The sequence below is a fragment of the Pseudomonas sp. NFACC05-1 genome (assembly GCF_900100135.1).
In the GTDB taxonomy this organism is placed as follows: domain Bacteria; phylum Pseudomonadota; class Gammaproteobacteria; order Pseudomonadales; family Pseudomonadaceae; genus Aquipseudomonas; species Aquipseudomonas fluorescens_Q.
The window spans coordinates 1-56,272 of record NZ_FMTR01000025.1; the positions used below are offsets into that span (position 1 = coordinate 1).

Annotated in this window: 54 protein-coding genes; 23 read left to right on the top strand and 31 right to left on the bottom strand. The window is 62.0% G+C overall.

What is annotated here, in order from left to right; translation table 11 throughout:
- Positions 1-537, bottom strand: a 537-nt coding sequence (locus BLO97_RS25465) for a carbon starvation CstA family protein (RefSeq protein WP_305882572.1), incomplete at its 3' end; no start/stop codon positions are given.
- Between the two features lie 157 nt (positions 538-694).
- Between BLO97_RS25465 and BLO97_RS25470 the strand changes: the two genes are divergently transcribed.
- The gene (locus BLO97_RS25470; protein WP_063324284.1) at positions 695-1,051 is read left to right on the top strand and encodes a PilZ domain-containing protein; all 357 of its coding nucleotides are present in this window, start codon (positions 695-697) and stop codon (positions 1,049-1,051) included.
- Positions 1,052-1,242: 191 nt separating this feature from the next.
- On the opposite strand, the gene radA is transcribed toward BLO97_RS25470, so the two are convergent.
- The 3 genes from radA to katB form a co-directional block, all read right to left on the bottom strand.
- On the bottom strand, positions 1,243-2,610 hold the full coding sequence (gene radA / locus BLO97_RS25475; protein WP_003185644.1) for a DNA repair protein RadA: 1,368 nt from the start codon (positions 2,608-2,610) through the stop codon (positions 1,243-1,245).
- A gap of 43 nt (positions 2,611-2,653) precedes the next feature.
- Entirely contained in the window at positions 2,654-3,181 is a 528-nt protein-coding gene (locus BLO97_RS25480) for an ankyrin repeat domain-containing protein (RefSeq protein WP_256572345.1), read from the bottom strand.
- Between the two features lie 171 nt (positions 3,182-3,352).
- Positions 3,353-4,894 carry a catalase KatB gene (gene katB, locus BLO97_RS25485; protein WP_092149863.1) on the bottom strand — a complete coding sequence of 514 codons (1,542 nt, stop codon included), beginning with the start codon at positions 4,892-4,894 and terminating at the stop codon, positions 3,353-3,355.
- 282 nt (positions 4,895-5,176) lie between these two features.
- Here katB and mscL point away from each other — a divergent pair, with 282 nt between their 5' ends.
- Positions 5,177-5,590: a large-conductance mechanosensitive channel protein MscL gene (gene mscL, locus BLO97_RS25490; protein ID WP_003205779.1), complete on the top strand. Its 414-nt coding sequence runs from the start codon at positions 5,177-5,179 to the stop codon at positions 5,588-5,590.
- A gap of 20 nt (positions 5,591-5,610) precedes the next feature.
- Here the strand turns inward: mscL and BLO97_RS25495 are convergent, their stop codons facing one another.
- Positions 5,611-6,387, bottom strand: a complete 777-nt coding sequence (locus BLO97_RS25495; protein ID WP_092149866.1) for a ferredoxin--NADP reductase — start codon at positions 6,385-6,387, stop codon at positions 5,611-5,613.
- Between the two features lie 292 nt (positions 6,388-6,679).
- Between BLO97_RS25495 and BLO97_RS25500 the strand changes: the two genes are divergently transcribed.
- Positions 6,680-7,393: an autoinducer binding domain-containing protein gene (locus tag BLO97_RS25500; RefSeq protein ID WP_092149869.1), complete on the top strand. Its 714-nt coding sequence runs from the start codon at positions 6,680-6,682 to the stop codon at positions 7,391-7,393.
- A gap of 182 nt (positions 7,394-7,575) precedes the next feature.
- Complete coding sequence (locus BLO97_RS25505) at positions 7,576-8,715, top strand: methyltransferase (protein WP_092348832.1); 1,140 nt, start codon at positions 7,576-7,578, stop codon at positions 8,713-8,715.
- 43 nt (positions 8,716-8,758) lie between these two features.
- On the opposite strand, the gene BLO97_RS25510 is transcribed toward BLO97_RS25505, so the two are convergent.
- From BLO97_RS25510 to BLO97_RS25520, 3 genes are read right to left on the bottom strand one after another with little or no spacing between them, the layout of a single operon-like run.
- Positions 8,759-8,923 carry a DUF2474 domain-containing protein gene (locus BLO97_RS25510; protein ID WP_086936717.1) on the bottom strand — a complete coding sequence of 55 codons (165 nt, stop codon included), beginning with the start codon at positions 8,921-8,923 and terminating at the stop codon, positions 8,759-8,761.
- A gap of 11 nt (positions 8,924-8,934) precedes the next feature.
- Complete coding sequence (gene cydB, locus BLO97_RS25515; protein WP_063324279.1) at positions 8,935-9,942, bottom strand: cytochrome d ubiquinol oxidase subunit II; 1,008 nt, start codon at positions 9,940-9,942, stop codon at positions 8,935-8,937.
- A 3-nt stretch (positions 9,943-9,945) separates the two neighbouring features.
- The gene (locus tag BLO97_RS25520) at positions 9,946-11,382 is read right to left on the bottom strand and encodes a cytochrome ubiquinol oxidase subunit I (protein WP_092149874.1); all 1,437 of its coding nucleotides are present in this window, start codon (positions 11,380-11,382) and stop codon (positions 9,946-9,948) included.
- A 534-nt stretch (positions 11,383-11,916) separates the two neighbouring features.
- Between BLO97_RS25520 and BLO97_RS25525 the strand changes: the two genes are divergently transcribed.
- Positions 11,917-13,155, top strand: a complete 1,239-nt coding sequence (locus BLO97_RS25525; RefSeq protein WP_092149880.1) for an MFS transporter — start codon at positions 11,917-11,919, stop codon at positions 13,153-13,155.
- Here BLO97_RS25525 and BLO97_RS25530 read toward each other — a convergent pair.
- The 3 genes from BLO97_RS25530 to BLO97_RS25540 are packed head-to-tail and all read right to left on the bottom strand — an operon-like array spanning position 13,152 to position 16,872.
- Positions 13,152-15,353, bottom strand: a complete 2,202-nt coding sequence (locus BLO97_RS25530) for a xanthine dehydrogenase family protein molybdopterin-binding subunit (protein ID WP_092348835.1) — start codon at positions 15,351-15,353, stop codon at positions 13,152-13,154. The genes BLO97_RS25525 and BLO97_RS25530 overlap by 4 nt on opposite strands.
- Entirely contained in the window at positions 15,353-16,354 is a 1,002-nt protein-coding gene (locus tag BLO97_RS25535; RefSeq protein WP_092348838.1) for an FAD binding domain-containing protein, read from the bottom strand. The genes BLO97_RS25530 and BLO97_RS25535 overlap by 1 nt, the downstream gene beginning before the upstream one ends.
- Positions 16,351-16,872 (bottom strand): (2Fe-2S)-binding protein, encoded by a 522-nt coding sequence (locus BLO97_RS25540; RefSeq protein WP_092348841.1) that lies wholly within the window; start codon positions 16,870-16,872, stop codon positions 16,351-16,353. Before BLO97_RS25540 ends, BLO97_RS25535 begins: the two co-directional genes overlap by 4 nt.
- On the opposite strand from BLO97_RS25540, the gene BLO97_RS32060 reads away from it, so the two are divergent.
- Positions 16,871-17,149, top strand: a complete 279-nt coding sequence (locus BLO97_RS32060) for a type II toxin-antitoxin system RelE/ParE family toxin (RefSeq protein WP_092149892.1) — start codon at positions 16,871-16,873, stop codon at positions 17,147-17,149. The genes BLO97_RS25540 and BLO97_RS32060 overlap by 2 nt on opposite strands.
- A 15-nt stretch (positions 17,150-17,164) precedes the next feature.
- Entirely contained in the window at positions 17,165-17,452 is a 288-nt protein-coding gene (locus BLO97_RS25550; RefSeq protein WP_092149894.1) for a HigA family addiction module antitoxin, read from the top strand.
- 6 nt (positions 17,453-17,458) lie between these two features.
- Here the strand turns inward: BLO97_RS25550 and BLO97_RS25555 are convergent, their stop codons facing one another.
- Together BLO97_RS25555 and BLO97_RS25560 are read right to left on the bottom strand one after the other, a co-directional pair.
- A complete protein-coding gene (locus BLO97_RS25555; protein ID WP_092348844.1) occupies positions 17,459-18,025 on the bottom strand; it encodes a DJ-1 family glyoxalase III in 567 nt (188 codons plus the stop codon).
- Between the two features lie 78 nt (positions 18,026-18,103).
- On the bottom strand, positions 18,104-18,559 hold the full coding sequence (locus BLO97_RS25560) for a DUF4879 domain-containing protein (RefSeq protein WP_092348847.1): 456 nt from the start codon (positions 18,557-18,559) through the stop codon (positions 18,104-18,106).
- 204 nt (positions 18,560-18,763) lie between these two features.
- Between BLO97_RS25560 and BLO97_RS25565 the strand changes: the two genes are divergently transcribed.
- The 4 genes from BLO97_RS25565 (at position 18,764) to BLO97_RS25580 (ending at position 22,720) form a co-directional block, all read left to right on the top strand.
- On the top strand, positions 18,764-20,059 hold the full coding sequence (locus BLO97_RS25565) for an NCS2 family permease (protein ID WP_092348851.1): 1,296 nt from the start codon (positions 18,764-18,766) through the stop codon (positions 20,057-20,059).
- Positions 20,056-21,135, top strand: a complete 1,080-nt coding sequence (trmA, locus tag BLO97_RS25570; RefSeq protein WP_092149906.1) for a tRNA (uridine(54)-C5)-methyltransferase TrmA — start codon at positions 20,056-20,058, stop codon at positions 21,133-21,135. Before BLO97_RS25565 ends, trmA begins: the two co-directional genes overlap by 4 nt.
- A gap of 287 nt (positions 21,136-21,422) precedes the next feature.
- Positions 21,423-21,863 (top strand): type II 3-dehydroquinate dehydratase, encoded by a 441-nt coding sequence (gene aroQ / locus BLO97_RS25575; protein ID WP_003205806.1) that lies wholly within the window; start codon positions 21,423-21,425, stop codon positions 21,861-21,863.
- A 5-nt stretch (positions 21,864-21,868) separates the two neighbouring features.
- Positions 21,869-22,720 (top strand): shikimate dehydrogenase, encoded by an 852-nt coding sequence (locus tag BLO97_RS25580; protein WP_371856981.1) that lies wholly within the window; start codon positions 21,869-21,871, stop codon positions 22,718-22,720.
- Positions 22,721-22,836: 116 nt separating this feature from the next.
- On the opposite strand, the gene BLO97_RS25585 is transcribed toward BLO97_RS25580, so the two are convergent.
- Positions 22,837-23,514, bottom strand: a complete 678-nt coding sequence (locus BLO97_RS25585) for a TetR/AcrR family transcriptional regulator (protein WP_063324270.1) — start codon at positions 23,512-23,514, stop codon at positions 22,837-22,839.
- 103 nt (positions 23,515-23,617) lie between these two features.
- Positions 23,618-25,519 (bottom strand): 3-dehydroshikimate dehydratase QuiC, encoded by a 1,902-nt coding sequence (gene quiC / locus BLO97_RS25590; protein WP_063324269.1) that lies wholly within the window; start codon positions 25,517-25,519, stop codon positions 23,618-23,620.
- Positions 25,520-25,790: 271 nt separating this feature from the next.
- Between quiC and BLO97_RS25595 the strand changes: the two genes are divergently transcribed.
- A complete protein-coding gene (locus BLO97_RS25595; RefSeq protein WP_092149915.1) occupies positions 25,791-27,128 on the top strand; it encodes an MFS transporter in 1,338 nt (445 codons plus the stop codon).
- Positions 27,129-27,296: 168 nt separating this feature from the next.
- Here the strand turns inward: BLO97_RS25595 and BLO97_RS25600 are convergent, their stop codons facing one another.
- Positions 27,297-28,175 carry a DMT family transporter gene (locus BLO97_RS25600; protein ID WP_092224967.1) on the bottom strand — a complete coding sequence of 293 codons (879 nt, stop codon included), beginning with the start codon at positions 28,173-28,175 and terminating at the stop codon, positions 27,297-27,299.
- Positions 28,176-28,237: 62 nt separating this feature from the next.
- Positions 28,238-29,014, bottom strand: coding sequence for an IclR family transcriptional regulator (locus BLO97_RS25605; protein ID WP_072348468.1), 777 nt, complete (start codon positions 29,012-29,014; stop codon positions 28,238-28,240).
- 211 nt (positions 29,015-29,225) lie between these two features.
- Here BLO97_RS25605 and BLO97_RS25610 point away from each other — a divergent pair, with 211 nt between their 5' ends.
- Positions 29,226-30,119, top strand: coding sequence for a KPN_02809 family neutral zinc metallopeptidase (locus tag BLO97_RS25610; protein ID WP_092348854.1), 894 nt, complete (start codon positions 29,226-29,228; stop codon positions 30,117-30,119).
- Positions 30,120-31,067, top strand: coding sequence for an alpha/beta hydrolase (locus BLO97_RS25615; RefSeq protein ID WP_092348857.1), 948 nt, complete (start codon positions 30,120-30,122; stop codon positions 31,065-31,067).
- Between the two features lie 70 nt (positions 31,068-31,137).
- Here BLO97_RS25615 and BLO97_RS25620 read toward each other — a convergent pair whose 3' ends face one another.
- The 3 genes from BLO97_RS25620 to BLO97_RS25630 all read right to left on the bottom strand — a co-directional run bounded on the left by BLO97_RS25620 (position 31,138) and on the right by BLO97_RS25630 (position 33,270).
- Complete coding sequence (locus tag BLO97_RS25620; protein ID WP_092149927.1) at positions 31,138-31,731, bottom strand: HAD family hydrolase; 594 nt, start codon at positions 31,729-31,731, stop codon at positions 31,138-31,140.
- Positions 31,728-32,597, bottom strand: a complete 870-nt coding sequence (gene tesB / locus BLO97_RS25625; protein WP_003205823.1) for an acyl-CoA thioesterase II — start codon at positions 32,595-32,597, stop codon at positions 31,728-31,730. The genes BLO97_RS25620 and tesB overlap by 4 nt, the downstream gene beginning before the upstream one ends.
- 103 nt (positions 32,598-32,700) lie before the next feature.
- A complete protein-coding gene (locus BLO97_RS25630; protein ID WP_092348860.1) occupies positions 32,701-33,270 on the bottom strand; it encodes a GNAT family N-acetyltransferase in 570 nt (189 codons plus the stop codon).
- A gap of 73 nt (positions 33,271-33,343) precedes the next feature.
- Between BLO97_RS25630 and BLO97_RS25635 the strand changes: the two genes are divergently transcribed.
- Positions 33,344-34,264, top strand: a complete 921-nt coding sequence (locus BLO97_RS25635) for a histone deacetylase family protein (protein ID WP_092348863.1) — start codon at positions 33,344-33,346, stop codon at positions 34,262-34,264.
- 179 nt (positions 34,265-34,443) lie between these two features.
- Entirely contained in the window at positions 34,444-35,691 is a 1,248-nt protein-coding gene (locus tag BLO97_RS25640; RefSeq protein ID WP_092348866.1) for a TIGR03862 family flavoprotein, read from the top strand.
- Between the two features lie 57 nt (positions 35,692-35,748).
- Here the strand turns inward: BLO97_RS25640 and BLO97_RS25645 are convergent, their stop codons facing one another.
- Positions 35,749-37,086 carry an RNA helicase RhlE1 gene (locus tag BLO97_RS25645; RefSeq protein WP_092348869.1) on the bottom strand — a complete coding sequence of 446 codons (1,338 nt, stop codon included), beginning with the start codon at positions 37,084-37,086 and terminating at the stop codon, positions 35,749-35,751.
- Positions 37,087-37,144: 58 nt separating this feature from the next.
- Positions 37,145-38,047, bottom strand: a complete 903-nt coding sequence (gene yedA, locus BLO97_RS25650; RefSeq protein ID WP_092224979.1) for a drug/metabolite exporter YedA — start codon at positions 38,045-38,047, stop codon at positions 37,145-37,147.
- 161 nt (positions 38,048-38,208) lie between these two features.
- Between yedA and BLO97_RS25655 the strand changes: the two genes are divergently transcribed.
- A complete protein-coding gene (locus BLO97_RS25655; RefSeq protein WP_025215612.1) occupies positions 38,209-38,661 on the top strand; it encodes an Lrp/AsnC family transcriptional regulator in 453 nt (150 codons plus the stop codon).
- 170 nt (positions 38,662-38,831) lie between these two features.
- Here BLO97_RS25655 and BLO97_RS25660 read toward each other — a convergent pair whose 3' ends face one another.
- The 3 genes from BLO97_RS25660 to BLO97_RS25670 form a co-directional block, all read right to left on the bottom strand.
- A complete protein-coding gene (locus BLO97_RS25660) occupies positions 38,832-39,443 on the bottom strand; it encodes a 3'-5' exonuclease (RefSeq protein ID WP_053189903.1) in 612 nt (203 codons plus the stop codon).
- 21 nt (positions 39,444-39,464) lie between these two features.
- On the bottom strand, positions 39,465-39,944 hold the full coding sequence (locus tag BLO97_RS25665) for a LabA-like NYN domain-containing protein (RefSeq protein ID WP_063324258.1): 480 nt from the start codon (positions 39,942-39,944) through the stop codon (positions 39,465-39,467).
- 128 nt (positions 39,945-40,072) lie between these two features.
- A complete protein-coding gene (locus tag BLO97_RS25670; protein ID WP_092348872.1) occupies positions 40,073-40,822 on the bottom strand; it encodes a DUF2076 domain-containing protein in 750 nt (249 codons plus the stop codon).
- Between the two features lie 174 nt (positions 40,823-40,996).
- Here BLO97_RS25670 and BLO97_RS25675 point away from each other — a divergent pair, with 174 nt between their 5' ends.
- Together BLO97_RS25675 and BLO97_RS25680 are read left to right on the top strand one after the other, a co-directional pair.
- Entirely contained in the window at positions 40,997-41,659 is a 663-nt protein-coding gene (locus BLO97_RS25675; protein WP_092149951.1) for a YciC family protein, read from the top strand.
- A gap of 90 nt (positions 41,660-41,749) precedes the next feature.
- Positions 41,750-42,829 (top strand): endonuclease/exonuclease/phosphatase family protein, encoded by a 1,080-nt coding sequence (locus BLO97_RS25680; protein WP_092348875.1) that lies wholly within the window; start codon positions 41,750-41,752, stop codon positions 42,827-42,829.
- Positions 42,830-42,973: 144 nt separating this feature from the next.
- Here BLO97_RS25680 and hrpB read toward each other — a convergent pair whose 3' ends face one another.
- Complete coding sequence (hrpB, locus tag BLO97_RS25685) at positions 42,974-45,490, bottom strand: ATP-dependent helicase HrpB (protein ID WP_092348878.1); 2,517 nt, start codon at positions 45,488-45,490, stop codon at positions 42,974-42,976.
- A 95-nt stretch (positions 45,491-45,585) separates the two neighbouring features.
- On the opposite strand from hrpB, the gene BLO97_RS25690 reads away from it, so the two are divergent.
- Positions 45,586-46,005 carry a polyribonucleotide nucleotidyltransferase gene (locus BLO97_RS25690; RefSeq protein ID WP_092149960.1) on the top strand — a complete coding sequence of 140 codons (420 nt, stop codon included), beginning with the start codon at positions 45,586-45,588 and terminating at the stop codon, positions 46,003-46,005.
- Between the two features lie 28 nt (positions 46,006-46,033).
- A complete protein-coding gene (locus BLO97_RS25695; RefSeq protein WP_092149963.1) occupies positions 46,034-46,927 on the top strand; it encodes a cation diffusion facilitator family transporter in 894 nt (297 codons plus the stop codon).
- Between the two features lie 136 nt (positions 46,928-47,063).
- Here BLO97_RS25695 and BLO97_RS25700 read toward each other — a convergent pair whose 3' ends face one another.
- Positions 47,064-48,083, bottom strand: coding sequence for a DUF6515 family protein (locus tag BLO97_RS25700; RefSeq protein WP_092224989.1), 1,020 nt, complete (start codon positions 48,081-48,083; stop codon positions 47,064-47,066).
- Between the two features lie 415 nt (positions 48,084-48,498).
- On the opposite strand from BLO97_RS25700, the gene BLO97_RS25705 reads away from it, so the two are divergent.
- Both BLO97_RS25705 and BLO97_RS25710 read left to right on the top strand, forming a co-directional pair.
- Entirely contained in the window at positions 48,499-48,978 is a 480-nt protein-coding gene (locus BLO97_RS25705) for an Lrp/AsnC family transcriptional regulator (protein ID WP_025215622.1), read from the top strand.
- A 236-nt stretch (positions 48,979-49,214) separates the two neighbouring features.
- Positions 49,215-49,424: a DUF2788 domain-containing protein gene (locus BLO97_RS25710; RefSeq protein ID WP_007937369.1), complete on the top strand. Its 210-nt coding sequence runs from the start codon at positions 49,215-49,217 to the stop codon at positions 49,422-49,424.
- On the opposite strand, the gene BLO97_RS25715 is transcribed toward BLO97_RS25710, so the two are convergent.
- From BLO97_RS25715 to BLO97_RS25730, 4 genes are all read right to left on the bottom strand, one after another.
- Complete coding sequence (locus tag BLO97_RS25715; RefSeq protein ID WP_161951762.1) at positions 49,419-49,985, bottom strand: pseudouridine synthase; 567 nt, start codon at positions 49,983-49,985, stop codon at positions 49,419-49,421. The two genes, BLO97_RS25710 and BLO97_RS25715, sit on opposite strands and share 6 nt — an antisense overlap.
- Positions 49,986-50,123: 138 nt before the next feature.
- Positions 50,124-51,623, bottom strand: coding sequence for an AMP nucleosidase (gene amn / locus BLO97_RS25720; RefSeq protein WP_170862101.1), 1,500 nt, complete (start codon positions 51,621-51,623; stop codon positions 50,124-50,126).
- Positions 51,624-51,802: 179 nt separating this feature from the next.
- Positions 51,803-53,452, bottom strand: coding sequence for an acyl-CoA dehydrogenase family protein (locus tag BLO97_RS25725; protein ID WP_092348881.1), 1,650 nt, complete (start codon positions 53,450-53,452; stop codon positions 51,803-51,805).
- A gap of 71 nt (positions 53,453-53,523) precedes the next feature.
- Positions 53,524-55,908, bottom strand: a complete 2,385-nt coding sequence (locus BLO97_RS25730; RefSeq protein WP_092224993.1) for a hybrid sensor histidine kinase/response regulator — start codon at positions 55,906-55,908, stop codon at positions 53,524-53,526.
- Between the last annotated feature and the right edge of the window lie 364 nt (positions 55,909-56,272).

A 56,272-nucleotide genomic window follows, 5' to 3' on the forward strand; every position in this document is an offset into this window, starting at 1 on the left:
CGCGAGGATGATGATCATGATCAGGAAGCAGCCGAACAGAGCGATGGTGCCAGGGACACGGCCCATTTCTTCCCGGACCATGTCACCCAGGGAGCGACCGTTGCGGCGGGTGGACAGGAACAGGACCATGAAGTCCTGCACCGCACCGGCCAGCACCACGCCGGCGATCAGCCAGAGCGTGCCGGGCAGGTAGCCCATCTGCGCCGCCAGCACCGGCCCGACCAGCGGCCCCGCGCCGGCAATGGCCGCGAAGTGGTGGCCGAAGAGAATGTGTTTGTTGGTCGGGACGTAGTCCAGGCCATCGTTGTTGAGCACGGCGGGGGTGGCCCGGCGCGCATCGAGTTGCATCACGTTGTTGGCGATGAAGAGGCTGTAGTAGCGGTAGGCGACCAAGTAGATGGCCACGGCTGCGACGACGATCCATAAGGCGTTGATCGCCTCGCCTCGACGCAATGCCACGACGCCCAGGGCGCACGCTCCTACGACGGCCAGCAGTAGCCAGGGTAGATGGCGCAGCAGGCTATTATTGTTTTTCATTTTTATATTCCAGCCAGGGTGACAAGAAAGACAGCCATTGGAGTTTAGCGCTAACCCGGGCAAAGGCCATACCCGACATTCGTCTGTCGGCGGCCGAACGGTGACGATGTCCCGTCAGTTGGGTCTATAGTCAGTGAATCTCCAGAGGGAATGCGTAATGAGCGAACGTCGCCGCTTCGTACGAGTTGACTTCAATGCCAGGACCGAGCTGAGCCAGGGCCCGTTCATCTGGCCGGTAGAGTTGCTGGATCTGTCCCTGAAGGGGTTGCTGATCAAGAAACCCGAACCCTGGCTTGGCGATATCGAGCGCCCCTTCATGGCCGATATTCATTTGAGCCCTGATGCTGAGATCAAAATGGAAGTTCGTTTGGCCCATGATGACCATGGTCACCTGGGCTTCGCCTGCGAGCACATTGACCTGGACTCCATCGCACACCTACGCCGGCTGGTAGCGCTGAACGTGGGCGATCAGGACGAGTTGGAGCGGGAGTTGGCGGCGTTGATCCATATCTGAATCAACGCCGATCCCTTGTGGCGAGGGGATTTATCCCCGCTGGGCTGCGCAGCAGTCCCCAAACAAGCGACGGCAATCGACCTGACACACCGAGTTGTTAGGTTTTAGGGCTGCTGCGCAGCCCAACGGGGATAAATCCCCTCGCCTCAGATAAGTCCATTCTCACAAAGGGCCTTGTACAGCCTTTAGGGTTATTCGAACAACGCATCCAACGCCTGTTCCAGGCGTGTCACGGCAATGATCTGCAACCCCGGTGGTGCTTCCTTCGGCGCATTGCCCTTGGGCACGATGGCGCGCTTGAAGCCGTGCTTGGCCGCTTCCTTGAGCCGCTCCTGGCCACTGGGCACCGGCCGTACTTCCCCCGACAACCCCACTTCACCGAACACCAGTAGATCATGGGGCAGCGGCCGGTTGCGCAGGCTGGACATGACCGCCGCCATCAGCGCCAGGTCGGAGGCGGTCTCCAGTACCTTGACCCCACCGACCACGTTGAGAAAAACGTCCTGGTCGTGAGTCGGAATCCCACCGTGTCGATGCAGGACGGCCAACAGCATCGCGAGCCGATTCTGGTCCAGGCCCAAGGTGACCCGGCGCGGGTTCGCCAGGTGGCTGTCGTCCACCAGCGCTTGCACTTCGACCAGCATCGGCCGGGTGCCTTCCCACGTTGCCATGACCACGCTACCAGGGACTTCTTCCTGGGCACGCGTCAGAAAGATCGCCGAAGGGTTCGAGACTTCTTTAAGGCCCCTGTCGGTCATGCCGAACACACCCAGTTCGTTGACAGCGCCAAAGCGGTTCTTCACTGCTCGCAGCAAACGCAGGCGTCCGTCGGATTCGCCTTCGAAATACAACACGGTATCGACCATGTGCTCCAGCACACGCGGCCCCGCCAGTGCGCCTTCCTTGGTGACGTGGCCTACCAGGAAAATCGCCGTGCCGCTCTGCTTGGCGTAGCGCACCAGCAACGCCGCGCTTTCGCGCACCTGGGACACGCCGCCCGGGGCCGATTGCAGCTGTTCGGTAAAAATGGTCTGGATCGAGTCGATCACCATCACCTTGGGTTTTTCCAGGCGCGCCGTGGCGATGATGGTCTCGATGCAGGTCTCGGTCATGACCCGCAACTGGTCCTGGGGCAAGCCCAGGCGCCGGGCGCGCATGGCGACCTGTTGCTGGGATTCTTCGCCAGTGACGTACAGCGCCGGCATGCGGGTGGCGAGGTTGCACAAGGTTTGCAACAAGATGGTGGACTTGCCGATGCCCGGATCGCCGCCGATCAACACCACCGAACCGTCTACCAGGCCGCCGCCGAGCACGCGGTCCAGTTCACCGGACGCGGTGGAGAAACGCGGGATTTCCTCAACGCTGACTTCGGCCAGGGTCTTGATCTGCGCCTGCTGGCCGGCCCAGCCCGTGCGACCGGTGGGTGCCGCCGCACCGCCGCTTTCCACCATGGTTTCGGTCAGGGTATTCCAGGCCCCGCATTCGCTGCACTGGCCGGCCCATTTGGGAAAGGTCGAGCCGCACTCGGTGCAGCCGTACATGCGCTTTGCCTTGGCCATCTGAACTCCCGGAGAAAAACCGCGATGATAGCCCAGGCAGTGGCTAGCGCGGGGCCGGCATTCTGATTTCACCCTTCGCCAGCCCCACCGGGGTATTGCCCAACGGGTCCTGGGCCTGCAGATCCGCCCCCTTGGCCTTCAAGGCATCGAGCAATTCATCACGCTTGAACAGACCGGCGTACATCGCCGCGGTCTGCCCGGCACCGTTGCGTTGGTCCGGGCTGCAATCGGTGGACAGCAAACGACGCGCAATCTGCACTTCACCCTTGAAAATCGCCCCCATCAGCGCCGTGTTACCGCGTTTGTCCTGGGCACAGGCATCGGCGCCAGCGGCCAGCAGCCGCTCCACCGCTGGGCCGTGGCCGTGATAAGCCGCCAAGATCAGCGCGGTGTAGCCCTTTTCATCCTGGGTATTGAGCGAATAACCGGCCTCGATAAAAGTCTCGAGCATCGGCACATCGCCGCGGCGAGCGGCGTCGAAGTAATAGTTTTGCAACTGTTCCTGGACCGCAGCCGGCTCCGTGGGCATTGGTTGATCGGCCAGTACACTGACAGACCAGATCGCAAGCATCGATAAAAGTAATTTACCCATCGTGACGTCTCCTCTGGCATATGACTGCAGGGCCATGGTTGTGGGAGCAAGGCTTGCCCGCGATGCAGACAACGCAGTCTGGTTTCAGCCCCCTGCGCCTGCTTCGCGAGCAAGCTTTGCTCCTACAGGTTGTGCACCTGCCGGCGGTGGTCAGTCGCTCAGTTTTTCCGCCAGAGCCTTGACCCGGGCCAAGTCACCTTTGGCGACACGAGCCACGCCGGTGCCGTACTCAGGGTCAGCCTTGTAGAGGAACGACAGGATGATGTGCTTGCTCTCGTCATCGGTGGTCGCCAAAGAGCCGCCGAAGCTGTCGATCAGGTCATCACGCTCTTTCTTGCTGAACGAACGATACAAATCACCGGCCTGCTTGAAGTTCTGCTCACGCTGGATCTTCGCCTGCTGGGTGCTACCGCTCAGCGCGGCCTGGCTGTAGCGTGCCGATTGCGGTTCTTCACGCGGCGTCAGGCGGCTCGGCTGATAATTCACGCCGGTGCTGGTGCTGCCTGGGTTCATCGCGCCGTCCTGGTTACCGTTGTTCACCGCCACTTTGGGGGCATTGATCGGCAGTTGCAGGGCATTGGCGCCTATGCGGTACATCTGCGTATCGGCATAGGAAAACACCCGTCCTTGGAGCAGGCGGTCCTCGGAAGGCTCGATGCCTGGCACCAGATTCGCTGGCGCCATCGCCACCTGCTCGGTTTCCTGGAAGACATTCGCCGGATTGCGGTTCAAGACCATTTGCCCGACTTTGCGCTCAGGCACACCCGGCCAGATCTTGGTCGCGTCCAGTGGGTCGAAGTCAAACTTGGCAAGGTCCTGTGGATTGAGCACCTGGACGTACAAGTCCCACTTCGGGAAGTCGCCCTTATTAATATGATTCACCAGATCATTTGTCATATGGCTGTAATCTTGACCCTGAACTTTCACAACTTCTTTCGGATCGAGATTTTTCAGGCCCTGCAAACTTTTCCAATGAAACTTCACGTAGTGAACTTCACCCTTGGCGTTAACCAGTTTGTAGGCATGTACACCGTTACCGTCCATCTCGCGGTAACTGGCCGGTGTCCCGGAGTTGGAATACAACTCGGTCAGGGTGCGGGTCGATTCTGGAACATGGGAGAAGAAATCGAAGCGACGTGAATCATCGTCCAGATTGGTCCGAGGGTCGGGTTTGAAGGCGTGGACCATGTCCGGAAACTTGATGGCATCGCGGATGAAGAAGGTCGGAAAGTTGTTACCTACCAAGTCCCAATTACCGTCGGCGGTGTAGAACTTCGTGGCGAAACCACGGGGGTCGCGCAGGGTTTCCGGCGAATGATTGCCGTGCACCACGGCAGAAAAACGTACGAACACTGGCGTGACCTGGCCTGCGGCAAAGACCTTGGCCTTGGTCAGATCGCTGAGATCGTCGGAAACCGTGAAGGTACCGTGGGCGCCGGTCCCGCGGGCATGCACCACGCGCTCGGGAATGCGCTCACGGTCAAAGCGCTGGAGCTTCTGGATCAACTGCACGTCTTGCAGCAAGGTCGGGCCGTTGGGGCCTGCCGTTTGCGAGTTCTGGTTGTCGCCGACAGCCGCGCCGTTGTCCCGGGTCAGGGTGGCCGCGTTGACAGACAAGGACAAAAGGCTCGCGGTCAGCACAAAAAAAGCGCGGCGATGGGAATAAGCCCCGTGGCCAAGGGAAGTGTTCATAGGCGTGTTCCTCTGATGTTATAGAGCGCATCCATGTGCGCCATCCAGAGGCTAGTGCCCGAAAAAGGAAAACCTAAATAGAAATGCCGTACCGCGTCGATAGAAAAAACGTTGTGGGGTGCCAGGCTGAAACCGCGTATCACGCGCGATTGATGGCACTTTGAAAACTTTTCACCCAGGACCAGGTCGATAATTGAAGCTTTGTAGGCAGGCGTTTCGAGCAGGACTCGTTGGGCTGATTTACACTGCCAGTCATCTTTCATTTGTTACAAGGAATAGCTCATGGGCGTGCTAAGCGAGTTCAAGGCCTTCGCGGTCAAAGGCAATGTCGTCGACATGGCCGTCGGGATCATCATCGGTGCCGCTTTCGGCAAAATCGTTTCGTCATTCGTTGGCGACGTGGTCATGCCTCCCATCGGCCTGCTGATTGGTGGAGTGGATTTCAGTGACCTGGCCATCACCCTCAAGGCCGCCCAGGGTGATGCGCCTGCCGTGGTACTGGCCTACGGTAAATTCATCCAGAGCACCATCGACTTCATCATCGTGGCGTTCGCCATTTTCATGGGCGTCAAGGCGATCAACCGCCTCAAGCGCGAAGAAGCCGTAGCCCCCAGCGCGCCTCCTGTCCCGACCAAGGAAGAACTGCTGCTGAGTGAGATTCGCGATCTACTCAAGGCCCAGAACGAGCGGCCCTGAGGCAGTCAGTCACTGACAGCCTACCAGTAGTTTTCCACCGCCACCTGGCCCGGCCGACGGGTCAGGCTCAGTTGCAGCCCCCTGGCCTTGAGCAACTTGCGCGTGTCATCGATCATCTGCGGATTGCCGCACAGCATCACTCGCGAATGCTCCGGCGCCAGCGCTGCGCCGGCCGCCCGCTCCAGCTCGCCATTTTCAATCAGCGTGGTGATCCGCCCATTGAGCGCCCCCGGATGCTGCTCACGGGTGACGGTCGCAATGAAACGAAACTTGTGAGCGTACTCGGCCAGGTAGTCGCGCTGGGGCAGTTCCTTGATCAGCGCCTGATACGCCAGCTCCTGCGCCTCGCGCACGCTGTACACCAGGATGATCCGCTCGAATTTTTCCCAGGCCTCGAAATCCTGGAGGATAGAAAGAAACGGCGCCACACCCGTCCCAGTAGACAGCAACCACAAATCCCGACCATCGACAAAGCGATCCAGCGTCAGGTAGCCGAAAGCCTGGCGATCCACCAACAGTTCGTCCCCCGGCTGCAGGCGGCTGAGCTCACTGGTGAACTCGCCATCGGGAACCACGATGGAAAAGAATTCGAGGAACTCGTCGAACGGCGAAGACACCATGGAATACGCCCGCCAGACGGTGGTTCCATCCGCCCTGACGACCCCCAGCCGGGCAAACTGACCCGCCCGAAAGCGAAAGCCTCGATCCCGGGTCGTGCGCAAAGTAAACAAATGAGACGTCAACGGCTGGACATCGAGCAGGGTTTGGCGGGTGAACTTCTCTGCGCTGTCGGTCATGAGCCACTCCAATGGGACAAGACTTGCAGTGTCCCGCAAAGCGAGCGTCTCCACCACCGATGACGAGTAATGGCACTTTAGCCACAAACAGCGTCTGACCATCAAAATCTTTTACTTAACTTATACAAAACTCACAAAACTGTAAAAAAACCAACTAAAAAGTTTAGCTTCTTAAACATTTCAAAATGTAAGCAAACTAAAAAAAACTCACTACCAATTAAGAATAGTCCTACACTCAAATTTCGCATCATGGATTGGATCCGCATGGACGAATCAAACCCAGGAGAGAGCGATGGACAAGTGGAAGGACTTGTTATTGAGGAAGTTATCCTACGAGAAGGACCTGCAGACGGCCTATCGTCTGGTCCTGAATTTCTTTAACAATCAGGGATTTGAATATTGCGCATTTGCAACCTATCTAGGAAGCCCCGACAAGCACACTAGCAAGGTGAACCTGAATAACTACCCTTATGGATGGGACAGACTTTATGAACAAAATGGCTATGCGTCGAACGATCCATTAGTAGCACATTGCAATCAATCACCACTCCCCATCTTGTGGGATGAGACTGTTTTTGCTCAAGCCCCCAAGTTATGGAGAGAACTTAATCGACAGGGACTCAAGTATGGCTGGACCCAAGCCGTTCATGATGACAAAGGGGCACGTTGCAGCCTGTTCAGCCTGGCTCGGTCCCATTGTCCCATTGATATCGAGGAGCACTATGCAAATCTCGGCTACGCCATCTTCGCCAGTCAAAAGCTGCACGCACTCGCCAGCAAAAAACTGTCTGACGCCCTGGCAGTCCAGCCCAAATGCCACCTGTCACCCAGGGAGATCGAAGTGTTGAGGTGGTCTGCCGAAGGCAAGACCGCGTCGGAAGTGGGCAGGATTCTCTGTCTTTCCGAACGAACCGTGAATTTCCATGTATGCAGTTGCATGCGGAAACTGAACGTCAGCAATAAAATTTCAGCGGTGGCAAAAGCAGCCCAAATCCATGTGATCTGAACAGTGGAGTGACACCACCCGGCTGAAAAACCCGCGAGTAATGTGCAACAAAAAAACGTACCATTTACGGTCCCACTTGAATGATGCCGCTTCTTGCACGCGACGCCGTTCATTCAGGCGGTCCCGCACAGACACCTACCTCCAGGCAGCGGGACATTCGTTGATTTCCAGAGTCCCCAGCCATGCCCCTGCTCGACAGCCCCTTCGCCCAACTCGACCTGATCCGCCAACCCGAACAGCAGAACGAACCACTGCAAGCCTTCGATGCGGCCGATGAATACCTGCTCGCGTACCTGGCCGAACAACAGCCAAGCGAGCAGACTCGGGTCCTGGTGCTCAATGATGGCTTCGGTGCCCTGGCGGCCAGCCTGGCCGGCAAGGTCGATGTCACCAGCAGCGGTGACTCCTTCCTCGCGTTGCAAGCACTGGAGAAAAACCTGGTGCGCAACGGCCGCCCCTTCGATGCGGTGCCGACGTTGCCCGCCAGCGCGCCACTGACTGGCCCATTCGATCGTGTCCTGGTCAAAGTACCAAAAACCCTGGCCCTGCTGGAGGAACAGCTGATTCGCCTGCAAGGCCAACTGGCACCAGGTGCCCAGGTGATCGCCGGGGCCATGATCAAGCACCTGCCCCGGGCCGCTGGCGATTTATTGGAGCGGTATATCGGCCCGGTGCAGGCCTCCCTGGCGGTAAAAAAAGCGCGGCTGTTGATTGCTACGCCACAACCCGGCGCTTCACAAGGCAGTGCGCCGATCGTATCGCCCTACCCCACGCGTTACTGGCTGGACGAGCCCAAGATCGAGCTGCTCAACCACGCCAATGTGTTCTGCCGCGAAGGCCTGGACATCGGCACCCGCGCGTTCCTGCCACATCTGCCGAAAAACCTCGGGACGGCCCGGGTCGCGGACTTGGGGTGCGGCAACGGTGTGCTGGCCATCACCAGTGCCCTGCAAAACCCCGAGGCCCATTACACCCTGGTGGACGAGTCGTACATGGCCGTGCAATCGGCCGCCGAGAACTGGCGTGCGGCCCTGGGCGAGCGCGAAGTGACCCTGCGGGCCGGTGATGGCCTGGCCGGACAAGAGGCGCAGTCACTGGACGTGGTGCTGTGCAATCCGCCCTTCCACCAGCAGCAAGTGGTGGGCGATTTCCTCGCCTGGCGGATGTTCCAGCAGGCTCGCGAAGCACTGGTTGTGGGCGGCGCGCTGTACATCGTCGGCAACCGGCACCTGGGTTACCACAGCAAACTGGCGCGATTGTTCCGTGGTGTCGAGCAAGTGGCCGCCACGCCGAAGTTCGTGATCCTCAAAGCCCGTAAATAAATCGTCCCTGCGCAAGCAAAGCACCTCGGCTCCCACAGGGCAATCAGTGAGTGGTCAGGCCCGCGGCATTCATGAACATCCGCATCAGGCTGGCAACGATGAACAGCGCCAGCACACTGCCGGCCCAGATCAGCGCCAGCCAGCCGAGCCGCTGCCAGAGTGGCTTGCGCTCGGCGGCCTCGATGTCTTTCAAGTCAGGTTTGCCCATGCTCGACGCCCTCAGTGGTAACCGTCGTCATGGGTCACCTTGCCGCGGAACACGTAGTAACTCCAGAAGGTGTACACCAGGATCAACGGAATGATGAACAGTGTGCCTACCAACATGAAACCCTGGCTCTGGGGCGGTGACGAAGCGTCCCAGATCGAGATGGACGGCGGCACGATGTTCGGCCACAGGCTGATGCCCAAGCCGCTGTAGCCGAGGAAGATCAGCACCAGGGTCAGGATGAAGGGCGTGTAGTTGGCGTTGCGCGCCACGGCGCGGAACAATCCGTACAGGGTCACCAGCACCAGGATCGGAACCGGCAGGAACCAGAACAGGTTCGGCAGGGTGAACCAGCGGGCCGCGATGTCCGCATGGGCCAGCGGCGTCCAGATGCTGACGATGCCGATCACCGCCAGCACCACGAACGCCAGCGGCCGGGCCAAGTCATGCATCTGTTCTTGCAATTTGCCCTCGGTCTTCATGATCAACCAAGTGCAGCCGAGCAGCGCATAGGCGGCGATCAACGCCAGGCCACAGAACATCGCGAATGGCGTGAACCAGCCCAGGGAGCCGCCGACGAACTGGCGATTGACCACCTCGAATCCGTCGATGAACGCCCCCAGCGCCACACCCTGGAAGAAGGTGGCCGTCAGCGAGCCACCAATGAATGCCTTATCCCAGAGGTGACGCTTCTCAGCCTTGGCCTTGAAGCGGAATTCGAAGGCCACGCCGCGGAAGATCAGGCCGATGAGCATCAGGATCAACGGCAGGTACAGCGCCGAAAGCACCACCGAGTAGGCCAGCGGAAACGCTCCGAACAGCCCGGCACCGCCCAGCACCAGCCAGGTTTCGTTACCGTCCCAGACCGGTGCCACGGTGTTCATCATCACGTCGCGGTCGCGCTCGCCCTTGACGAAGGGGAAGAGAATGCCGATCCCCAGGTCGAAGCCGTCCATGATCACGTACATCATGATGCCGAAGATGATGACCACGGCCCAGATCAGCGGAAGATCAATACCCATGATTCAATTCCCCTTGTTCGAGCGTTGGTTATGGTCCATGTCGTCGCCGTCATCGGCGGCCGACAATGGCCGGGCCGGCGTACGTTTCTGACCCGGGCCACCGTCGCTCGGCTCGGTTTCGTGGGCCTCCGGCCCCTTGCGCACCAGACGCATCATGTAACTCAGGCCGGCGCCGAACAGCGCGAAATACACCACGACGAACAGCACCAGGGTGATGCTCATCTGCGCGAAGCTGTGGCCGGACGAAGCATCGGCCGTGCGCATCAAGCCATAGACCACCCACGGCTGGCGGCCGATCTCCGTGGTAAACCAGCCGGCCAGGATCGCGACCAGACCGGACGGCCCCATCCACAGCACCATGTAGAGAAACGGCCGGGATTGATAGATCCGATCGTTGCGGCGCAGCCACAGGCTGCACAGCCCAGTGAAAATCATCAGCAAGCCGAGGCCGACCATGACCCGGAACGACCAGAACACGATGGTCGAGTTCGGTCGGTCCTCAGGCGGGAATTCCTTGAGGGCCGGCACCTGCTTGTCCAGGCTGTGGGTCAGGATCAGGCTGCCCAGGTAAGGAATTTCCACGGCGTACTTGGTTTTTTCCGCTTGCATGTCGGGCCAGCCGAACAGGATCAGCGGGGTCGGTTCATTACCGACGTTTTCCCAGTGGCCTTCGATGGCGGCGATTTTCGCCGGTTGATGCTTGAGGGTGTTCAGGCCATGGAAGTCGCCGATGACCGCCTGTATCGGCGCCACCAGCAAGGCCATCCACATCGCCATCGACAGCATCCGGCGGATGGCCGGGGTATCGCGACCGCGCAGCAAATGCCAGGCCGCCGACGAGCCAACGAAGAACGCTGTGGCCACGAACGCCGCCGTGGACATGTGCAGCAATCGATAAGGAAACGAAGGGTTGAACACCACCGCCAGCCAGTCCACCGGGATCACCCGGCCGTCGATGATTTCGTAACCCTGGGGGGTTTGCATCCAGCTATTGGAGGACAGGATCCAGAAGGTCGAGATCAAGGTGCCGATCGCCACCATGACCGTGGAAAAGAAATGCAAACCGCGGCCGACGCGATTCCAGCCGAACAGCATCACGCCAAGGAAACCCGCCTCGAGGAAAAACGCCGTGAGCACCTCGTAGGTCAGCAACGGCCCGGTCACCGCACCGGCGAAGTCCGAGAAACGGCTCCAGTTGGTGCCGAACTGATAGGCCATGACCAACCCGGACACCACGCCCATGCCGAAGTTGACGGCAAATATCTTCGACCAGAAGTGGTACAGGTCGCGGTAAGTGTCGTCGCGGGTCTTGAGCCACAAGCCTTCGAGTACCGCCAGGTAACTCGCCAGGCCGATGGTGATGGCCGGGAACAGGATGTGGAACGAAATGGTGAACGCGAACTGGATTCGGGCGAGATCGAGCGCCTCCAAACCGAACATAAGTCTTCCTCTGTCAGGTAAAACCGGCTGCGGGCGGGGCTTGCACCAGCCTCCAGGGATATGGAGTGCGATGCTTTTCAAATCGTTCTTTTTTTAAAACCGTCACAACGCAGGACGCTGGCCGGATGGCCGCCAACCCAACGCCCCGAAAGGCATTGATCTGGATCAAGCAATGATCAAAGAGTAGCCGCATTCTCGTCGATGAACGGCGTGGTCGTTTGTCGCGTGACAGGTTGTCTCAGTGCGGGGCGCAGAAGCTGCCGCTGGTGGAAATCCTTTGTGGCGAGGGGATTTATCCCCGTCGAGTGCACAGCACTCGCCAATTTCATCGTCGGCGAAATCTTGGGGGCCGCTTCGCGACCCAGCGGGGATAAATCCCCTCGCCACAATAGTCCCCTCGCCACAAGTCCCCTTGCCCCAGAAATCGTGCATTGTTCCGGATCGATGTTTGGCTAACTATTTTTTCCGCCCGACGTAATTTCCAGTTACAGCTCGGCGATAATCGCGTGGCCTTCCTCACCGGACCCGCCCTAGATGCCCAGCCAAGCGCCGCTGCTGCTCCGTCACCATCGTCCCTTCATCGCCTTCTGGCTGGCCCGGATATTCACCGCCAGTGGCTTCCAGATGCTCACCGTGGCCATCGGCTGGAACCTCTATCAACTGACCGGCAACGTCCTGGACCTTGGCCTGGTGGGGTTGGTGGAGTTTGCCCCGCGCGTGCTGTTCATGCTCCACACCGGGCATGTGGCCGACCGTTATGACCGCCGCAAGGTGGCGGCCATCTGCCAGACATTGCAGGCGATGATTGCCTTGGCGCTGGTGATCGGCAGCGCCACTGACAACGTCACGCGGGAGATGATCTTCATCCTCGCCTTCCTGCTGGGCGCCGCCCGCTCCTTCGAAATGCCCACCACCCAGGCGCTGCTGCCGAGCATCGTGCCGGCTGCGCTGTTTCCCCGTGCCGTGGCCGCCGCGCAATCGGCCCAGCAGTCGGCCACCATCGTCGCCCCGGCGCTCGGCGGCTTGCTCTATGCCTTTGGCAGTGTCTGGGTCTATGGGCCGACGGTGCTGCTCTACATCATCGCCTGTTGCCTGATGCTCAACCTGCCGGCCCGGCAGACGCCACTGAACAAAGGCAAGGCGACGCTGGATTCGTTGTTGGCCGGGATTCGCTTCATCCGCAGTCGCCCGGACATTCTCGGGGCGATCTCCCTGGACCTGTTCGCGGTGTTGCTCGGCGGCGCGACGGCGTTGCTGCCGGTGTTTGCCAAGGACATCCTGCTCACCGGCCCCTGGGGCCTGGGTCTGTTGCGCTCGGCACCGGCGGTCGGGGCCTTGCTGATGTCGCTGTGGCTGGCGCGGTTTGCCGTGGAGCGCAAAGTCGGCCGGGTGATGTTCACGGCGGTAGGCGTGTTTGGCGTCGCCACCATTGCTTTCGGCCTCTCCACCTCGTTCTGGTTTTCCCTGGCGGTGCTGGTGGTGCTGGGCGCGGCGGACATGATCAGCATGGTGATCCGCGCCTCCTTCGTACAACTGGAAACACCGGATGAAATGCGCGGCCGGGTCAGCGCGGTGAACGGGCTGTTCATCGGCGCCTCGAACCAGTTGGGCGAGTTCGAATCCGGCCTCACCGCCCACTGGTTCGGCACGGTGCCGGCGGTGGTCATGGGCGGCGTCGGTACGCTGCTGGTGACCGGGACCTGGATCAAGCTGTTCCCGACCCTGGCCAACCGTGACCGGATGCACGAACCCGTGGATGAAGCAAAAGCCTAGAGCAACTTGTCGAGGGTGATGGGAAAGTCCCGCACCCGCTTGCCGGTGGCGTGGTAAATCGCATTGGCCACCGCCGCGGCCACCCCGACGACGCCGATTTCGCCGACGCCCTTGGACCCGAGCGCATTGACGATCTCGTCATGTTCCTCGACGAAAATCACCTCAATGTCGCCAATGTCGGCGTTAACCGGCAGGTGATACTCGGCCAGGTTGTGGTTCATGTGGCGACCCAGGGCGTGGTCCGTCAAGGTTTCTTCGTGCAAGGCCATGCCGACGCCCCACACCACGCCACCGAGAATCTGGCTGCGGGCGGTTTTCGGGTTGATGACCCGGCCGGCGGCGATGGCGCTGACCACACGATTGACCTTCACCGCCCCCAGGTCTTCGTCCACCAGCACCTCGACAAACACCGCCGAGTGAGTGGCCGTGGCGTAGGCCTGGCGTTTTGCATCCGGCTCGGCAGTGACCTGGGCTTGCAACGGCGTCTCGCCGCTTTTCTGCGCCAGCTCCGCGAGCGCAACGCTCGCTTCGCCGAGCCGCAGCTGACCATCGACAAACGTCACTTGCTCAAGGGTCGCGCCACTGAAGGCCGGACACGCCTGGCGGGCCACGGCCAGGAGTTTTTCCTTCAGTGCTTCACAGGCCTGCTGTACGGCGGTGCCTACCGACGATACGGTGAACGAGCCGCCCTGCAGCGGCGCGGTGGGCAACGACGAATCCCCCAGGACAAACGTGACGTCCTCAAGGGAAACGCCTGACGCCTCGGCAGCGATCTGGGTCATGACCGTGTAGGTCCCGGTGCCGATGTCAGTGGTGGCGCTGCTGACAGTCAGCTTGCCATGGGTGTCCAGCGACGCCTGGGCGCTGGCCTTCTGCTGCATGGCTTCCCACACACCACCGGCCATGCCCCAACCCACCAGTTGCCGGCCTTCACGCATGCTGCGCGGTTCCGGGTTGCGCTTGTCCCAGCCGAAACGATGGGCACCTTGGGCATAGCACTCACGCAGTTCCTTGCTGGAATACGGCTTGCCTTCGTTCTCGTTGCGTTCGGCGTAGTTGATCAAGCGCAGCTGGATCGGATCGATCGCCAGGGCACAGGCCAGTTCATCCATGGCGCACTCCAGGCCAATCAAGCCGAGGGCGGCACCGGGGGCGCGCATGTCCAAGGGTGTGTAGACGTCCAGCGGCACCAGTTTGTAAGTCAGCTCGACGTTGTCGCAGTGATAGAGCATGCCGCTCCACTCCATCACATGCTCGGTGAAATCCTCGAAGCGCGAGGTCTGGCCGATAGCGCTGTGCGCCACAGCCAGCAAGCGACCGTTGGCCGCCGCCCCTAGCTGTACGCGCTGGAGGGTTCGCGGACGATAGCCAAAGGTGAACATCTGCTGGCGCGTCAGGCTGACCCGCACCGAGCGCTTGAGGGCCAGTGCCGCCATCACGGCCAACGGCAATTGATATTGCGGGCGCAGCCCGGAACCGAAGGCGCCGCCGACAAACGCGGCAAACACCCGCACCTGTTCTTTCTCCAGGCCGAAGACCTTTTGCACATAGGCTTGGCAGTTCTGCGTGCCTTGGGTCTTGTCGTGGATGTGCAGGCTGCCATCAGGCTGATACAACACAGTGGAGGCGTGTGGCTCCATCGGGTTGTGGTGTTCGACCGGCGTGCTGTAGGACACATCCACGCTGAGCGCGGAGCTGGCGTACTCGCCCTGAAAATTCCCACGAGGCTTGGGCAGTTCGGCCGGTGCCGGATGGGCGTCATATTGCAAGGTGATCAGATCGGTCCGATGCGCCTCGGCGTCGTATTCGATTTCAACCAGCGAACCGGCATACCGGGCCAGCTCAAGGTTTTCCGCCACCACCAGAGCCAGCGGCTGGCCGCTGTAAAGCACTTGGTCGTTGTACAACGGCCGGAACGGCGAGCCGTCCGCCGCATCGGCATCCTGGTAGGGCTCGTCGTAGCTGGCGATCCTCGGCCGGTTGGTGTGGTCGATGACCGCGACCACGCCGGGCAGTGCCAGGGCTCGGGACGCATCGATGCGCACTACACGACCACGGGCGACCGTACCGGAGACGACGCTGCCGTGCAGCAAGCCGTCCTCGGGGTATTCAGCGGCGTAACGGGCCTGGCCCGTCACCTTGAGCAGGCCGTCGACCCGGTCGAGGGGTTGCCCTATGGATTTGCTCGGAGCGTTCATCAGGCGTGTCCTCCCTGGGGTGCGCAACCCAATGCGGCGTCACTCAAGGCACGGACAATCGCCCGGCGCGCCAGTCTGACTTTGAAGCCGTTGTGCTCCAGCGGCTCGGCGTTTTGCAGCAGCGCGTCGGCAGCGGCGGTAAAGGTTTCGCGGCTGACGGCCTGCCCGGTCAGCCAACTCTCCACGGCCCGGTCGCGCCACGGTTTGTGCGCCACACCTCCCAGGGCCAGGCGCGCCTGGCGAATCACCGGCCCATCCAGTTCCAGCGCCGCCGCCACCGACACCAGCGCAAACGCGTAGGAGGCGCGGTCACGGATCTTCAAGTAGTGGCTATGCTCGGCAAAACCGACGGCAGGCAATTCGATAGCGGTGATCAGCTCATCGTCGGCCAGTTGATTGTCCCGTTCCGGGGCGTCGCCGGGCAGGCGATGGAAGTCGGCGAACTCGATGGTCCGCGCCCCGCCCCGCCCCAGGACATGGACCACCGCCTCCAGAGCGGCCAAGGCCACGCACATGTCGGAGGGGTGGGTGGCGACACATTGATCGCTGGCACCGAAAATCGCGTGGATCCGGTTCAAACCGCTCCGGGCCGGGCAACCGCTGCCGGGCCGGCGTTTGTTGCACGGTACGCTCGCGTCATAGAAGTAATAGCAGCGGGTGCGTTGCAGCAGGTTGCCGCCGGTGCTGGCCATGTTGCGCAGTTGCGGCGAGGCACCCGCCAGGATGGCCTGGGCCAGCAGCGGATAGCGGCGCTCGATCCACGGGTGCCAGGCCAGGTCGGCATTGCTCACCAGCGCACCGATCATCACCCCGCCGGAAGGGGTTTCACTGAGGTCCGCCAGGGGCAACCCGGTGATGTCGATCAGGTGCTCGGGACGGGTGATGTTTTCCTTCATCAGGTCCAGCAGGTTGGTGCCGCCGGCGATGAAGCGGGAAACCGGGCTCGACAGATCGACGGCCGCCTGCACGGTGTCGGGCTTGCTGTATTGGAAGGGATTCATTGATCACCTCCCTGCCGGCAAAGTGGCAGAGCCTCTTCAATGGCATCGCGAATGTTGGTGTAGGCGCCGCAGCGGCACAGGTTGCCGCTCATCAACTCGCTGATCTGCCCACGGGTCTTCGCCCGACCCTCGTTGGCCAAGCCCACCGCCGAGCAGATCTGCCCCGGCGTGCAATAGCCGCACTGGAACGCGTCATGGGTGATGAACGCCTGCTGCATGGGATGCAATCCGTCGTCACCGGCAAGGCCTTCGATGGTGGTCAACTCGGCGCCGTCGCACATCACCGCCAAGGTCAGGCAGGCATTGATCCGCTTGCCATCGCGCAACACCGTACAGGCGCCGCATTGGCCGTGGTCGCAGCCTTTCTTGCTGCCCACCAGGTCCAGTTGCTCACGCAGCAGGTCCAGCAAGGTAGTCCAGGGCAACACCTGCAGTTCATGCACCTGGCCATTGAGTGTCAGATGGATCGGATGACGGACGAAGGACGCCTGCCTCGCTTCGGACAGGGTCGCGCTCATGGAACACCTCACGGTTGGTCGTACTCGCGGCGTTTTGGAAAACCGCCGTCATAAGGGGTACGACTTCAGGGTGGGGGTGAGCGTTCAAGGCAATTTCGACGCTCCACAAAGCCTTGTAAACCGCAGGATGCACAGATTCGCCTGGCATGTGCGGTATAAAAATACCGCATCAAGTGTAATGTATCGCCTTACACTCGATCCCATGGGAAACTGGCGAATCATTTTTCGCTTCATCGGGTCCGATATCGAACTGGTCGATTATCTGGACTACCACTGATCAGGAGGCTGGAACATGCCCATGCACAATCCGCCACACCCAGGCGAAACCTTGCGGTTGGACGTGCTGCCCGAACTGGGTATCACCGTCACCGAACTGGCGCGACACCTGGGTTTCGCCCGGCCTCATCTTTCCCGGATCTTGCATGGTCATGCGCCCGTCAGCCCCGACCTGGCTGTGCGCCTGGAGCGTGCCGGGATCGGCAAGGCCAGGGTCTGGCTGGGCGTCCAGACCGATTACGATTTGTGGCAAGCCGAGCAGCGCGTGCAGCCTGTGATTGAACCTTTCCCACAACACGCTTGATGTCAGTCAGGCCAGCAACTCTGCCGCCACCACGCTCCTCACACCCTTGCCACAGAGTTGTTCCACCAACGTCAAGGCAAATGCCAGGGCGGCGGCCGAACCCTGGGCCGTGATGCAGTTGCCGTCCACCACTACGGGTTGATCGACAAAGCTGCAACCAGACAGTTGCTGGCTCACCGCCGGCAGGCAGGTCATGCGCCGCTGGCGCAGGACGCCAAAGGCCTGTAGCGCCAGGGCCGGGGCTTCGGCGATGGCGGCGAAAAACCGTCCGGTGGCGGCCTGGTCCTTGACCAGCTGTTGCAGCGGCTGATGGTTTGCCAGGTGTTGGGCACCGATGATGCCGCCGGGCAGAACGATCAGGTCGAAATCCTGCACAAGCATGTCCACCAACATGCCATCGGCGGTCAGGCGCGTGCCGCGGGCACAGGTGAGCATCCGCCGCCCTTCGATGCTTGCCACCACCACTTCGATCTGGGCTCGACGCAGCACGTCGATCAGGGTGACTGTCTGCAGGTCATCGACACCTTCGGCGACCGTAATCAGGGCTCGAGGCAGCTTGGTTCCAGGCTTCATGGGCGCGCTCTCCGATGGGGTGGTTCCTGAAGCCTAGTCAGGTTTGCCGGGCCGCGTTCAGCTTGTCATGCCGACAGGTCATTTAATGTACAGCTGGGCCGACATCCGATTGCCCGGTGCATTGATCGAAATGTTGCTGAAGTTGAAGGTGCCTTCCTGCTTGCCCTTCAGATCGAAGATGTACAAATAGCCGACGATTCTGGTCTGGGCCGAACAATCGTTGAGATTGCCATTGCTGTACGCACACACCGGCGAGCGAGTGCCATCGACCTCGAAACCGTCCAGCGTGACATTGGGCTGCCGACCGTAGCCGACCTCCAGCACGTAGACCTTGATATTCGGCCCGCTGTGATCGCAACGGGTCTGCGCCTGCCCTGGCGCGATATCTTCGAAGCCACAGGCCGGCGACTCGACCTTGAGCACCTTGACCTCGCTCAAGGGCGGCGCCGACGCGGCATTGGCGGCCTGCCCGGACAACCACCCACCCAGCATGCAACCCACCGCCGCCAGCAGTTTTTTATTCATGCAATACATAGAGGCCTCCTGGAACCGCGCGCAGTATGGCCCACTTGGCGCGTTGGCAAAACATCGACGACGATCGCAGCCACAACGCTACGCTGCTGGTATGATGCGCGGCTTTTTCCGACCCGCAGAAAATTCCCGGGCGCCGCTGGCGACCTGTGCTTTGCTGTTGAGGTCGATACATTCACGGCGCCGGGCGCGCCACGGGGAGCAGACATGCTGGAAAGGCTGTTTCAACTCAAGGCACATAACACCAACGTGCGGACCGAGATCCTGGCGGGCGTCACGACCTTCCTGGCCATGGCCTACATTCTGTTCGTCAACCCGAGCATCCTCGGTGAAACCGGCATGGACAAAGGCGCGGTGTTCGTCGCCACCTGCCTGGCAGCGGCCATTGGCTCCACGGTCATGGGCCTGATCGCCAACTACCCGATCGCCCTCGCACCGGGCATGGGCCTGAATGCCTTCTTCACCTACACCGTGGTCCTGCACATGGGTCACACCTGGCAAGTGGCGCTGGGCGCAGTGTTCATCTCCGCCGTACTGTTCTTCATATTGTCGATCTTTCGTATCCGCGAATGGATCATCAATAGCATCCCGCTGCCGCTGCGCTCGGCCATTGCCGCTGGCATCGGCCTGTTCCTGGCGCTAATCGCCCTGAACAACGCCGGCATCGTGGTGAAAAACCCGGCGACCATGGTCGGCCTCGGCGACTTGAAGCAACCGGCGCCGATCCTCGCGACCCTCGGCTTCGTCCTGATCGTCGGCCTCGAAGCGCTGAAAGTGCGTGGAGCGGTGCTGATCGGCATCCTGGCGGTCACCATCGTGTCGATCCTGATGGGATTCACGCCGTTCGGCGGCGTGATCTCCATGCCACCGTCCCTGGCCCCGACCTTCCTGCAATTGGACATCAAGGGCGCCCTGGACATCGGCTTGGTGAGCGTGATCTTCGCCTTCCTGTTCGTCGACCTGTTCGACAACTCCGGCACGTTGATCGGCGTCGCCAAGCGCGCCGGGCTGATGGGCAAGGACGGGCACATGCCGAAGATGGGCCGTGCGTTGATCGCCGACAGCACCGCCGCCATGGCCGGTTCGCTGCTGGGCACCTCCACCACCACTAGCTACATCGAGTCGGCGGCGGGCGTCAGCGCTGGCGGCCGCACCGGCCTGACCGCCATCGTCGTGGCGATCCTGTTCCTGCTGGCGCTGTTCTTCTCGCCACTGGCCGCCAGCGTCCCGGCCTTCGCCACCGCGCCGGCCTTGCTGTTCGTCGCCGTGCTGATGACTTCGGGCCTGGCGGAAATCGATTGGGACGACATCACCGTGGCCGCGCCAGTGGTGGTGACCGCCCTGGCGATGCCGTTCACCTATTCCATCGCCAACGGCATCGCCTTCGGTTTCATCGCTTGGACCGCCATCAAACTGGTGTCCGGCCGTGGCCGTGAGTTGAACCCGGCGCTGGTCATCCTGTCGATCCTGTTCGTGATCAAGTTGGGTTGGTTCAACGCATGACTTTTGATTCCCACGCCTACACCGCTCAGCTCCAGGACAAGGTCACCCGCTTGCGTGACCTGTTGGCACCGTTCGATGCACCAGAACCTGCGGTGTTCGATTCGCCGCTGGAGCACTTCCGCCTGCGCGCCGAATTCCGCCTGTGGCGCGAGGCCGGCGAGCGGCATTACGCGATGTTCTCGCAGGACGACAAGCGCACGCCGATCCTCATCGAGCAATTCCCCATCGCCAGCCTGCGCATCAACCAATTGATGCCGCAACTCAAGGCCGCCTGGCAAGCCAGCGCGCCCCTGAGCCACAAGCTGTTCCAGGTGGAGTTCCTGACCACCCTGGCCGGCGATGCGATGATCACCCTGTGTTATCACCGCCCGCTGGACGAGCATTGGCACACCGCCGCCTCGAAGCTGGCGAGCGACCTGGGCGTGAGCATCATTGGCCGCTCCAAGGGCAAGCGCGAAGTGATCGGCCATGACTACGTGGTGGAGAAACTCGAAGTGGGCGGTCGTACCTTCAGCTATCGCCAGCCCGAAGGCGCCTTCACCCAGCCCAATGGCACGGTGAACCAGAAGATGCTCAACTGGGCCTACGAGGCGCTGGGCGATCGCAGCGACGATCTGCTGGAGTTGTATTGCGGCAACGGCAACTTCACCCTGCCCTTGGCCACCCGTGTGCGCAAAGTGCTGGCCACCGAGATCAGCAAGACCTCGGTGAACGCCGCGCTGAGCAACCTCAGCGAAAACGCGGTGGATAACGTCACGCTGGTGCGCCTGTCCGCCGAAGAGCTGACCGAAGCCCTGAACGAAGTCCGGCCGTTCCGTCGTTTGCATGGCATCGACCTCAAAAGCTACGAATTCGGCAGCGTCTTCGTCGACCCGCCCCGCGCCGGCATGGACCCGGACACCTGCGAGCTGACCCGCCGTTTTGACAACATCCTGTACATTTCCTGCAATCCCGAAACCCTCGCGGCCAACATCGCGCAACTGCACGACACCCACCGCATTACGCGTTGCGCGTTGTTCGATCAATTTCCCTGGACCCATCATATGGAATCCGGGGTGTTGCTGACTCGGCGGTAAGCCCTCCTTTTGGGGTGAAGGATTACCCTGTGGCGAGGGAGCTTGCTCCCGCTGGGCTGCGCAGCAGCCCCAAGCTTTTTGCGGTTGCTGCGCAACCGAGCGGGAGCAAGCTCCCTCGCCACAGTTTCCGTCTCCAAATTACCGACCTGTGAGGTCCATGTTCGATCATCGAACACTTAATGGCCAATGACGTCGGCTTTATTTGACCAAATTAACCATCTAGTACAATTTATCTCCACCGGCTGAAACCTGGCCGACACCAACAATAAAAATGTGGAGAAATTGCGATGCCTCCGATCGTTCTGGTGCTCAACGGCCCGAACCTGAACCTGCTCGGCACCCGCGAGCCGGCGACTTATGGCCATGAAACCCTGGCTGACATCTCGGCACTGTGCGGCCGCGCCGCTGAAGAGTTCGGCCTGGCGGTGGAATTTCGCCAGACCAACCAGGAAGGCGAGCTGCTGGACTGGATTCACGGCGCCCGTGGCCGGTGTGCCGGTATCGTCATCAACCCGGCGGCCTGGACCCACACCTCCGTGGCGATCCGCGATGCCCTGGTGGCCAGCGAAGTACCGGTCATCGAAGTCCACCTGTCCAACGTCCACGCCCGTGAAACCTTCCGTCATCACTCCTTCGTCTCATCCGTCGCCATTGGCGTGATGTGCGGGTTTGGCAGCCATGGTTATCGCCTGGCCCTTGAACATTTCAGTCAACGGTTGAAGGGTTGATGAGCATGTCGAATATCACTGTGCTGGCCGGCCTGATCGGCGCGGGCATCCAGGCCTCTCGCACGCCGGCACTCCATGAGCATGAGGGTGATGCCCAAGGCATGCGTTACCTCTATCGGCTGATCGACCTCGATGCGCTGAAACTCGACAGCGGCGCCTTGGCCGATTTGCTCAAGGCCGCCGAGCGCATGAGTTTTACCGGCCTGAACATCACCTTTCCCTGCAAGCAGGCGATCATCCCGCTGCTCGATGAGCTGTCGCCCGAGGCCCGGGGCATTGGCGCGGTGAATACCGTGGTGCTCAAGGATGGCAAGCGCATCGGTCACAACACCGACTGCCTGGGGTTCGCCGAGGGTTTTCGCCGCGGCCTGGGTGATGTTGCGCGTCGGCGCGTGGTACAGATGGGCGCCGGTGGCGCTGGCGCGGCGGTTGCCCACGCGCTTTTGGCAGAAGGCGTACAGACGCTGAGCATTTTTGACGTCGAGGTCAGTCGTGCCGAGGCCTTGGCCAACAACCTGAACCAACACTTCGGCGTTGGTCGTGCCCGGGCCGGGCATGACCTGTCCGCCGCCATGGCCGAGGCCGATGGCCTGGTGAACACCACGCCCATGGGCATGGCGAAACTACCGGGCATGCCGGTGCCGGTCGAGCTGTTGCACGGCCAATTGTGGGTGGCGGAAATCGTTTACTTTCCCTTGGAAACCGAACTGCTGCGCAACGCCCGCGCCCTTGGCTGCCGCACGCTGGATGGCGGCAACATGGCGGTGTTCCAGGCGGTGAAGGCGTTTGAATTGTTCAGCGGCGTCGCGCCAGATGCACAGCGGATGCTGGAACACTTCCAGAGCATGAATCACTAAAGCCCGGGGATTATCCCTGTGGGAGCGGGCTTGCTCGAGAATGCGGTTTGTCCGTCACACATTTGTCGACTGACACACCGCATTCGCGAGCAAGCCCGCTCCACATTCGGTTCGGCTCAGGGCTGTAGGTAGCGCAACACCGACTCACAAACCATCTGCCGATGCCGCTGCTTGATCGCTTCGTCCGACAAATCGATCTGAAAAATCTCACCGAATGTCTGGCGGTTGGACACCCGGTAAAAGCAGAAGGAACTGATCAGCAAGTGCACATCCAGCGGTTGCAGATCGGGACGGAACACACCCTCTTCGGCACCGCGACGCAGGATCACGCCCAGGGAATCGAGGATGGTGTTGGTCATCGCCTTGATCGCGCCGGACTGTTTCACGTACTCGGCGTTGTGGATGTTCTCGATGCAGACGATGCGCACGAAATCCACATTGCGATCGTGGTGGTCGAAGGTGAACTCCACCAGGCGCCGGATCGCATCGACCGGGGCCAGTTCCGCCAGGTGCAGGCGGCTCTCGGTGGTGCGGATATCACCGTAGAGTTTTTCCAGCACCTCGACGTACAACTGCTCCTTGCTGCCGAAGTAGTAGTAGATCATGCGCTTTGAGGTGTGGATGCGCTCGGCGATGGCGTCGACCCGGGCACCGGCTAGGCCTTGCTGGACGAACTCGACGATGGCTTCCTGAAGAATGTTCTCCCGGGTCTTCTCCGGGTTGTTCTTGCGACTCTTGCGCGGCGCGACGACGGGTTCGTCGAGGGCTGCGGAAAGCTCTGGATTCATAGTCATTGCGGGGCTCACGGCCATCACTGCACAGGCTGGCGATTATGGGCCGCACCGTGCACTGAAGGAAGCCACGACACGGCCCATTACCGCCACGTTTACGATTTCCCTACAACTTGGCGTGTCGCAAACCACCGCTGCGAGACTTGGCCATGGCCGCCAGGCGCACCGCGACATTGGCGGCGCCATAACCGACGTAGCCGTTCTTGCGCTGGATGATCTCGAAGAAAAACCGCCCTTCGAACGGCTCGGTGTAAACGTGGAACAGCTCGCCACCCTGGGCGTCACGGTCGTACAACACGTTGAAGTAGGCCAGCTCGCTGAGGAACTCATCGTCGAAATCGAAACGCGCCGCCAGGTCGTCGTAATAATTGAGCGGAATGTCCAGCAACGGTACGCCCGCCTCTTTGGCACGACTGACCTGAGCGAAGATGTCGTCGCAGTCGAAGGCGATGTGATGCACGCCGGAGCCGCGATAACTCGACAGCGCGTGTGAGATCGCGGTGTTGCGGTTCTCGGAAATGTTCAGCGGCAAGCGGATCGTACTGCAGCGGCTGCGCAGCGCACGGCTTTTTACCAAGCCATAAGGGTCGGGCAGGACGACTTCGTCGTCGGCCTCGAAATCCAGCAGGCTCTTGTAGAACAGTACCCAACTGTCGAGGCTGTCGGCCGGCAGCGCCATCGCCATGTGGTCGATGCGCTTGAGCCCGGCCCCAATGACCGCGCCCGGCTGCAGATTGAAATCAGTGCCGTAGACATCCGCCTGCTGGTCCACCAGATAGATCAGGCTGCCATCCGGTGCGCGCACCGCCGCCAGCTCCAGTTCATTGGGGCCTACCAACCCACGATAGGGCTGGCCTTTGTAGGCCACGGCCCGCTCCAGGGCGCTGGCGCTGTCTTTTACCCGCACGGCGGTGGCGCACAACGACGGCCCATGGGCTTCGAAAAAGCTGTGGGCAAAGGAATACGGTTCGCTGTTGAGAATCAGGTTGATATCGCCCTGGCGCAACAGGCTGACATTCTTGGAACGATGCTGGCCGGCCTTGACGAACCCCAGCCGCTCCAGCCAATGGGACAGCTTGGCGCCGAGGCTATCGTCCACGGCAAACTCAAGGAATTCGATGCCGTCGTATTCGCTGGCCGGCGGCGTGGCGAACAGGATGTCGGTATTGCGCATGGAGGGCGCTTCTGCAGCCAGGCGCTGGCGGGTCTTCTCCTCCAGGTACAGCAGCGAGCGCAGACCATCGGCGGCATTGGCCCGTGGCGGCGCGGCGCGGAAACCGTCGTTGAAGATTTCCAGCGACAGCGGTCCGGTGTAGCCACTCTTGATGATCGGCGCCAGGAAACCCGGCAAGTCGAACTCGCCCTGGCCCGGGAAACAACGGAAATGCCGGCTCCATTCCAGGACGTCCATGGCCAGGATCGGCGCGTCGGCCATTTGCACGAAGAAAATCTTGTCGCCGGGAATCTCGGCGATCGCGCTCGGATCGCCCTTGAGGGACAAGGTGTGGAAGCTGTCGAGCAACACCCCGAGGCTTGGGTGATCGGCCTGACGCACGATGTTCCAGACCTGTTGATAAGTATTCACGTGCCGCCCCCAGGCCAGCGCTTCATAACCGATACGCAAGCCGCGTGCGCCAGCGCGTTCGGCCAGCAGGCGCAGGTCATCGATGAGAATCCGTTCATCGCCGACGCTATCGGCCGAGGCATTGCTGCACACCAGCACCAGGTCGGTGCCCAGTTCCTGCATCAGGTCGAACTTGCGTTCGGCCCGCTCCAGGTTGCGCGACAGGCGATCGCGGCGGCAGCCCTCGAAGTCACGAAACGGTTGGAACAAGGTGATGGCGATGCCCAGGTCGGCGCACATCTGCCTGATTTCCCGAGGGCTGCCATCGTAATAGAGAAGGTCGTTCTCGAAGATTTCCACCCCGTCAAAACCGGCGGCGGCAATGGCTTCGAGTTTTTCCGGCAGGGTACCGCTCAACGACACGGTGGCAATGGAACGCTGCATGACTTCGGCTCCCGGGACAGGCATCGGCTACAAAAGGTGCGCCGCTTTTTAAAGAGTCAGCCGATTATTGAGCTGCCGGTTTCTTTCAGCAATTCAATATGTACCATCCGGTTAGTTTTTTGGGCGATTATCGAACAAAATGCCGATCGCCGAATTGACGATTTTTTGCTCACTGCGCACCATCGCTCCCCACATCGACGCAAGCCCTGATCGCCGACGTCGATGGACAGACCCAGACCGACCATAAGAATTTCAAAAACGGGTACACGCTATGATTCCTTCCCAAAGTTCCCGCCTGGCCACTGGCCTGAGTGCCTCCACCGGCGGCGTCGGAGACAAGATCCGCGGCGCCATGACCGTGGGCAAGACCCGTTGGGGCATGCTCGCCCTGGTGTTTTTCGCCACCACCCTGAACTACATCGACCGCGCCGCCCTGGGCGTCATGCAGCCGATCCTGGCCAAGGAGATGAGCTGGACGGCGATGGATTACGCCAACATCAACTTCTGGTTCCAGGTCGGTTATGCCGTCGGTTTCGTGTTGCAGGGGCGGCTGATCGACCGGATCGGCGTCAAGCGCGTGTTCTTTTGCGCCGTGCTGCTCTGGAGCCTGGCGACCGGCGCCCACGGCCTGGCCACCTCGGCGGTGGGCTTCATGGTCTGCCGCTTCATCCTCGGCCTCACCGAAGCCGCCAACTACCCGGCCTGCGTGAAGACCACACGACTGTGGTTCCCGGCGGGCGAACGGGCCGTAGCCACCGGTATCTTCAACGCCGGGACCAATGTCGGCGCGATGTTCACCCCGATGCTGTTGCCGCTGGTCCTGCACGTGTGGGGCTGGCAGGCCGCGTTCCTGTGCATGGCAGCGCTCGGCGGGATCTGGCTGGTGTTCTGGGGCCTGAAATACTTCAACCCCGAAGACCATCCCACCGTCAAACAATCGGAGCTGGACTACATCCAGGCCCAGGACGAACCGGACCAGGTCCGCGTACCGTTCTCACGCATCCTGCGCATGCGCGGCACCTGGGCGTTCGCCCTGGCCTACTCGATCACCGCGCCGGTGTTCTGGTTCTATCTCTATTGGTTGCCGCCGTTCCTGAACCAGCAGTACAACCTGGGCATCAACGTGACCCAGATGGGCATCCCGTTGATCATCATCTACCTCACCGCCGACTTCGGCAGCGTGGGCGGCGGGATCCTGTCTTCGTTCCTGATCGGCCGCGGCCTCGATCCGATCAAGGCGCGCCTGGTGTCCATGCTGCTGTTCGCCTGCTGCATCATCGGCGTGATCATGGCCGCCGGCGCAAGCAACCTGTGGATGGCAGTGTTCGCCATTTCCCTGGCCATCGGCGCGCACCAGGCCTGGACCGCCAACATCTGGAGCCTGGTCATGGACTACACGCCCAAGCACATGATGAGCACGGTGTTCGGCTTCGGCGGCATGTGCGCGGCCATCGGCGGGATGTTCATGACCCAGCTAGTGGGTCACATCCTCACCGTGACCAACAATAACTACACCGTGCTGTTCACCCTGATCCCGGCGATGTACTTCATTGCCCTGACTTGGCTGTACTTCATGGCGCCGCGCAAGGTGCCGACCCTGGAAAACTGATACGGCTGGAGAAGACCTGTGGCGAGGGAGCTTGCTCCCGCTCGATTGCGCAGCAATCGCCTGAAAGCGGGGGCTGCTTCGCAGCCCAGCGGGAGCAAGCTCCCTCGCCACAGTGGACTGTGCTAGCCACAGGGGACTGGGCTGGCCACAAAGGGTTCTGTGGGGCGGTCACTTGCGCCGCTGTTGCCACGCCGCCGCCAACCCACTCAAGCAGATCAGGGCGATGCCCACCACGGTGGTCAGCGTCGGCGTATGGCTGAAAAACAACCAGCCCAGCAGCCCGGCAAACACGATCTGGCAGTACCCGAACGGCGCGAGCAGCGCCGGGGCGGCAAAGCGGAAGGCCTGGGTCAGCATCAGGTGCGCCGTCATCCCGCAGGCGCCCAGCGCCAGCATCATCGCTCCGTGCAACAGGCTCGGCACTTGCCAGAAGAACGGCACCAACGCGCTCATCACCAAGGTGTTGCACAGGCCGGCGAAGAAGTTGCTGGTGGTCGGGCTGTCGATCTCGCTGAGCTTTCGCGTGAGCAGTTGGTAGAAACAGAAGAACAGCGCCGAACAGAACGGCAATATCACCGCCGGGGTGAACAGATCCCCGCCCGGATGGACGATGATCAATACCCCGATAAAGCCGAAGATCACTGCGATCCATTGCCCGCGTGTCACGTGTTCGCCCAGCAATGGCACCGACAACGCGGTGACCAGCACAGGCGCGAGAAAGTTGACCGCCGTCGCCTCGGCCAGCGGGATATACAACAGCGCCGTGGTGAAGAACAGACTGGTGCCCAGCAGGCACAGCGCCCGGCCCAGTTGCCACAAAGGCCGCTTGGTCCGCAGCACCCGCAACCCCGAGCGCGGCAGGAAAATACCCGCCATCAACAATGTGTGCACCACGTAACGTGCCCAGACCACCATGATGATCGGGTAGAAACCCGAGAGATATTTCGACAAGGCGTCATGACTGGAGAACAGAAACGTCGCCACCAGAATAAGCAGGATGCCCTTGAAAGCCTGATTGACACCGGAAAGCGGAGTGCTGACGGTCATGTAGGAATCCTGCGTTGCGTGATGTGGGGTGCAAGGCTTGCCTGTGGCGGACGAGACCGCATTCAGCTGAACAATTCCGAGGCCTGGCTGGCTTGCGATAACTCCTCGGCAAACGCCAGCAAGGTCGGTGCCAGCTCATGCAACCGCGCCCGCGTCATCCGTGCGCTGGGGCCGGCAACACTCAACACGCCGATGACCCGGCCGTCCAATGGATGACGGACCACAGCGGCAATGGCCGACGTGCCGATCGCCGAGCTTTCCTCGACACAGGCATAGCCGTGTTCGCGGGCCTGGTGCAGGTACTGGAGCAGTTCAGCCGGGCTGCGTGGCGCGTTTGGCCCGGCGTCCTCCGGCACTTGCACGGCCTGGCGCGCCACCAGCGCCAACGCCTCGGCGTCACTCATGCAAGCCAGCCAGGCATGGCCCGATGCGGTATAGGACAACGGCGTCTCACGCCCCATGTCCGGGTCGTAGCGCAAGCCGGAACGGGCCCCCTGAGATTTGGCGATCCAGGTCTGGCACTCCCCTTCGATGACACCCAGGCGCACCAGTTCACCCGTTTCCTGTGCCAGGCGATCGAGCACTGGCTGGACGATGTCGGCACCGCTTCGCGACAGATAACGAAAGCCCATGGCGACCAGGCGGGTCGACAAGTGATAACGCAGGTTCTCGGGATTCTGGCGCACATAGCCCAGGCGCATCAGTTCGGCGAGCAAACGGTGGGTGGCACTCTTGGGAATCTGCAACTGTTCGGCCAAGCCTAACAGCGGCCAGCCGCGAGGGTCGCTGGCGAGGCTTTCCAGCACATTGAAAACCCGTTCGATTTGACTGCCGGCCATGGGCGATCCAAAGGTAAGTTCGGCGATTCTAGAATATGCAAAGTGTAATGCAAATTCTGGAACCGGTGCGCCATTCATTCATGCCCTGATGAACCAAACCCCGCGCCGGTTGCCTGAAAGCTCAGGCATCACGCGCATCCTGACGCCTCAAAAGCTAGACTCACCGCAACGGCAGTACAGTGACACCCCGGTCAATCAGAGGAACGCCCACATGTTATGGAAAAAAGGTCGCCGCAGTGACAACGTGGTGGACGCTCGCGGTGACGGTGGGGACGGTGGGGACGGTGGCGGGATGCGTTTCGGCGGCGGCAAGGGCTTGAGCCTGACGGCCGTCCTCCTGATCGTCGGCATCGGCTGGATCACCGGCCAGGACCCAATGCAGATTCTCGGGCAACTGGCCGGGCAGATGGATCAATCCGCACCCACCTCTTCACAGACCCGCCAGGCACCGCCGGCCAACGATGAACAGGCCGAGTTCGTGCGCTCGATCCTCGGCGATACCGAAGACACCTGGGGCCAGGTGTTCCAGCAGGCCGGACGCCAGTACCAACAACCGAAACTGGTGTTGTTCAGCGGTCGAGTCAACTCGGCCTGCGGCCTGGCCTCGTCGGCGACCGGTCCGTTCTATTGCCCGGCAGACCGCCAGGTCTACCTGGACATGAGTTTCTTCAAGGAAATGTCCCAACGCTTCGCCGCCGCCGGGGACTTCGCCCAGGCCTACGTCATTGCCCACGAAGTCGGACACCATGTGCAGACGCTGCTCGGCGTGTCGGCGAAAATCCAGGAAGCGCGCCAGCAAGGCCGGCAGATGGAGGGCGATGGTGGCTTGTTGGTACGCCAGGAATTGCAGGCCGATTGCCTGGCTGGTGTATGGGCCAACCATGCGCAAAAACGCCTGAACTGGCTTGAGCCGGGAGACATCGAGGAAGCCTTGAACGCCGCCAATGCCATCGGCGATGACCGCTTGCAGCAACAAGGCCAGGGCCGCGTGGTGCCGGACTCCTTCACCCACGGCACGTCGGCGCAGCGAGTGCGCTGGTTCAAGACCGGGTTCGCCCAGGGCCAGGTCAGCCAGTGCGACACGTTCGCGGCGAAAACCCTGTAGATGAAGTGGGGGACGTTGGTCGGGCTGGTGCTGTGCTGCGCCGTTGCCCAGGCCGAGGAACACGGCGTCAACGTGGTCGCCCAAGGGCGACTGCAGTTCAACGGCGGCGCCATGGCCGTCGGCGTAAGCCCACCGCCAGCGTCCATCCAGCGCGTGTTGATCATCCTCCACGGTCGGCTGCGCAATGCCGACACCTACCTGCACAGCGCGGAAAAGGCCGCCGGGCAGGCCGGGCAACTGGGTACCACCCTGATCATCGCCCCGCAGTTTCTCAACGAACAGGACGTGGCGCGCCATCAACTGCCCAATGACCTCCTGCGCTGGCAAGGCAACGACTGGATGGCCGGAGGCTTATCCACAGGGCCCCATCCAATCAGTTCCTTCCAGGTACTCGACGACATCGTTGCGCGAGTCAGTGACCGACAGCAGTTTCCCGAAGTGAAAGAGATCGTCATCGCCGGCCATTCCGGCGGCGCCCAGGTCGTGCAGCGCTATGCCCTGCTCGCCCACGGCCAATACCGGGTCAGCCCACGTTTTGTCATTGCCAACCCGTCGTCCTATGCCTACTTCGATGCGCAACGGCCCATGGCTTTCGACCCTGCCGGTTGCCCTGGCTTCAATCATTGGAAGTACGGCCTGCAGAACTTGCCAGCCTACGCGGCGGGGCAAACACCCGCGCAACTGGAAGATAACTACGTCAAGCGCGACATCGTCTATTTGCTCGGACAACAAGACACCGACCCGGAACATCCAGCGCTGGATAAAGGCTGCGAAGCACAAACCCAGGGGCCGTATCGGTTACTGCGCGGGCATTTCTTTTTTGACTACCTGACCCGGCGTCATCCCGAGGGGTTGAACCAGCGGCTGATCGAAGTGCCGGGGGTTGGGCATAACGGGGATGGGATGTTGACTTCGCCTGAGGGGCTGAAGGTGTTGTTTGGGCAGTAAGTTTTGTCGCGAATGACTGGGGCTTATCACGAGCAAGCTCGCGATAGCGATCGTTCAGTCAACCCAGCGCTCAAGCCAACAGCATCCGCCGCAACTCCCCACAATCGCGCGCATGCCAATCCGTCAGCTCCGGCCACGGGTTATCCGGCAAGTTCACCAACACCGTCCGCGCCCCCGCCGCACGCCCGCAGTCCAGGTCAAAGCGGTAATCGCCCACCATCACCATCGCCTCGGGCGCCACGCTCCAGGCCTCGGCCAACTTCAACAGGCCACCGGGGTGGGGCTTGGGCGGTGCTTCGTCGCGGCCCAGCACATCCTCCACGGCGAAACAGTCCGCCAGGCCGATGGCTTCGAGGGTGACGTGGGCCAGCTCGCGGGCGTTACGGGTGAGGATGCCCAGGCGATAACCGCGCCCAGCCAGCTCCCGCACCAGCTCAACCGCCCCCGGCGCTGGCCTGGAGCCCAGCGCCAGGTCCCGTTCATGCTCCAGCAGCCAAGCATGCTTGGCTGCTGCCTCATCCGCCGGTAACGCGGCCAGGTGGGTCAGGATGTCGTCTTCGGCCGGAATCGCCAGGGCCACGCGAATCGCCGCGAAGTCATGCACGGCGATCGTCAGCGTGCCATCCATGTCGAACACCCAGTGACGAATCTCGGCCAGGCTCATGCCCAGTCCTTGCGATGGCGAATCAGGCCTTCCTGGGTGACCGAGGCCACCAGTTGTCCGGCGCGGTTGAACACGCTGCCACGGGAGAACCCGCGGGAGTTGCCGGCCCACGGGCTGTCCATGGCATAGAGCAACCAGTCATCGGCGCGCAGGTCGGCATGGAACCACAAGGCATGATCGAGGCTGGCGACCTGCATGTCTTTGTGCCACACCGATTTGCCGTGGGGCAGCAGCGAAGTGGTCAACAGGCCGAAGTCCGACGCGTAGGCCAGCAGGTATTTGTGCAAGGCCGGCGAATCCGCCAGGGCGCCATCGGCACGGAACCACACGTACTTCACCGGGTCGGCCGGTTGCGGGTTGTAAGGGTCTTTTTCGGTGACAGGGCGAACCTCGATCGGCTTGGGGCACAGCAGTTTTTCGCGCATGTGCTCAGGCAGCAAGTGCGCACGTTGCTGGGTCAGTTCCAGCTCGGACGGCAGGTTCTCCGGCCCGACGACTTGCGGCATGCTGCTCTGGTGCTCGAAGCCCTCTTCGTCGTACTGGAACGAGGCACTGCAAGTGAAAATCGGGTTGCCCTTCTGGATCGCCGTCACCCGGCGCGTGCTGAAACTGCCACCGTCACGCACCCGGTCCACCTGGTAGACCACCGGCAACGCCGCGTCGCCCGGACGCAGGAAATAACCGTGCATCGAATGCACATGGCGCGCCTCTTCCACGGTCTGGCTGGCCGCCGACAACGACTGGCCCAGGACCTGGCCGCCGAACAACTGGCGAAACCCCAGGTCCTGGCTACGCCCGCGAAACAGGTTCTCTTCGATCGGTTCCAGGGTCAGCAGGTCGACCAGATCTTCCAACACGTGGCTCATTCAGACTTTCCTCACACAGCGCAAAAACCGCGCAGTCTATGCTGCGGCGGCGGATCGATAGTGGCCCGGGCCATTTGGCGGGCATTGTAAACGTCCGTGTCGGCTAACCGTGCAGGGTCTGTAGCCACTGCTCACGATTGATGCGATAGAGCACATGGTGACGCAATGGATGACCGACCGCGAGTGTCGGGTGTTCGAAATCGTCAGCCGGATCATGCTGCATGCCAATGGCCTGCATGACCTTTTGCGACGGCAAGTTATCCACGGCGGTGAACGCCACCACTTCGTCCAGCTTCAACTGGTCGAAGGCACAACGCAGGGCGGTCCACGCCGCCTCGCTGGCATACCCCAGGCCCCAGTGCTCCCGGGCCAGGCGCCAGCCAATTTCGATGGCCGGTGTGAAAGGCGCATCGAACCCGACCACACCCAGCCCGGTGAAGCCAATGAAAGCGCCAGTGTCCTTGCGCTCCAGGGCCCACAAACCAAAACCATGCTCGGCGAAATGCCCTCGCACGCGGCCAATCAGGGCGGCGCTTTCCAGGCGGCTCAGGCGCGCCGGGAAATACCGCATCACCTGCGGGTCGGCGCACATGGCGGCAAATTCCGGCAAATCATCATCGCGCCACTGCCGCAACAGCAGCCGTGCGCTTTCCAGTTGCAGTATCGGCTCCATTTTCACTCCCCTTCCATGCCCCAGAGTCTACATCGCTGGTAGGATCCGTCACTCAATCACCGCTGAAAACACCATGCCACTGCCGCTGATCTATCACGAAGACTACAGCCCCGAGTTCCCGCCGGACCATCGCTTCCCCATGGACAAGTTTCGCCTGTTGCGCGATCACCTGGTGGACAGCGGCCTGACCCGCGATGCGGATCTGCTGCGCCCGTCGCTATGTCCCCCGGACATCCTCGCCCTGGCCCACGACCGCGCTTATATCGAACGCTACATGGGCGGCGAGTTGTCTCGTGAAGACCAACGGCGACTCGGCCTGCCCTGGAGCGAAGCCCTGGCCCGCCGAACGGTTCGCGCCGTGGGCGGCTCACTCCTGGCGGCCGAGCAGGCCCTTGAGCACGGGCTGGCCTGTCATTTGGCCGGCGGCACCCATCACGCCCATTACGACCACCCGGCCGGTTTTTGCATTTTCAATGACCTGGCGGTGATCAGCCGGTATTTCCTGGCCAGCGGCCGAGTTTCGCGGGTGCTTATTTTCGACTGCGATGTGCATCAGGGCGACGGTACTGCCCGAATACTCCATGACACCCCGGACGCCGTGACAGTATCCCTGCACTGCGAAAAGAATTTTCCTGCACGCAAGGCCCAAAGCGATTGGGACATTCCCCTGCCGATGGGCATGGAAGATGGCGCTTATCTGAAGGTGGTGGACGATGCGCTCAACTACCTGCTGCCGCTCTACCAGCCCGACCTGGTGCTGTACGACGCCGGTGTCGATGTGCACAAGGACGACGCCCTCGGTTATCTGAAGCTGACCGATGCAGGCCTCGCCGCCCGGGACGAAAGCGTCATGCGCCATTGCCTGGGGCGCGACATCCCGGTGGTCGGCGTGATCGGCGGCGGCTACAGCAAGGACCGCCAGGCCCTGGCCCGCCGCCACGGGATCCTGCACCACAGCGCACAAAAGGTCTGGGCGTCATCAGGTTGTCATTGAAGTCTGGGCGCGTTACCCACAATGCCTGTGGAGCGGCCTGTGGATAACCTGAGTGAAATGGCCTACAGGCTATGTCGCTTATAGCGTGCGAACGCTTGGCTATTTTTTGATCACCACCGCTCCCGCAGGAGTTTGTGCTGATAGAATGCGCCGCTTATTCCACAGCCCCACAATTAGCCATGACCCAAGCCGCCAAGCCCTCCACCCCAAACGTCACCATCATCGGCGGCGGCCCCGCCGGCCTGATGGCGGCCGAGGTGTTGAGCCAGGCCGGGATCCAGGTCGACCTGTACGACGGGATGCCATCTGTAGGCAGGAAGTTTCTGCTGGCCGGTGTCGGCGGTATGAACATCACCCACTCGGAAGCTTTTCCGGCCTTTCTGTCCCGTTACGCCGAACGCGCGCCGAACCTCGCCCCCTTGCTGCGGGCCTTCGGCGCGGATGAGTTGTGCACATGGATTCACGGGCTGGGCATCGACACCTTCGTCGGCAGCTCCGGACGGGTATTTCCTACCGACATGAAAGCAGCCCCGCTGCTGCGCGCCTGGCTCAAGCGCCTGCGCGATGCCGGCGTGACGATTCACACCCGCCATCGCTGGCTTGGCTGGCACCCCGACGGCAGCCTGAGGATCGCAGCGCCAGAGGGCGAAAAAACCCTGCAACCTGATGCGACGTTGCTGGCGCTGGGCGGCGGCAGTTGGTCACGGCTGGGCTCCGATGGCGCCTGGATGTTGCCATTGGAACAGCGCGGTGTAGTCCTTGCGCCTTTGCAACCGAGCAATTGCGGATTCGAAGTGCAGGCCTGGAGCGATCTGATGGTCAGCAAATTCGCAGGCGCCCCGCTGAAAAACATCGCCATCGGCCTGAACGACGATGTACCGCGCCTCGGCGAATGCGTGATCACCGCCACCGGCATCGAAGGCAGCCTGATCTACGCCCTGTCGGCAGCGATTCGCGAAGCCATCAACCAACACGGCAGCGCGACCATTCATCTGGATCTGCTGCCAGGCCGACCTGTGGATAAAATCCAGCAAGCCCTGAGCAAGCCTCGCGGCTCGCGCTCGATGGCCAAGCACTTGCACAGCCAGTTGGGGATCGACGGGGTCAAGGCTGCGCTGTTGCGTGAACTCACGCCAGCTGATTGCTTTGCTGAGCCGGCGCGGCTGGCCCAGGCGATCAAGGCCTTGCCATTGTCCCTGGTGAAAACCCGCCCGTTGGATGAAGCCATCAGCAGCGCCGGTGGCGTGACCTTCGAAGCCCTGGACGAACGCCTGATGCTCAAGCAGATACCCGGCGTTTTCTGCGCCGGGGAAATGCTCGACTGGGAAGCGCCCACCGGCGGCTACCTGCTCACGGCCTGTTTTGCCAGTGGCCGGGCGGCGGGGTTGGGGATGAAGGAGTTTCTGCGAAACAGCTGCAAGCTATAAGCTGCAAGCTGCAAGCAAACCGCTTCTAACTTGCAGCTTAAGACTGGCAGCTGCCCCCTAAGGCTTGCGCTTACGCGGCCCGGTATTGAACACCGGTACTTTGCGCACCGGCTTGACCGAAGGCTCCACAGGCGAGGAGTCGCCGCTGTCCACCCACTTGCCCAGGTTGCGCTTGCCGCCGCCACCGGAGGTTTTCGGTTTCTTCGGCTTTTTCGGTTTCTTGATCACCTGGCCGCTGGCATCGGTGTCGGGCACACGGTGCTCAGGCTCGAAGTCTTGTTCCATCTGGCGAGGCAACGTCTGACGGGTCAACATCTCGATGGCTGACAGCAAATTCACTTCATCGGCGCAGACCAGGGAGATTGCCTGCCCTGTAGCGCCCGCCCGGCCGGTACGGCCGATACGGTGGATGTAGTCCTCGGCCACGATCGGCAGGTCGAAGTTCACCACCAACGGCAAATCTTCGATATCCAAGCCACGGGCAGCGACGTCGGTCGCCACCAGGATCTGCACTTCGCTGGCCTTGAAGCGGTCCAGTGCGCGCTGGCGGGTGGCCTGGGGTTTGTCACCGTGGATGCCGTCGGCGTTGACGCCCAGGCCCTGGAGTTTTTCCACCAGCGCATCGACGCCGTTGCGGGTCTTGGCAAAAACCAGCACCTGCTTCCACTTGTGCTTGCGCATCAAGTGCACGAACAGTTCCGGCTTGCGCTTCTTGTCCACCGTCACCACCCATTGCTTGACGGTGTTGGCGGCGACGTTGCGCGGGCTCACTTCAATGCTCAGCGGATCGTTGAGCATCTGCCCAGCCAGCAGGCGGATCGCGTCGGAGAAGGTCGCCGAGAACAGCAGCGTCTGGCGCTTCTTCGGCAGGGCCTTGTAGATATTCGCCAGCTCCTCGGAGAAGCCCAGATCGAGCATGCGGTCGGCTTCGTCCAGCACCAGGGTCTGCAACTGGTTGAACTTCAGCGCATTCTGACGGAACAGGTCGAGCAGACGCCCTGGCGTGGCGACCAGCAGGTCGACGCCTTTGCGCAACTTCATCATCTGCGGGTTGATGCTGACACCGCCGTACACGGCGTAGGTGCTCAGCGGCAGGTTTTGCGCGTACTGACGCACGCTTTCATGGACCTGCTCGGCCAGCTCACGGGTCGGCACCAGGATCAGCGCTCGCACCGAGTTGGCCGCGACCTTCGGTCCTTCGGTGGTTAGCAACTGCAGCAGCGGCACGGCGAAACCGGCGGTCTTGCCGGTGCCTGTCTGGGCCGCGGCCATCAAGTCGCGACCGGCCAGCACCGCCGGCATGGCTTGGGCCTGCACTGGGGTCGGGGTCTGGTAACCGAGCGTCTCGAGGGCGCGCAGCAAGGGTTCGATCAGGCCAAGAGTGGCGAAAGTCATGGAAGTACCGTAGGAAAAATCAGCGCATGGTGTGCAATGCGCGGCAGTTTACCCTAAATCAGGAAGCGGCCGGCGCAGGCTTGGGTTTGCGCCACTGCGGCAAACCGATCAACACCACGGCACTGATGATCACCAACATCGCCACACTTTCTTCAGCGCCAATGGTTTCACCCGCGAACACGATCCCCAGCAACACCGCCACGGCTGGGTTGACGTAGGCATAACTGGTGGCCGCCGCCGGGCGCACATGTTTGAGCAGGTACATGTAGGCATTGAAGGCAACGATCGAGCCGAAGCAGGTCAGGTAAGCCAAGGCAAACCAACCTTCCAGCGGCGGCATACTGTCCAGGTGCTCGCCGCTGGCCACACTGCCGATCAACAGCACCACACCGCCTACCAGCATTTCCACGGCACTGGCCATCGCCCCTGCCGGCAACGGCAAGTGTTTGCTCAGCACCGAACCGAAGGCCCAGGAGGCCGCCGCGAATACCAGCAAGGTCGCACCCAACGGGCTGGACTGCAGATTGGAGCCCAGGTTGAGCATCGCGATGCCAATCAACCCCAGTACAATGCCCGCCCATTCCAGACGCGTGTTACGCGCGCCCCAGAAATATCCGCAGAGCAAGGTAAACAAAGGCACCGTCGCCACGGCCAACGCCGCCACCCCGGACGCCACGCCCGTGTGCTCGGCCACACTGACCGCGCCGTTACCGAAACTGAGCAACAGCACGCCGATGATAGCCCCGGCCTTCCATTGCGCCCAGGTCGGTGCCGGTGCCCCGCGCCAGCGCAGGAAGCCATACATCAGCGAACCGGCCAGCACAAAACGAATCCCGGCCAGCAACAGCGGCGGCCAATGCTCCACACCGATGCGAATCACCAGGTAGGTCGAACCCCAGATGACGTACAAGGCAAAAAAGGCAGCAATCAATGGCAAGGGAAAACGGCGTGGGCCAGGCATGTTCAGCTCGAAGTCAGGACAATGAGAGTCGCTATTCTAGAAAGGCGACAGACGGAAAATAAGTTACAAAACCTGTTTATCCCACCCATACACTTTTCAAAACATGGAGATTGGCGCTATAAACCGCGCTTTCGAAAGTCACGTCACTTGGAAGCCAATACATGGATAAATACGACCGCATGCTGCTCGCCGCCCTGCTGGAAAACGGTCGTGCGTCCTACGCCGAACTGGCCCGCAAAGTGAACCTGTCAGCCCCGGCCGTGGCCGAGCGGGTCAGCAAACTGGAAGCCAGCGGCGTCATCACCGGTTATCAAGCCAAAGTCGACATGGCGAAGATCGGCCTGCCGGTACAGTGCGTCATCGAATTGCGGATGAACCAGCACGGCAACCAGAAGACCTACGACGAACTGTGCAAGATCCCGCAACTGACCGAGTGCCATCGGGTGACAGGCGACCCGTGCGTGATCATGCAAGCGGCGGTGGGCTCGATGCCGGAACTGGAAGAACTGATCAACCGCATCGCCAAGTTCGGCTTCAGCAAGACTTCGATCGTGCTGTCCAGCGCCATTGAAAAGCGTGTGCCGTTGGGGCAGTTGGAAGGCAATGGGAAATAACCGTCAACCTTGACCAGATCATTCCCACGCTCTGCGCGGGAATGCAGCCCAGGACGCTCCGCGTCCCATCAAGCGCCGAACGCAGAGCGTCCGTTGAGGCATTCCCACGCGGAGCATGGGAATGATCAAACTGTGGAGCAAGCCCGCTCCCACAGTTGGTTGTGGTGTGTTTAGAACCCGCGATGGCGCTTGAGGTGCTCATTGATTTTCGCCGCCGGCACTTTCTGCAGACTGCACAGCAGATCATGGGACAACTCCCGCAGCCCATGCTTTTGCCGCAATTCCGAAGCCAGGTGCGCGGTGAGGTTGGCGGCCATTTCGGCATCGGCCATGGCGCGGTGAGCCTGGCCGGTATGGGGCAGGCCGGCGAAAGCGTTGAGCGTGCCGAGCTTGTGGTTCGGCGCCGCCGGCATCAGGCGCCGGGCCAGCAACAGCGAGCAGGCAAAATTCTGCAGGCGGGTGCGCTTGATCCGTCCCAGTTCAAAGTCCCAGAATTTCTGATCGAACGCGGCGTTGTGGGCCAGCAGCGGCGTGATGCCAACGAATTCGTTGACCTCGTTCATCACTTTTTCCGCCGACGGGGCGCTGCGCAGCATGGCGTTGCTGATGCCGGTCAATTGCTCGATAAACGCAGGGACGCGCACACCGGCATTCATCAGGCTCTGGTAGCGGTCGACGATCCGGCCTTGCTCGAGCATCACCACCGCGATTTCAGTGGCCCGGCAACTGCTGCTCGGGGTGATGCCGGTGGTTTCAAAGTCGATGACTGCGATGCGTTCCAAACCTTTTGAACTCCGTGAAAATCAATTCTTGAGCAGCAACGCGCCTTCGATCGGCACGTAGCGGCTGGCGGCGCGGATCAGCGAGTTGGCGGTCAGACCCGGCACGCCATAGGCCACGGCCTGCACGCCGTGCTTGGTGATGATGCGTTCGAGCAACATGTCGAAATCGCCGTCGCCGGAGGCCAGCACCACTTCGTCGACGTGGTCGGCGGCGTCCATGATGTCCAGCGTGATGCCCACGTCCCAGTCCCCCTTGGCCGAGCCGTCGCTGCGCTGGATATAAGGCTTGAGCTTCACGACAAAGCCCAGGTTGCGCAGGATCTGCTGGAATTGCTGCTGCTTGCTGTCACCGCGATCGATCGCGTAGGCATAGGCCTCGACGATCTGCCCCTGCTTGCTGACATCAGCCCACAGCGCGGCGTAGTTGAAATGGCAACCGTAGGCTTGGCGCACGGTGTAGTAGAGGTTCTGGACATCGGCGAACACTGCAATTTTTTTCACCGCGTTTCCTCTTGGATGCACACGCACACAGGCCACCAGGGCCGAAAAGTCGCCCAGTATGCCAGCCCGAAGGATTGTTCCGCGAATAATCGGCCCGAGGCGCCTGTGCGCCCCGGACGAATGGCAGGTCAGACGAAGGAGTCGTCGTCGCCGAAGGAAGATGAATCGTCACTGTAGTCCGCGTCGCTGAACCCGCCCTGGTCGTTGCCGTAGGTGTCGTTGTCAGCCACGCGCGGGTCATCGCCCCAACCGTTGCCTGCGGTATCGTTGACCGGTTGCGCCGGTTCTTCCTTGATGACCTCGACGATTTCCTGCGGTTGCTGGTTACTGTGAAACAGGCTGCTGATGCCTTGGGCCAGCATCACGCCGCCGGCCACGCCCGCCGCGGTTTTCAGGGCGCCGCCCAGGAAGCTGCCCGCTGCCGGGGCCTGCTGCTGCGGTGCGCCATAATTGCCGGGCGGCGCGCCGAAGCCCGGTTGGGGCTGGGCATTGAAGGACGGCTGCGCCGGTTCGCGCCAGCCTCCGCCACTGGATGTCGGTGCGCTTGTCGGGCGTGAGTCCCGGGCACTGCCACCAAAAATGCTCGACAGAAAGCCTCCGCCACCGCTGGGCGCCGATGGCTGGGAACGGGCCCGTTGCAGCTCGGCCTGCAATTGCTCGGTTTGCTGAGTGAGTTGCTTGTTCTGTTCATCAAGGCGCTTGATCGCGGCCTCCTGCACCAGAATCGCCTGGGCCATGAAATAGCCCGCCGCTGGCTGGCTGGCCAGGTGTTCCTTGATCCGCGCCTCGGCCTGGGCGTCGCGCGGGGCTGAATCCTTTTCGGCCTGTTGCAGCCGTGAAAACAGTCCATCGATCAGGGTTTGTTCTTCGCTGTTCATGGCGACCTCATTAGATTGCCGGGTAGAAACCATTCCGATCCCGAAGACCGGTGCCCATCAGTAATGGGGCTCGCCGTAAAGCTTTCAATGGTCTTTACCTGATGTTTACGTTTGCTTGTGCGGGCGCCTGATCGGTTAAAGTGTCGGACCGCTTTTGAACTGCGATACCGACTCATGAATCCGTTTGACGTGCTGCGCGACTCTTTGTATTTCTTCAAGCGCCATCTGGGCCGAATCGCCCAACTGTGCCTGCCGCTGGTCATACTCGAGGCGTTGCTGCAGCAAGGCGTGGACAGCGCCCTCGGCCCCGACGGCTTTCCCGGCTACAGCGTGATCGTCGGGCTGCTGGTGTACCCCTTGTACACCGCCGCGCTGATCCTGTTCCTCGACGCCCGCAGCCGCGGTGAAGCACCACGCACCCGTGACCTGCTCGCAACGGCCCTCACCCTGTGGCCACGCTTTGCCTTGCTGACGGCGCTCAACACGCTGTTGATCCTGGTGGGGCTGTCGCTGTATTTCCTGCCGGGCTTATGGCTAATGGTGACCCTGGCCTTCAGTGAATACCTGTTGGTCCTCAGGGGACTGCCTCCCCTGGCGGCGATGAAGGAAAGCCTGAACATGTCCCGCGGCAACTTCTGGCGGATCCTGCTGTGCATCCTCTGTGTGATGGGCCCGCTGTGGCTGCTCAAGGGGGTCAGCGTCTCGGTGTACCCGCCGCCCCAGAATCCTTTGCTCAGTTTGCTGATCGAAAGCGTTCACAGCTTCTTGCAACTGTTCACCAGCGTGGTGCTGTTCCGCATGTTCATGTTGATCGAAGCCAAGCCTGACAACCGCTGATCGCACACTGCGAAGGCCCTGGGCTTGGGCTTGAGAACCGCTCTCGGTTATGCTCGGGAGCACTTTCGCGTTTCGCCCATAAGCCGAGCCATGACCCGTCTACTGCGCTACACCTTGCTGGGCCTGCTGTTGATCCTCAGCCTGGCCGCCCTGTCGATCTACGGCCTGACCTGGCGGCCACAACCCCGGGAAACCTTGCCGGTCAGTTGCACCGCCAACGCAGCACCGCTGGTGCCCGGCCAGGCCTTGAAGGTGATGACCTGGAACGTGCAGTTCCTCGCCGGCAAACGCTACGTGTTCTGGCACGACCTGGCCCAGGGCAACGATGAAAGCCCGACCCTGGAAGACATGGCCTTCAGCCTCGACGAAGTGGCACGGGTCATCCGCGATGAGCAACCGGACGTCGTGCTGCTCCAGGAACTGGACAAGGGCGCCAAGGCCAGCGATTACCAGGACCAGCTCAAGCTGTTGCAGGAGCGGCTGGCTGACCTCTATCCGTGCGGCACCAGCACTTTCGACTGGAAGGCCGACTTCACCCCCGATCCACACATCTTCGGCAGCGTCGGCCGGCAACTGGCGACCCTGAGTCGCTACCGCATCGACCATGCCGAACGGGTACAACTGCCGGTGGCAGACGCCAACATCATCAGCCGTCAGTTCCAGCCCAAAAATGCCTTGTTGGTGAGCTATCTGTCGCTGAGCGGCGGCGGCCAACTGGCGGTGCTCAACACCCATCTGGAACGGGCCACCGAGCCGGACGAAACCCTGCCCAGACAAATCACCGCCGTGGCCAAGGCCTTGGATAAACTCGAATCCGCTGGCACACCCTGGCTGATCGGCGGCGACTTCAACCTGCTGCCCCTGGGCCAGTACCGGCGCCTGCCGTCCGAGCAACGCACGCCCTACTCCGCCGACAGCCCCTTGCACCTGTTGTGGGACAAATACCCGATGATCCCCACCAACAACGAGGCCAGCGGCATCGACCGCGCACACTGGCTGACCCACTACCCGAACGACCCCGGCCTCAACGGCCCCGACCGTACTGTCGACTACCTCTTCTACAGCCCGCGCATCAAGCGGGTCGAAGCCCAGGTGCGACAGGACGATACCTTGCGAATCTCCGATCACTTGCCGGTGATTGCACGGTTCCTATTGCCGGCTGCACCTTAGCAGGATTCACCTAAGCCCCCTGTGGTAGCCGAGCTTGCTCGCGATGGCGGCGGATCAGCAGCATTGTTATTGATTGACACACCGCTATCGCGAGCAAGCTCGGCTCCCACAGAATTTGTATTGCATACCCTGAATTGCCTCAGCTTATTTACGCGGCTTGACCCGCGCCGTCGCCTCCGCCACCAGCGGATCATCCGGCCAGTAGTGCTTGGGGTAGCGCCCCTTGAGGTCCTTCTTCACCTCGGCGTAGGTGCTGCGCCAGAAGTTCGCCAGGTCCTGGGTGACTTGCACCGGTCGGCGCGCCGGTGACAGCAGGTGCAGCTTGACCACCTGCCGCCCGCCAGCGATGCGTGGGGTGTCGGCCAGGCCGAAGAGCTCCTGCAAGCGCACCGCCAGGATCGGCGGATGCTCGCTGTAGTCCAGGCGGATCGACGACCCCGAAGGCACGCTCAAATGGTGCGGCGCCAGTTCATCCAAACGTTGCGGCAGGGGCCAGGGCAACAGGTTGTGAACGATGCTCGACAAGTCCAGGTTGGCAAAATGGCTGAGGCGCGAGACTCGGCCCAGATACGGCATCAACCAATGTTCGAGGCTGCCCAGCAACGCACTATCGCTGACATCCGGCCATTGGCTCTCGCCCTTGGCGTCCAGGTCCAGGCAACGCAGCAGCGCCACCCGCGCCTGCCATTGCCGCAGTTCCGGGGTCCAGGGCAATAATTCCAGGCCCTTGCGCCGCACCAGGTTCACCAGGGCCTGGCTACGGGCAGACTCATCCAGGCCAGTCAGCGGTTCGCGGCTGAGCACCAGTTCGCCAACCTTGCGCTGGCGCTCGGCGCGCAGCACGCCTTCGCGCTCATCCCAATCCAGTTGATCCACCGTGTGCACCTGCTCGGCCAATACCGAGTCGAACAGTGCCGGGTCGAAATCCGTCGCCAAGTAGATCCGTTCTTCCCGCTGCCCCTGGCGGCTGCCCAGGTCGGCGATCACCAGCCACGCTTGTTTCATCAGGCTGTCAGCCTCGGCAAACAACGCCGCACGGCCGTTGGCCAGGCGATATTCCGCGCCGCCGGGGCGGCGCTGCTGGGCGACGCGGTCCGGATAAGCCAACGCCAGCAGTGCACCGAGCCAGCGCGGGTGATCGGGATCGGCGACGGCTTCTTCGGCCTTGCCCCGCAGGTAACCGCGATATTGCCGGGCCAGTTGTCGCGCCCGCTGCACCCCGCCCTGGGCACCGCGCGCCGCGCGTTCTTCGCCGGACAGCAGCACCAGACGACTGTGCAAGTCCGCGCCGGCGCCGCGCAGAATATCGCGCTCGCCCAACAGTGCGGCGACGTTGCAGGCCATGTCCGCCAGCCCCAGCGCCTGACCGCGCAACAGCAGATGAGCGATACGCGGATGGGCCGGCAGCTCGGCCATGGCCTGGCCGTGGCGGGTCAGTTGCTCGCCCTCCAGCGCGCCGAGGCGTTGCAGCAGATCCTGGGCCTGGGCATAGGCGGCGGTGGGCGGGATGTCGAGCCAGACCAATTGCGCCGGCGTCACGCCCCAGCGCCCCAACTGCAGGGCCAATCCGGCCAGATCCGCCGACAGAATCTCCGCGCTGCCATAGGCGGCCAATTGTTCATGCTGGTCTTCGGACCACAATCGATAGCAGACACCAGGCTCCAGACGCCCGGCCCGACCGGCCCGCTGGGTGGCGCTGGCTCGGGAAATGCGCTGGGTGTCGAGCCGGGTCATGCCGCTGCCCGGGTCGAAACGCGGCACCCGGGCCAGTCCGGCGTCGATCACCACTCGCACGCCATTGATGGTCAGGCTGGTTTCGGCGATGTTGGTGGCCAGTACCACTTTGCGCTGGCCGGGCGGCGCGGGGTCGATGGCAGCGCGCTGAGCGGCGAGGTCCAGTTCACCGTGCAGCGGACAGAGCAACACATTGCCGCCCTCGCCCAAGGCCTCGGCCAGTTGCTGATGGACCCGGCGAATCTCCGCCTGCCCGGGCAAGAACACCAAGACGCTGCCGGTTTCATCGTGCAGTGCTTCCAGCACGGTCTGCACCAGCCGCGGCTCGACGAACTCGCCGGGCTGGAACGGCCGCCCCCAACGCACCGTCACCGGGAACATGCGGCCTTCGCTGCGCAGGATTGGCGCATTGTCCAGCAACCCGGCCAGGCGCTCACCTTCCAGGGTGGCGGACATCAGCAGGATCTTCAGTGGCAGGTCTTCGCGAAACAGCTCCCGACCGTTGAGGCTCAAGGCCAGGGCCAGGTCGGCGTCGAGACTGCGCTCATGGAATTCATCGAAAATCAGCAGCCCTACGCCTTCCAGCGCCGGGTCGTCCTGCAAGCGCCGGGTGAGGATGCCTTCGGTGACCACTTCAATGCGGGTCTTGGGGCCGACCTTGCTGTCGAGGCGAATCCGGTAGCCGACGGTTTCACCGACCTTTTCCTTAAGCTCGCTGGCCAGTCGCTCGGCCGCCGCCCGTGCCGCCAGGCGCCGGGGTTCGAGCATCAGGATGGTCTGCCCGGCCAGCCAGGGCTCGTTCAGCAAGGCCAGGGGAACACGGGTGGTTTTACCGGCACCAGGCGGCGCTTCGAGCACGGCTTCGTGGCGCGATGCCAAGGCTTGACGCAGGGCGGGTAAAACTTCATCAATCGGCAAAGAAATCATGCTGGCTCCAAAACAGAGGGCCGAGTATAACGGCGAACTGTTTAGCGTGGTCTGGACTCCAACCAGCAACGCCTTTACCTGTTCAGGAGATTGCTATGCGTATTCCCTTTCGCGTGATCGGTGGCGTGCTGGTCGCCTCCCTGCTGACTCAAATCAGCGCCTGTGGCTCGATCTTCTACCCGGACCGTCGCGGCCAGATCGACGGCAAGATCGACCCGGCCATCGCCGCCCTCGATGCCGTCGGCCTGCTGTTCTACATCATCCCCGGCCTGATCGCCTTCGCGGTGGACTTCGCCACCGGCGCCATTTACTTCGAGCCGGGCAAAAGCGTCCAGATCGAGCCAGAAAAACTCAAGCCGGCCATCAACCCCGACGGCACCGTCAATAACCACGTGTTGCAGGCGATCCTGGAACGCGAACTGGGCCGCAGCTTCCCGCTGGACGATCCTCGGCTGATCCAGCACAAGGGCAGCGCGCAACAACTGGCCGCCCTCGGCCTCAAGCCCGCCGCATGACAAGCGCTACTGAAGGAACGACCGCGCCATGACCACCAGCACCGAACACGCCCGCCTGCTGCGCCTGGCCACCCGGGCTTCGGTGGCCGTGGCGCTCATCCTGGTCGTCGCCAAGGCGCTGGCCTGGTGGCTGAGCGGCTCGGTGAGCATGCTTGCCGGCCTGACCGACTCGGCATTGGACGGCGTCACCTCGCTGCTCAATCTGCTGGCGGTGCATTACGCCCTGCGTCCCGCCGATGATGATCATCGTTACGGCCATGGCAAGGCCGAATCCCTGGCCGGCATGGCCCAGGCGCTGTTTATCGGCGGCAGTGCCTTATTGATTGCCTTGCAGGCTTTCGAGCGGCTGAAAAACCCGGTGCCGGTGGATGCCCCCTGGCTGAGCGTCGGCGTGATCGTGTTTTCCCTCGGGCTGACCCTGGCGCTGCTGGCGTTGCAGCATCGGGTCATCCGCGCCACCGGTTCCAACGCCGTGCGTGCCGACTCGCTGCACTATCGCTCCGACTTGTTGCTTAACGGCAGCATCCTGGTGGCGCTGGTGCTGGCCGGGTTTGGCTGGTATCAACTGGACGCCTGGTTCGGCCTGGGGATCGCCATTTACATTCTGTGGAGCGCCGTCCAGATCGCCCGGGAAAGTTTCGCCGTACTGATGGATCAGGAACTGCCGCCCGACGTCAGCCAGCACATGCTGGAACTGGCCTGTGCCGTGCCGGGCGTCGTAGGCGCCCATGACCTGCGCACACGGATTTCCGGTAACCACTGGTTCGTGCAGTTGCACCTTGAACTGCCGGGGGAATTGACCCTGTCAGTGGCCCACGGCATCAGCGACCAGGCCGCCGACGCGATCCATCGCGCCTACCCGAAAGCCGAAGTGCTGGTTCACGCTGATCCGCTGGAAGTGGTCAACGGCGCCAAGGCCTGATCCCCGAGGCCCGACACAGAACCTGTGGCGAGGGAGCTTGCTCCCGCTCGGTTGCGCAGCGACCGAAAAATCTTGGGGCCGCTTCGCAGCCCAGCGGGAGCAAGCTCCCTCGCCACAAAAGGGGATCTGCGCTAAATCAATAAGTCACCTGATACCCACGGCTGCTCAAGCAACTGCCCTGGGCCTGGCGATAGGTCTGCACCACTTCCGGCGCCGGCGGGTAGGTGTAGCGACGTGGATCGAAACCACTCTGCTGCACCGCCCAGCGATAGCAATCGTACCCGTCCTGGTTGACCTGCTCGGGCGACTGGCCGTTGGCCGGATACGCCACCACATCGAAACTGTTGCCCTGGGGTTGCGGCTGCGGGTTGGCGACCGGCGCATCGACCACGACGTAATCCTGGGTGTTGGCTTCGTAGATGTAATAGGCGCCGGCGGCAAGAAAGAACAGCGAACTGCCGATCCACACCTCCCGAGCGTAATCCGGCAGATACCGGGTACGAATGCCCCGCGGTGGCGCGACCACGACATAGCGCGGCCCTTGCGGGCGATACCAGTAGCCGCCGGAATAGAAATAATCCTGGCCGCGATAAGGCACGCGGTAGTTGCGATCCGGGAAACGGTCGATCACGTACCCCGGGCGGTACTGCGGGCCCGGGCCCCAGCCATTGCCATGCCCGTCCGGGCGGCCGGGCCAATGCTGTTCAGGGCGGTTGTCATGGCTTGGGCGTGGCCCGCCGCTGGGATAGCCATCGCTGCGACGCGGGATATCACGGTAATACCCCGGTTGCGGTTCGCGGGTCTGGGTCACGCTGTCGGGCCGGCCCTGGATCGGCAGGTTGTTGCCGGGCTGCGGCTGCGGCTGCGGACGGCCATGGGCGTTGGGATCCTGGGGCGGACGCTCATACCGCTGTTCGCCACCCTGGTATTGAGGTTGTGGCCTGACCTCGAACTGACGGCTGTTGTCGCCCCGAATGATTTCGTTGTTTTGCGACCGTTGCTGCGCCGGGTAACCCTGGCCGTTGCCACCGCGCCCGTCCGGGCCGCGATTGCCATCCGGGCCGCCACGGTTTTGCTGATCGTCGGCCATTCCCTGCGCACTGACACTTGCCCACAACAGACCAACACCTGCCAAACGCCAGATGCGCGACTTCATGAAATTCCTCACAACGGTTCAGGGCCTGATGATAAGACTCGGAAAAGCCCAGGCCGGTTCTGCGATAGGTTATCAGCCACGGGGTTTATTTCGCAGGCATTAAAAAAGGGAGACCCGTCGGCCTCCCCTTGAGAATTTCGTCCGTGCTCGACGCTTATGACGTCGGCTCACCTCACGCCGTCTTCTGGACAGTGTGCAGCTCGGGGGTCTGCCAACACCGGTGGGTGCCGCGACCGCAGCCGGCCTGATTGGGCGGGCTGCACTGGACTGTTTGTCCGAGCAGTGATCTTGGTGATAAGAATAAGCCTGGGGCGCCGGCAGAGGATTGCTAAGATTGCGGAAATAAACATCACTTGCGCAATTTTTAACCCTGGATAGATAATCTTCCGCAATTATCCAGATAAAGGCCCGACCGATGAGCAAACTCGACCGTTACGACCTGAGCATTCTGGCGGAATTGCAGCGCGATGCGCGCATCTCCAACCAGGAACTGGCCGAACGCATCGGCCTGTCGCCCTCCCCCTGTTCGCGACGGGTCAAGCAATTGGAGGATGACGGCTACATCACGCGCCAGGTTGCCCTGCTCGACCGCAAAATGCTGGGCCTGAGCCTGACCGCCTACGTATTGATCGGGATGGACCGTCACACCCCCGAGCGTTTCGAGAACTTCGAAGCGGCCATCCGCAACCTGCCGCAAGTGCTGGAATGCAGCCTGGTCACCGGGATGGACGCGGATTACCAACTCAAGGTGGTGGTACCGGATATGGACCATTACCAGAAACTGCTGCTGGGGCATCTGACCCGGATCGATGGCGTCACCAGCGTGCGTTCGAGCTTTGTACTGAACCAGGTGCTCAACAGCACCGAGTTGCCTTTGACTCACCTGCGCAGCTGACCGCTTTTTGTGGCGAGGGAGCTTGCTCCCGCTGGGTTGCGAAGCGACCCCAAGCTTCGGCCGGATTGCCAGTGGACCGGTTTGCGACTGCTGCGCAGTCGAGCGGGAGCAAGCTCCCTCGCCACAGCCCAGCCGATGAATAGCTGCGACACACCGCCGCAGGCCAATCCCGCGTCCGCGCCTCATGCCTTATACTCGCCGCGCCTTTTCAACCCCGCTTACGCCGGAGTGTCCTGATGGATCCTGCTGTTTTCGAAGAGTGGATGATGACCGGCCTGGTCAGCATCCTGATCATTTTCATGGGTTTCATCGTCTGGGACCTGGCGAAGAAATCCAAGGCCGGGCGTTTCGGCTCGTTCATTCTGTTTTTTGTGCTGGGGTTGGGCGTGGCGGCGTTCGTGATCAAGAGCGTGGTGATCGGCCTGATCGAGTCCGGGACGTTATAAGCGCGCCGGCACTTCCCTCCACTGGCCCTGATCGAGTCCTTCGAGGGTCCAGTCGCCGATCCTGACCCGCACCAAGCGCAGTGTCGGCAGGCCCACCGCGGCGGTCATGCGCCGTACCTGGCGGTTGCGCCCTTCGCGGATCACCAGTTCCAACCAACTCGTGGGTACGCTTTTACGAAAGCGCACCGGCGGGTTGCGCGGCCATAACTGCGGCTCGTCCAACTGGCGCGCCTCGGCTGGCAAGGTCATGCCGTCGTTCAACGCCACCCCATCGCGCAAACGCTGCAACTGTTCGGCATTCGGTTCGCCTTCCACCTGCACCCAATAAGTCTTGGCCAGCTTGTGCTTGGGGTCGGCGATACGCGCCTGCAACTGCCCATCATTGGTGAGCAACAGCAAGCCTTCGCTGTCACGATCCAGCCGCCCGGCCGGGTAGATGCCCGGTACGTCGATAAAATCCTTGAGCGTCGCCCGCCCTTCACCGTCACTGAATTGCGTCAGCACATCGAAGGGTTTGTTGAACAGGATCAGCTTCGGCTCGGCCGGCGGGGCCTTGGCCACACGGCGCGGGGCGGAGGCTGGAAGCTTCGCGCCAGGGCGACGGGAAGCGGGGCGTGGAGGACGGGGCATGGTGGCACGGCATCTAACGGTCAGGACCGCCAATGCTAGTGGTCTGACCGCTAAATAACCACCGCCGTATCAACGGAACGGCGGCTCGTCGAAGCTGCGCAGCTTGCGCGAATGCAACGAGTTGAGTTCCGTGCGCAACAGGTCCAACGCCTCGATGCCAATCTTCAGGTGCTGGTTGACCGCTCGCTCATAGAACGCGTTGGCCGAGCCCGGCAGCTTGATTTCGCTGTGCAGCGGCTTGTCCGAAACACACAGCAACGTGCCGTACGGCACCCGCAAGCGATAACCCTGGGCGGCGATGGTGCCGCTTTCCATGTCCACCGCCACGGCGCGGGACAGGTTGATCAACGGGCGCTCCTGGGCCCAGCGCAATTCCCAGTTACGGTCGTCGTAGGTCAGTACGGTGCCGGTGCGCAGGCGTTTCTTCAACTCGTCGCCCTTTTCGCCAGTGACGTTGGCCGCCGCTTGCTGCAAGGCCATCTGCACTTCGGCCAGGGCCGGAATCGGAATGTTCGGCGGCACCACGCGGTCGAGGATCCCGTCGCGGCGCATGTAGGCGTGGGCCAGCACGTAGTCGCCAATGGTCTGGGACTGCCGCAGCCCGCCGCAGTGGCCGATCATCAGCCAGCAATGGGGCCGCAGCACGGCCAGGTGGTCGGTGATGTTCTTGGCGTTGGACGGGCCGACCCCGATGTTCACCAGGGTCACGCCATGGCCATCATTGGTTTGCAGGTGATAGGCCGGCATCTGGTAACGGTGCCAGACCACGCCGGCAGCGATGGCCGATGCTTCTCCATGGTCCATGTTCTTGTCGATGATCACGTTGCCCGGCAGGACCATGCGCACAAAGCGCGGGTCGCTGCGCAGTTGCTCCAGGCCATGGACGATGAACTGGTCGACATAGCGGTGGTAGTTGGTCAGCAGGATCCACGGCTGCACATGGCGCCAGTCGCTGCCGGTGTAGTGCACCAGCCGGCGCAGGGAAAAATCCACCCGCGCCGCGTCGAACAGCGCCAGGGGCAGCGGGTCGGTGTTTTCCCAATCATAGAGGCCGTCGGCAATGCCATCGGTGGCGGCCGACAGGTCGGTGCTGGGGAAAACTCGTGCCAGCACGGCGGCGGTCACGCCGGAGCCGGCCAGTTCGTCGCCCTGCTCCACCACGTACGGGTACGGAATGTTCTGCTCGCTGACGCCCACTTCCACGGTGACGGTAAAGTCGTGCATCAGCGGGACCAGCTGCTCCAGCAGGTATTTACGGAAGGCGCCGGGGTGGGTGACGGTGACACTGTAGGTGCCGGGCAACTGGACCTTGGCATAGGCGCGGGTGGTTTGCGGGACTTCGCCGTGGCAGTGGTAGGTCAGGCGCAAGGCGGGATAGCGAAACAACGCCCTTTGCTCGGCATCCGGCTCGACGCGATCCTTGAGATAACGCATCAGCGCCTGGTTCAACGCGGTGGTCGCACGTTCGTGCAGGGCCGCCAGACGATCCACGGCTTGTTCGGCGGTTTGAACGACAATAAACGCTTCGGTCACGATCAGCTTCCTGTGTTCTGACTTGCAGGCCTTCATCTTGCCTGCATCGCCGCCCGACGGGAACAGTGGCGTATTGGGTATTCTCGGCGTCATGAAAACCTGTGGGAGCGGGCTTGCCCGCGAAGGCGTCAGCACATCCAACCTCTTCGGCGGCTGACATACCGCTTTCGCGAGCAAGCCCGCTCCCACAGCACTCTGTGTTGGCCGTAGCCTGCCTAGAATCCATGCGGGGTCGAGCGGGTAACGATGGCCTCGACATTCAAGCCCCGAGGCAAGGCACCGTACACCCGGCCGACCGAACCCAGGCGACTGGCAATGAAGGCATCGCTGACGTCGCTGTTGCCCGCCTCGAGCAACAGCTTGGCTTGCAGGCCCACGGCGATGTCTTCGGTCACTTGCCGGGCGCGGTACTGGATATCGTCGGTGTCCTTGAACGCGGCGTGCAATTGGTGGATGTGGCCAGCCAGGCGTTTGTCGCCGTGGCCGTCGCCCAATTCGCTGAACAATACCTCCAGCACGCCGGGCTCCTTGGACAAGGCGCGCAGCACATCCAGGCATTGCACGTTGCCGGAGCCTTCCCACGTCGAGTTGACCGGCGCTTCGCGGTACAGACGCGGCAGGATGCTGTCTTCGACGTAGCCGGCACCGCCCATGCATTCGGCGGCTTCGTTGATCATCGCGGGGGCGCGCTTGCAGATCCAGTACTTGCCCACCGCCGTCACCAGCCGGGCGAACTTGGCCTCGTGCTCGTCACTCAAGTGGTCCAGCGCCCGGCCCATGCGCAAGCTCAAGGCCAGCGCAGCCTCACTTTCCAGCGCCAGGTCGGCGAGGACGTTTTGCATCAGCGGCTGCTCGCTCAACAGCTTGCCACCGACCTTGCGGTGCGCACAGTGATGACTGGCCTGGGTCAACGCCTGGCGCATCAGGGCGCTGGAGCCGACCATGCAATCGAAGCGGGTCATGGCGACCATCTCGATGATCGTCGGCACGCCGCGGCCTTCTTCACCGACCATCCAGGCCAGTGCGCCACGGAACTCGACTTCGCTGGAGGCGTTGGAACAGTTGCCCAGCTTGTTCTTCAACCGTTGGATGTAGAACTGATTGCGGGTGTCGTCGGGGCGATGGCGCGGCAGCAGGAAACAGGTCAGGCCTTTGTCGGTCTGGGCCAAGGTGAGGAAGGCATCGCACATCGGCGCCGAACAGAACCATTTGTGGCCCACCAGTTCATAGGCCTGGCCCGGGCCGCTGGCGCCCACCGGATAGGCTTTGGTGGTGTTGGCCCGCACATCGGTGCCGCCCTGCTTTTCGGTCATCGCCATGCCCAGGGTCACCCCGGCCTTGTGGGCCATGCCGACGTTGCGCGGGTCGTATTCGGTGGCAAGCACCTTGGGCAGCCAGCGCTCGGCCAGATCCGGCTGCAAGCGCAGCGCCGGTACGCTGGCGAAGGTCATGGTCAGCGGGCAACCGGTGCCGGCTTCGGCCTGGCTGTGCAAATAGGTCATCGAGGCCCGGGCGACATGCGCACCGGGTTGCGGCTGCGCCCAGGGCAAACTGGGCAGGCCGTGCTCGACGGCGGTGCGCATCAACTGGTGATAAGCCGGATGGAACTCCACCAGGTCGATGCGATGGCCGTAACGGTCGTGGCTGGAGAACACCGGTTTGTTCTGGTTGGCCAGGAAACCCGCTTCCATCAACGGCCCGCCGGCCAGCGCCCCATACGCATCGATCCGCGCCTGCGCCCAGCCCGCCCCAAAGTACTGCGACCACTGCTGCAGCGGCAGGTCGATGCGGTACAGGTTGGCGCCATCCAGGGACGGCGGTTGGTTGGTGACGTCGTGGGTTTCAGCGAACTGGTGCAGGTTCATGACAGGGCTCCTCGATCGGGCAGGGATTCAGTTAAGCACCGCCTCCAGGCCGGACAAAGTGTCATAACCGCCTAAATATCGGCGCTTTCACCCTGTCTCGGGCACAGCACCCGGCGCTGGAGCATCGCCTGCAGTGCCTCGAATTTCACGGGTTTGTTCAGGTAATCGATCTGAGCGCCCGAGGGGCAGCATTCGCGCGCCACATTCGGGCTGACCACCAGCACCGGCAGTTCCTCGCAGCCGGGCAAGGTGTGGATCTGGCAGCCGAGCGACACGCCGTCCAGCGGCGGCAACTGGCAGTCGAGCAGCACCGCATCAAAGCGCTCGCCGTGCAGCAGATCCAGCGCGGCGCGGCCACTGTCGGCGGTGCGCACCCGATAACCGAGCTTGAGCAACATGCCGCGCATGACCAACTGATCGATGCTGTTGTCATCGGCCAGTAGCACCGTGCAATCCTGCGGCAGGCGCGAGCCTTGGCGGCCACCGAAGGAAAACGGCGTCGGGACCGCCGCTGGCAAGGCCACGTCAAACTCCACGTCCAACTGGAAACGGCTGCCACGACCGGGTTCGGAGGTGTGGGTCAGGCGTCCGCCCAGCAGTTCCACCAGTTGCCGGCAGATGGCCAGGCCCACGCCGAGACCGCCGTATTCGCGGGTCATCGAGCCGTCGAGTTGGAAGAAGCGCTGGTACAAGGTCGCTTCCCCCAGGTCGGTAAAACCGATTCCGGTGTCGATGACAGCAAAGGACAGCACCAGCCGATCAAGCGCCGTCGGCCTGCCGCTGACTCGCAGGGCCAGGCCGCCAACCCGGGTGAACTTGATGGCGTTGTCCAGCAGGCATTCCAGGCTCTGGGCCAGTTTGCCACTGTCGCCAAGCAACCGGTCCGCCAGGCCAGGGGCCACGTCGACCTTGAAATCCAGGCCCTTGGCCGCCGCATTGGCGCCGAACTGCACCTGCAGCGCATCGACCACCCCACGCAGGCTGAACGGTGCCGGATAGACCTTGAGCTTGCCGGCCTGCAACTCGGTCAGGGTGAGGATGCCGTTGACCATGCGCATCATGTCCCGCGCCGAACCGGCGGCGGTCTGTTGATACTGGGTCAGCTCCTCGTCCATCTCGACGGTTTCCATCAGCTCAAGGGAACCGATCACGCCATTCATCGGTGTGCGCAGTTCATGGGTCAGGGTGGCGAGGAATTCATCCTTGAGCTTGTTGCCGTGGGCCAGTTGCTGGTTGAGCACTTCGAGTTTCTGCCCGGCGTCCAACAGGGTCTGGGCCTGCTGTTCGCGCATGGCATTGATGCGGTCGGCCAGGGCCAGGGACAACAGTGCCACTTCGATGGCCGAGCCGATCTGGCTGGCGTACATGGTCAAAAAGACGTTCGGCAGGTAACCGAGCACCATCAACGTATTGACAATGCCCCCCAGCAGAAACGCCGACCAGGCAATGATGAAATAACGCGCCACCCGCAGACCACGCCACCAGGCGAACAGGCCGGCGGCGAAGATCACCACGGTGAACAGCAGCGCCAACACCGTCGCCAGGCGCAGCGCCAGGGCATAACTGGTCATCAGCGACAGGCCGACCACCACAGCGCTGTAGGCGATCAGCGCCAGCAGCAAGCGGTCCAGCCAACGGCTGTGCTGGGCGGTTTGCAGGAAACTGCGGGCGAACTGGCTGCCAAACAGGCCCGCGCAGCCGATGAAGAACGGCGTCGCGGCGTTTGCCCACCAGGGGTTGTCCGGCCAGAAATATTCCACGGCGGCACCGTTGACCGACAACTGGTACAGGCCGAACGAGGCAATGTAGAAGATGTAATAGAGGTAGCTGGTATCGCGCACGCTCAGGTAGATGAACAGGTTGTAGACCAGCATCCCCAGCAGCACGCCATAGATGATCCCCAGTACATACAAGCGCACCGGCTGTTGTTCGAGGTAAGCGGTGCTCGACCACAGCGTCAGCGGCGCCTGGATCGAACCCTGGCTTTGCAGGCGCAGGTAGAGGGTCTGCCGTTGTTCGGGCTTGAAAGCCAGGCTGAACAGGTAGTTGTTCTGGCGGATCTCGCGGCTGGCGAACGGCAAGGCATCACCGGTCTGGCGAACCAGGCGATAGCCCCCCGACGCATCGGGCAAATACAAGTCGAGGTGGTCCAGCGGCGGGTATGCCAGCTCCAGCAGCCAGGTACGCTGGGCGTCCGGATTGGCAGGACGGTAGTGCAGGTCGATTTTCAACCAGAAGGCTGATCGCGAGTAACCGGCGTTCAGCGTGGCTTGGTCGTGGGCTTTGAAAGCACCGGCGCCAGCCTGGGCCAGGACATCGTCAATAGAGGCCGTGCCGCTCGCATCTTCGAACACCTGCAGGGCATGGCCCAAGGGCAGGTTTTGGGTGAATTCATCGAATTCGAGAGCACTTGCCAGAGGGGACAAGCACAGCAACAACATCAGCAAATAGCGCATTTAAGCCCCAGCGCGGCCTGTCCGGTTGAGTCAGGAAGCCCCCCATTCCCTGAGTAGACGTAAAACCGGCATTACCTGTTATGAGTTGGATCCATCTCTAGCATAGCCGTTGATGGCCAATTTGCACCATTGAAATTTTTCCTACAGAAGGCTCTAGAACGGGCGTTCCAGCGCTAAGCATTGAAATAGAGCTGTTGCTTTGGTCAGACAGGAATCTTGAACGATGACCGTGGCGAGGGAGCTTGCTCCCGCTGAGGTGCGAAGCGCCTCCCCGATAACAGGCGGCCGCTTCGCGCCCGAGCGGGAGCAAGCTCCCTCGCCACGATGAGCCGGGCCTTGCCATCACAGCCAGCGTACAAATCCT

Coding starts and splice junctions, on each gene's coding strand:
- BLO97_RS25470 (WP_063324284.1), top strand. CDS start 695: ATGAGCGAACGTCGCCGCTTCGTACGAGTTGACTTCAATGCCAGGACC.
- radA (WP_003185644.1), bottom strand. CDS start 2,610: ATGGCCAAGGCAAAGCGCATGTACGGCTGCACCGAGTGCGGCTCGACC.
- BLO97_RS25480 (WP_256572345.1), bottom strand. CDS start 3,181: ATGCTTGCGATCTGGTCTGTCAGTGTACTGGCCGATCAACCAATGCCC.
- katB (WP_092149863.1), bottom strand. CDS start 4,894: ATGAACACTTCCCTTGGCCACGGGGCTTATTCCCATCGCCGCGCTTTT.
- mscL (WP_003205779.1), top strand. CDS start 5,177: ATGGGCGTGCTAAGCGAGTTCAAGGCCTTCGCGGTCAAAGGCAATGTC.
- BLO97_RS25495 (WP_092149866.1), bottom strand. CDS start 6,387: ATGACCGACAGCGCAGAGAAGTTCACCCGCCAAACCCTGCTCGATGTC.
- BLO97_RS25500 (WP_092149869.1), top strand. CDS start 6,680: ATGGACAAGTGGAAGGACTTGTTATTGAGGAAGTTATCCTACGAGAAG.
- BLO97_RS25505 (WP_092348832.1), top strand. CDS start 7,576: ATGCCCCTGCTCGACAGCCCCTTCGCCCAACTCGACCTGATCCGCCAA.
- BLO97_RS25510 (WP_086936717.1), bottom strand. CDS start 8,923: ATGGGCAAACCTGACTTGAAAGACATCGAGGCCGCCGAGCGCAAGCCA.
- cydB (WP_063324279.1), bottom strand. CDS start 9,942: ATGGGTATTGATCTTCCGCTGATCTGGGCCGTGGTCATCATCTTCGGC.
- BLO97_RS25520 (WP_092149874.1), bottom strand. CDS start 11,382: ATGTTCGGTTTGGAGGCGCTCGATCTCGCCCGAATCCAGTTCGCGTTC.
- BLO97_RS25525 (WP_092149880.1), top strand. CDS start 11,917: ATGCCCAGCCAAGCGCCGCTGCTGCTCCGTCACCATCGTCCCTTCATC.
- BLO97_RS25530 (WP_092348835.1), bottom strand. CDS start 15,353: ATGAACGCTCCGAGCAAATCCATAGGGCAACCCCTCGACCGGGTCGAC.
- BLO97_RS25535 (WP_092348838.1), bottom strand. CDS start 16,354: ATGAATCCCTTCCAATACAGCAAGCCCGACACCGTGCAGGCGGCCGTC.
- BLO97_RS32060 (WP_092149892.1), top strand. CDS start 16,871: ATGGAACACCTCACGGTTGGTCGTACTCGCGGCGTTTTGGAAAACCGC.
- BLO97_RS25540 (WP_092348841.1), bottom strand. CDS start 16,872: ATGAGCGCGACCCTGTCCGAAGCGAGGCAGGCGTCCTTCGTCCGTCAT.
- BLO97_RS25550 (WP_092149894.1), top strand. CDS start 17,165: ATGCCCATGCACAATCCGCCACACCCAGGCGAAACCTTGCGGTTGGAC.
- BLO97_RS25555 (WP_092348844.1), bottom strand. CDS start 18,025: ATGAAGCCTGGAACCAAGCTGCCTCGAGCCCTGATTACGGTCGCCGAA.
- BLO97_RS25560 (WP_092348847.1), bottom strand. CDS start 18,559: ATGTATTGCATGAATAAAAAACTGCTGGCGGCGGTGGGTTGCATGCTG.
- BLO97_RS25565 (WP_092348851.1), top strand. CDS start 18,764: ATGCTGGAAAGGCTGTTTCAACTCAAGGCACATAACACCAACGTGCGG.
- trmA (WP_092149906.1), top strand. CDS start 20,056: ATGACTTTTGATTCCCACGCCTACACCGCTCAGCTCCAGGACAAGGTC.
- aroQ (WP_003205806.1), top strand. CDS start 21,423: ATGCCTCCGATCGTTCTGGTGCTCAACGGCCCGAACCTGAACCTGCTC.
- BLO97_RS25580 (WP_371856981.1), top strand. CDS start 21,869: ATGTCGAATATCACTGTGCTGGCCGGCCTGATCGGCGCGGGCATCCAG.
- BLO97_RS25585 (WP_063324270.1), bottom strand. CDS start 23,514: ATGACTATGAATCCAGAGCTTTCCGCAGCCCTCGACGAACCCGTCGTC.
- quiC (WP_063324269.1), bottom strand. CDS start 25,519: ATGCAGCGTTCCATTGCCACCGTGTCGTTGAGCGGTACCCTGCCGGAA.
- BLO97_RS25595 (WP_092149915.1), top strand. CDS start 25,791: ATGATTCCTTCCCAAAGTTCCCGCCTGGCCACTGGCCTGAGTGCCTCC.
- BLO97_RS25600 (WP_092224967.1), bottom strand. CDS start 28,175: ATGACCGTCAGCACTCCGCTTTCCGGTGTCAATCAGGCTTTCAAGGGC.
- BLO97_RS25605 (WP_072348468.1), bottom strand. CDS start 29,014: ATGGCCGGCAGTCAAATCGAACGGGTTTTCAATGTGCTGGAAAGCCTC.
- BLO97_RS25610 (WP_092348854.1), top strand. CDS start 29,226: ATGTTATGGAAAAAAGGTCGCCGCAGTGACAACGTGGTGGACGCTCGC.
- BLO97_RS25615 (WP_092348857.1), top strand. CDS start 30,120: ATGAAGTGGGGGACGTTGGTCGGGCTGGTGCTGTGCTGCGCCGTTGCC.
- BLO97_RS25620 (WP_092149927.1), bottom strand. CDS start 31,731: ATGAGCCTGGCCGAGATTCGTCACTGGGTGTTCGACATGGATGGCACG.
- tesB (WP_003205823.1), bottom strand. CDS start 32,597: ATGAGCCACGTGTTGGAAGATCTGGTCGACCTGCTGACCCTGGAACCG.
- BLO97_RS25630 (WP_092348860.1), bottom strand. CDS start 33,270: ATGGAGCCGATACTGCAACTGGAAAGCGCACGGCTGCTGTTGCGGCAG.
- BLO97_RS25635 (WP_092348863.1), top strand. CDS start 33,344: ATGCCACTGCCGCTGATCTATCACGAAGACTACAGCCCCGAGTTCCCG.
- BLO97_RS25640 (WP_092348866.1), top strand. CDS start 34,444: ATGACCCAAGCCGCCAAGCCCTCCACCCCAAACGTCACCATCATCGGC.
- BLO97_RS25645 (WP_092348869.1), bottom strand. CDS start 37,086: ATGACTTTCGCCACTCTTGGCCTGATCGAACCCTTGCTGCGCGCCCTC.
- yedA (WP_092224979.1), bottom strand. CDS start 38,047: ATGCCTGGCCCACGCCGTTTTCCCTTGCCATTGATTGCTGCCTTTTTT.
- BLO97_RS25655 (WP_025215612.1), top strand. CDS start 38,209: ATGGATAAATACGACCGCATGCTGCTCGCCGCCCTGCTGGAAAACGGT.
- BLO97_RS25670 (WP_092348872.1), bottom strand. CDS start 40,822: ATGAACAGCGAAGAACAAACCCTGATCGATGGACTGTTTTCACGGCTG.
- BLO97_RS25675 (WP_092149951.1), top strand. CDS start 40,997: ATGAATCCGTTTGACGTGCTGCGCGACTCTTTGTATTTCTTCAAGCGC.
- BLO97_RS25680 (WP_092348875.1), top strand. CDS start 41,750: ATGACCCGTCTACTGCGCTACACCTTGCTGGGCCTGCTGTTGATCCTC.
- hrpB (WP_092348878.1), bottom strand. CDS start 45,490: ATGATTTCTTTGCCGATTGATGAAGTTTTACCCGCCCTGCGTCAAGCC.
- BLO97_RS25690 (WP_092149960.1), top strand. CDS start 45,586: ATGCGTATTCCCTTTCGCGTGATCGGTGGCGTGCTGGTCGCCTCCCTG.
- BLO97_RS25695 (WP_092149963.1), top strand. CDS start 46,034: ATGACCACCAGCACCGAACACGCCCGCCTGCTGCGCCTGGCCACCCGG.
- BLO97_RS25700 (WP_092224989.1), bottom strand. CDS start 48,083: ATGAAGTCGCGCATCTGGCGTTTGGCAGGTGTTGGTCTGTTGTGGGCA.
- BLO97_RS25705 (WP_025215622.1), top strand. CDS start 48,499: ATGAGCAAACTCGACCGTTACGACCTGAGCATTCTGGCGGAATTGCAG.
- BLO97_RS25710 (WP_007937369.1), top strand. CDS start 49,215: ATGGATCCTGCTGTTTTCGAAGAGTGGATGATGACCGGCCTGGTCAGC.
- amn (WP_170862101.1), bottom strand. CDS start 51,623: ATGAAGGCCTGCAAGTCAGAACACAGGAAGCTGATCGTGACCGAAGCG.
- BLO97_RS25725 (WP_092348881.1), bottom strand. CDS start 53,452: ATGAACCTGCACCAGTTCGCTGAAACCCACGACGTCACCAACCAACCG.
- BLO97_RS25730 (WP_092224993.1), bottom strand. CDS start 55,908: ATGCGCTATTTGCTGATGTTGTTGCTGTGCTTGTCCCCTCTGGCAAGT.